General features: G+C 72.0%; 51 protein-coding genes and 2 tRNA genes (2 of these 53 running past the window's edge). 41 read left to right on the forward strand and 12 right to left on the reverse strand.

The annotated features are described in order from the left end of the window. On the reverse strand, positions 1–1583 hold the 5' portion of the coding sequence (gene pepN, locus K1X13_RS17795; protein ID WP_221026479.1) for an aminopeptidase N. 970 nt of this gene lie to the left of the window's left edge; the window shows 1583 of its 2553 coding nt (coding positions 1–1583); it begins with the start codon at positions 1581–1583; its stop codon lies off the left edge, out of view. An 86-nt stretch (positions 1584–1669) separates the two neighbouring features. Between pepN and K1X13_RS17800 the strand changes: the two genes are divergently transcribed. The 6 genes from K1X13_RS17800 (at position 1670) to K1X13_RS17825 (ending at position 7839) form a co-directional block, all read left to right on the forward strand. After that, the gene (locus K1X13_RS17800) at positions 1670–2326 is read left to right on the forward strand and encodes a mycothiol-dependent nitroreductase Rv2466c family protein (RefSeq protein WP_372450717.1); all 657 of its coding nucleotides are present in this window, start codon (positions 1670–1672) and stop codon (positions 2324–2326) included. Positions 2327–2510: 184 nt separating this feature from the next. After that, on the forward strand, positions 2511–4307 hold the full coding sequence (metG, locus tag K1X13_RS17805) for a methionine--tRNA ligase (RefSeq protein ID WP_221026480.1): 1797 nt from the start codon (positions 2511–2513) through the stop codon (positions 4305–4307). Further along, positions 4307–5212 carry an alpha/beta hydrolase gene (locus K1X13_RS17810; protein WP_221026481.1) on the forward strand — a complete coding sequence of 302 codons (906 nt, stop codon included), beginning with the start codon at positions 4307–4309 and terminating at the stop codon, positions 5210–5212. The genes metG and K1X13_RS17810 overlap by 1 nt, the downstream gene beginning before the upstream one ends. Before the next feature lie 84 nt (positions 5213–5296). Next, complete coding sequence (locus K1X13_RS17815) at positions 5297–5800, forward strand: ribose-5-phosphate isomerase (protein WP_221026482.1); 504 nt, start codon at positions 5297–5299, stop codon at positions 5798–5800. Between the two features lie 12 nt (positions 5801–5812). Further along, a complete protein-coding gene (locus K1X13_RS17820; RefSeq protein WP_221026483.1) occupies positions 5813–6664 on the forward strand; it encodes an Fpg/Nei family DNA glycosylase in 852 nt (283 codons plus the stop codon). Positions 6665–6732: 68 nt separating this feature from the next. Next, the gene (locus K1X13_RS17825) at positions 6733–7839 is read left to right on the forward strand and encodes a PP2C family protein-serine/threonine phosphatase (RefSeq protein WP_308249625.1); all 1107 of its coding nucleotides are present in this window, start codon (positions 6733–6735) and stop codon (positions 7837–7839) included. 64 nt (positions 7840–7903) lie between these two features. On the opposite strand, the gene K1X13_RS17830 is transcribed toward K1X13_RS17825, so the two are convergent. Next, a tRNA-Gly gene (locus K1X13_RS17830) sits at positions 7904–7974 on the reverse strand. A 145-nt stretch (positions 7975–8119) separates the two neighbouring features. Here K1X13_RS17830 and K1X13_RS17835 point away from each other — a divergent pair. From K1X13_RS17835 to K1X13_RS17850, 4 genes are all read left to right on the forward strand, one after another. Beyond that, positions 8120–8192 (forward strand) — tRNA-Pro (locus tag K1X13_RS17835). A gap of 101 nt (positions 8193–8293) precedes the next feature. After that, positions 8294–9685 carry a trigger factor gene (tig, locus tag K1X13_RS17840; RefSeq protein ID WP_221026484.1) on the forward strand — a complete coding sequence of 464 codons (1392 nt, stop codon included), beginning with the start codon at positions 8294–8296 and terminating at the stop codon, positions 9683–9685. 143 nt (positions 9686–9828) lie between these two features. Then, positions 9829–11040, forward strand: a complete 1212-nt coding sequence (locus K1X13_RS17845; RefSeq protein WP_221026485.1) for a lipase family alpha/beta hydrolase — start codon at positions 9829–9831, stop codon at positions 11038–11040. An 86-nt stretch (positions 11041–11126) separates the two neighbouring features. Beyond that, positions 11127–11585 (forward strand): SRPBCC family protein, encoded by a 459-nt coding sequence (locus K1X13_RS17850; protein WP_221026486.1) that lies wholly within the window; start codon positions 11127–11129, stop codon positions 11583–11585. Between the two features lie 38 nt (positions 11586–11623). Here K1X13_RS17850 and K1X13_RS17855 read toward each other — a convergent pair whose 3' ends face one another. Further along, positions 11624–12157 (reverse strand): NUDIX hydrolase, encoded by a 534-nt coding sequence (locus K1X13_RS17855; RefSeq protein ID WP_221026487.1) that lies wholly within the window; start codon positions 12155–12157, stop codon positions 11624–11626. A gap of 142 nt (positions 12158–12299) precedes the next feature. Between K1X13_RS17855 and K1X13_RS17860 the strand changes: the two genes are divergently transcribed. From K1X13_RS17860 to K1X13_RS19255, 5 genes are all read left to right on the forward strand, one after another. Beyond that, positions 12300–12902: an ATP-dependent Clp protease proteolytic subunit gene (locus tag K1X13_RS17860; protein WP_221026709.1), complete on the forward strand. Its 603-nt coding sequence runs from the start codon at positions 12300–12302 to the stop codon at positions 12900–12902. Between the two features lie 23 nt (positions 12903–12925). After that, positions 12926–13615: an ATP-dependent Clp protease proteolytic subunit gene (locus K1X13_RS17865; RefSeq protein WP_221026488.1), complete on the forward strand. Its 690-nt coding sequence runs from the start codon at positions 12926–12928 to the stop codon at positions 13613–13615. 193 nt (positions 13616–13808) lie between these two features. Next, the gene (gene clpX / locus K1X13_RS17870) at positions 13809–15092 is read left to right on the forward strand and encodes an ATP-dependent Clp protease ATP-binding subunit ClpX (RefSeq protein ID WP_221026489.1); all 1284 of its coding nucleotides are present in this window, start codon (positions 13809–13811) and stop codon (positions 15090–15092) included. Positions 15093–15306: 214 nt separating this feature from the next. Further along, positions 15307–15930: a hypothetical protein gene (locus tag K1X13_RS19250; RefSeq protein ID WP_225915342.1), complete on the forward strand. Its 624-nt coding sequence runs from the start codon at positions 15307–15309 to the stop codon at positions 15928–15930. A gap of 46 nt (positions 15931–15976) precedes the next feature. Next, positions 15977–17905, forward strand: a complete 1929-nt coding sequence (locus tag K1X13_RS19255; RefSeq protein WP_308249626.1) for a M3 family metallopeptidase — start codon at positions 15977–15979, stop codon at positions 17903–17905. Positions 17906–17978: 73 nt separating this feature from the next. On the opposite strand, the gene valS is transcribed toward K1X13_RS19255, so the two are convergent. Continuing rightward, the gene (valS, locus tag K1X13_RS17880; protein WP_221026491.1) at positions 17979–20606 is read right to left on the reverse strand and encodes a valine--tRNA ligase; all 2628 of its coding nucleotides are present in this window, start codon (positions 20604–20606) and stop codon (positions 17979–17981) included. Between the two features lie 98 nt (positions 20607–20704). Between valS and K1X13_RS17885 the strand changes: the two genes are divergently transcribed. From K1X13_RS17885 to rodA, 8 genes are all read left to right on the forward strand, one after another. Next, positions 20705–22156, forward strand: a complete 1452-nt coding sequence (locus K1X13_RS17885) for a bifunctional folylpolyglutamate synthase/dihydrofolate synthase (protein ID WP_221026492.1) — start codon at positions 20705–20707, stop codon at positions 22154–22156. Further along, positions 22156–22536 carry a DUF4233 domain-containing protein gene (locus K1X13_RS17890; protein ID WP_221026493.1) on the forward strand — a complete coding sequence of 127 codons (381 nt, stop codon included), beginning with the start codon at positions 22156–22158 and terminating at the stop codon, positions 22534–22536. Before K1X13_RS17885 ends, K1X13_RS17890 begins: the two co-directional genes overlap by 1 nt. 13 nt (positions 22537–22549) lie before the next feature. Continuing rightward, positions 22550–22957, forward strand: coding sequence for a nucleoside-diphosphate kinase (gene ndk / locus K1X13_RS17895; RefSeq protein ID WP_221026494.1), 408 nt, complete (start codon positions 22550–22552; stop codon positions 22955–22957). A gap of 218 nt (positions 22958–23175) precedes the next feature. Next, positions 23176–24201: a rod shape-determining protein gene (locus K1X13_RS17900; protein ID WP_221026495.1), complete on the forward strand. Its 1026-nt coding sequence runs from the start codon at positions 23176–23178 to the stop codon at positions 24199–24201. A 21-nt stretch (positions 24202–24222) separates the two neighbouring features. Beyond that, on the forward strand, positions 24223–25128 hold the full coding sequence (mreC, locus tag K1X13_RS17905; RefSeq protein WP_225915343.1) for a rod shape-determining protein MreC: 906 nt from the start codon (positions 24223–24225) through the stop codon (positions 25126–25128). Beyond that, on the forward strand, positions 25128–25640 hold the full coding sequence (mreD, locus tag K1X13_RS17910; RefSeq protein ID WP_221026497.1) for a rod shape-determining protein MreD: 513 nt from the start codon (positions 25128–25130) through the stop codon (positions 25638–25640). Before mreC ends, mreD begins: the two co-directional genes overlap by 1 nt. Then, positions 25640–27799, forward strand: a complete 2160-nt coding sequence (gene mrdA / locus K1X13_RS17915) for a penicillin-binding protein 2 (RefSeq protein WP_221026498.1) — start codon at positions 25640–25642, stop codon at positions 27797–27799. Before mreD ends, mrdA begins: the two co-directional genes overlap by 1 nt. Then, positions 27796–29013, forward strand: a complete 1218-nt coding sequence (gene rodA / locus K1X13_RS17920; protein ID WP_221026499.1) for a rod shape-determining protein RodA — start codon at positions 27796–27798, stop codon at positions 29011–29013. Before mrdA ends, rodA begins: the two co-directional genes overlap by 4 nt. Before the next feature lie 44 nt (positions 29014–29057). On the opposite strand, the gene K1X13_RS17925 is transcribed toward rodA, so the two are convergent. The 7 genes from K1X13_RS17925 to K1X13_RS17955 are packed head-to-tail and all read right to left on the reverse strand — an operon-like array spanning position 29058 to position 38225. Continuing rightward, positions 29058–30392, reverse strand: coding sequence for a UDP-glucose dehydrogenase family protein (locus tag K1X13_RS17925; RefSeq protein WP_221026500.1), 1335 nt, complete (start codon positions 30390–30392; stop codon positions 29058–29060). Further along, complete coding sequence (locus K1X13_RS17930) at positions 30389–31507, reverse strand: phosphotransferase (RefSeq protein WP_221026501.1); 1119 nt, start codon at positions 31505–31507, stop codon at positions 30389–30391. Before K1X13_RS17930 ends, K1X13_RS17925 begins: the two co-directional genes overlap by 4 nt. Further along, positions 31501–32775: a phosphotransferase gene (locus K1X13_RS17935; protein WP_221026502.1), complete on the reverse strand. Its 1275-nt coding sequence runs from the start codon at positions 32773–32775 to the stop codon at positions 31501–31503. The genes K1X13_RS17930 and K1X13_RS17935 overlap by 7 nt, the downstream gene beginning before the upstream one ends. Continuing rightward, positions 32759–34543 (reverse strand): ABC transporter ATP-binding protein, encoded by a 1785-nt coding sequence (locus K1X13_RS17940; protein ID WP_221026503.1) that lies wholly within the window; start codon positions 34541–34543, stop codon positions 32759–32761. Before K1X13_RS17940 ends, K1X13_RS17935 begins: the two co-directional genes overlap by 17 nt. Continuing rightward, positions 34530–35696 (reverse strand): glycosyltransferase, encoded by a 1167-nt coding sequence (locus K1X13_RS17945; RefSeq protein WP_221026504.1) that lies wholly within the window; start codon positions 35694–35696, stop codon positions 34530–34532. Before K1X13_RS17945 ends, K1X13_RS17940 begins: the two co-directional genes overlap by 14 nt. Beyond that, positions 35696–36934: a glycosyltransferase family 4 protein gene (locus tag K1X13_RS17950; protein WP_221026505.1), complete on the reverse strand. Its 1239-nt coding sequence runs from the start codon at positions 36932–36934 to the stop codon at positions 35696–35698. The genes K1X13_RS17945 and K1X13_RS17950 overlap by 1 nt, the downstream gene beginning before the upstream one ends. After that, on the reverse strand, positions 36918–38225 hold the full coding sequence (locus K1X13_RS17955) for a glycosyltransferase family protein (protein ID WP_221026506.1): 1308 nt from the start codon (positions 38223–38225) through the stop codon (positions 36918–36920). Before K1X13_RS17955 ends, K1X13_RS17950 begins: the two co-directional genes overlap by 17 nt. A gap of 197 nt (positions 38226–38422) precedes the next feature. Here K1X13_RS17955 and K1X13_RS17960 point away from each other — a divergent pair, with 197 nt between their 5' ends. The 3 genes from K1X13_RS17960 to K1X13_RS17970 all read left to right on the forward strand — a co-directional run bounded on the left by K1X13_RS17960 (position 38423) and on the right by K1X13_RS17970 (position 41316). Then, entirely contained in the window at positions 38423–38998 is a 576-nt protein-coding gene (locus K1X13_RS17960; RefSeq protein ID WP_221026507.1) for a TIGR03086 family metal-binding protein, read from the forward strand. Between the two features lie 96 nt (positions 38999–39094). Further along, a complete protein-coding gene (locus K1X13_RS17965; RefSeq protein WP_221026508.1) occupies positions 39095–39250 on the forward strand; it encodes a hypothetical protein in 156 nt (51 codons plus the stop codon). An 80-nt stretch (positions 39251–39330) separates the two neighbouring features. Next, positions 39331–41316: a TIGR03960 family B12-binding radical SAM protein gene (locus K1X13_RS17970; RefSeq protein WP_221026509.1), complete on the forward strand. Its 1986-nt coding sequence runs from the start codon at positions 39331–39333 to the stop codon at positions 41314–41316. A gap of 23 nt (positions 41317–41339) precedes the next feature. Here K1X13_RS17970 and K1X13_RS17975 read toward each other — a convergent pair whose 3' ends face one another. Next, positions 41340–42566, reverse strand: a complete 1227-nt coding sequence (locus K1X13_RS17975) for a CynX/NimT family MFS transporter (RefSeq protein ID WP_221026510.1) — start codon at positions 42564–42566, stop codon at positions 41340–41342. A gap of 82 nt (positions 42567–42648) precedes the next feature. Between K1X13_RS17975 and K1X13_RS17980 the strand changes: the two genes are divergently transcribed. From K1X13_RS17980 to K1X13_RS18050, 15 genes are all read left to right on the forward strand, one after another. Then, a complete protein-coding gene (locus K1X13_RS17980; RefSeq protein WP_221026511.1) occupies positions 42649–43848 on the forward strand; it encodes a winged helix DNA-binding domain-containing protein in 1200 nt (399 codons plus the stop codon). 9 nt (positions 43849–43857) lie between these two features. Further along, positions 43858–44598, forward strand: coding sequence for a TIGR03936 family radical SAM-associated protein (locus tag K1X13_RS17985; RefSeq protein ID WP_221026512.1), 741 nt, complete (start codon positions 43858–43860; stop codon positions 44596–44598). 262 nt (positions 44599–44860) lie between these two features. Beyond that, complete coding sequence (locus K1X13_RS17990; RefSeq protein ID WP_221026513.1) at positions 44861–48370, forward strand: Rne/Rng family ribonuclease; 3510 nt, start codon at positions 44861–44863, stop codon at positions 48368–48370. A 288-nt stretch (positions 48371–48658) separates the two neighbouring features. Further along, the gene (gene rplU / locus K1X13_RS17995) at positions 48659–48970 is read left to right on the forward strand and encodes a 50S ribosomal protein L21 (RefSeq protein WP_221026514.1); all 312 of its coding nucleotides are present in this window, start codon (positions 48659–48661) and stop codon (positions 48968–48970) included. A 56-nt stretch (positions 48971–49026) separates the two neighbouring features. Beyond that, entirely contained in the window at positions 49027–49284 is a 258-nt protein-coding gene (rpmA, locus tag K1X13_RS18000) for a 50S ribosomal protein L27 (protein ID WP_221026515.1), read from the forward strand. Positions 49285–49407: 123 nt separating this feature from the next. Next, positions 49408–51030, forward strand: a complete 1623-nt coding sequence (obgE, locus tag K1X13_RS18005; protein WP_221026516.1) for a GTPase ObgE — start codon at positions 49408–49410, stop codon at positions 51028–51030. Continuing rightward, complete coding sequence (gene proB, locus K1X13_RS18010; RefSeq protein ID WP_221026517.1) at positions 51027–52157, forward strand: glutamate 5-kinase; 1131 nt, start codon at positions 51027–51029, stop codon at positions 52155–52157. The genes obgE and proB overlap by 4 nt, the downstream gene beginning before the upstream one ends. 97 nt (positions 52158–52254) lie before the next feature. Next, the gene (locus K1X13_RS18015; protein WP_221026518.1) at positions 52255–53373 is read left to right on the forward strand and encodes a GNAT family N-acetyltransferase; all 1119 of its coding nucleotides are present in this window, start codon (positions 52255–52257) and stop codon (positions 53371–53373) included. A gap of 172 nt (positions 53374–53545) precedes the next feature. After that, positions 53546–53896: a DUF8830 family protein gene (locus K1X13_RS18020; RefSeq protein ID WP_221026519.1), complete on the forward strand. Its 351-nt coding sequence runs from the start codon at positions 53546–53548 to the stop codon at positions 53894–53896. Positions 53897–53921: 25 nt separating this feature from the next. Beyond that, on the forward strand, positions 53922–55193 hold the full coding sequence (locus tag K1X13_RS18025; protein WP_221026520.1) for a glutamate-5-semialdehyde dehydrogenase: 1272 nt from the start codon (positions 53922–53924) through the stop codon (positions 55191–55193). Then, positions 55177–55791 (forward strand): CDP-alcohol phosphatidyltransferase family protein, encoded by a 615-nt coding sequence (locus tag K1X13_RS18030; protein WP_221026521.1) that lies wholly within the window; start codon positions 55177–55179, stop codon positions 55789–55791. The genes K1X13_RS18025 and K1X13_RS18030 overlap by 17 nt, the downstream gene beginning before the upstream one ends. A 76-nt stretch (positions 55792–55867) precedes the next feature. Further along, positions 55868–56020, forward strand: a complete 153-nt coding sequence (locus K1X13_RS18035) for a hypothetical protein (protein WP_221026522.1) — start codon at positions 55868–55870, stop codon at positions 56018–56020. 26 nt (positions 56021–56046) lie between these two features. Beyond that, positions 56047–56700, forward strand: coding sequence for a nicotinate-nucleotide adenylyltransferase (nadD, locus tag K1X13_RS18040; protein WP_308249627.1), 654 nt, complete (start codon positions 56047–56049; stop codon positions 56698–56700). After that, positions 56697–57077, forward strand: coding sequence for a ribosome silencing factor (gene rsfS, locus K1X13_RS18045; RefSeq protein WP_221026523.1), 381 nt, complete (start codon positions 56697–56699; stop codon positions 57075–57077). The genes nadD and rsfS overlap by 4 nt, the downstream gene beginning before the upstream one ends. Beyond that, positions 57074–57438: the 5' portion of a histidine phosphatase family protein gene (locus tag K1X13_RS18050; protein WP_221026524.1), read on the forward strand. The gene runs 268 nt beyond the window's last position; the window shows 365 of its 633 coding nt (coding positions 1–365); its start codon is at positions 57074–57076; its stop codon lies off the right edge, out of view. Before rsfS ends, K1X13_RS18050 begins: the two co-directional genes overlap by 4 nt.

A 57438-nucleotide genomic window follows, 5' to 3' on the forward strand; every position in this document is an offset into this window, starting at 1 on the left:
ACCAGGTCCGGCTGCCGCTCGCCGACGAGCTCGGCGACCTCGGTGCGCTCGCCCACGACGTCGATCTCCACCGACGTACGGCGGACCAGGCGACCCTCGACGCTGTCGTAGAGGCCGATCCCCATGCGGTGGCGACGGATCGTCGGGAAGTCGGGGTGGGCCGACTGGTGCACGGCGAAGGAGGTGAACGCGCCGTCGGCGTCGACCTCGAACGCGGCGGTCATCGTGTTGACCCCGGAGGTCTGCAGCCACTCCTGCGACCAGGCCTGCAGGTCGCGGCCGGAGGCCTCCTCGAGCGCGCCGAGCAGGTCCTCGAGCTCGCTGTTACCGAATGCGTGCTTCTTGAAGTAGGCGCGCAGGCCCTCGATGAACCGCTCCTCACCGACCCAGTGCACGAGCTGCTTGAGCGACGACCCGCCCTTGGCGTAGGTGATCCCGTCGAAGTTCACCTCGACGGCCTCGAGGTCGTAGTTGTCCGCGGCGACCGGGTGGGTGGAGGGGAGCTGGTCCTGCCGGTAGGCCCAGTTCTTGCGGCCGTTGGTGAACCCGGTCCACGCCTCGACGTACTTGGTGGCCTTGACCGAGGCGTGGTGCGAGGCCCACTCGGCGAAGGACTCGTTCAGCCAGAGGTCGTCCCACCACCTCATGGTGACCAGGTCGCCGAACCACATGTGCGCCATCTCGTGCAGCACGGTGTTGGCGCGCTGCTCGTAGAAGGCGTGGGTCTGGCGGCTGCGGGGGAGGTACTCGTCGCGGAAGGTCACGCAGCCGGCGTTCTCCATCGCGCCCATGTTGTACTCCGGCACGTAGAGCTGGTCGTACTTGCCGAAGGGGTAGGGGAAGTCGAAGGCGTCCTCGAAGAACGCGAAGCCCTGCTTGGTGATCTCGAGGAGCTCGGCGGTGTCGAGGTGCTCGGCCATCGACTGGCGGCAGTAGTGGCCCAGGGAGATCTCGCCGCCCTTGCCGGCGTAGGAGTCCATCACCTGGTGGTACTCCCCGGCCACCAGCGCGGTGATGTACGTCGACATCCGCTCGGTGGTGGGGAAGTTCCACACGCTCGTGCCGACGCCGGCCTCGACGGGCTCGGGGGTGGCGGCGTTGGAGACGACCTTCCAGTGCGACGGTGCCTTCACCCGGAAGGTGAACACCGACTTCAGGTCGGGCTGCTCGAAGGTGGTGTACACCCGGCGCGCGTCGGGGACCTCGAACTGCGTGTAGAGGTAAACCCGCTCGTCGGCGGGGTCCACGAAGCGGTGCAGGCCCTCGCCCGTGCGGCTGTAGGTGCAGTCGGCGACGACGCGCAGCTCGTTGTCCGCGGCGAGCCCGTCGAGCTCGATCCGGTTGTCGCGGTAGACCGCGGCCGGGTCGAGCGGCGTCCCGTTGAGCGTCAGCTCGTGGATCGTGGCGCCGACCAGGTCGGCGAACGTGGACGCACCGGGCTTCGAGCACGAGAACCGGATCACGGTCGTGGACCCGAAGGTGGTGTCGGACGTGGTGAGGTCGAGGTCCACGGTGTAGGAGTCGACGCTGAGGAGCTCGGCGCGGGCGCGCGCCTCGTCCCGGGTGAGGTTGGTTCCAGGCATGTGCGCATCCTTACACCCCTGACGGGGAACAGGCCAAGCGGTTACCTGATTGTTCCGATGTAGTGGAGTTTCACCCAGCCGAGGAGATGCCCGTGGCCCCCGAGAGCACCGTCGAGACCCGGAACGACGCCGGCGCCGTCGAGCGCACCCCCGTCGACTTCTGGTTCGACCCGCTGTGCCCGTGGGCGTGGATGACGTCGCGCTGGCTGCTCGAGGTGGAGAAGGTGCGGCGGATCGCGCCGTCCTTCCACGTGATGAGCCTGGCCTACCTCAACCAGGACAAGGACATCCCGGAGGACTACCGAAGGATGCTCGAGCCGGCCTGGGGCCCGGTGCGCGTCGCGGTGGCCGCCGCGCAGGCCGAGGGGGACGACGTGCTCCTGCCGCTGTACACCGCCCTGGGCAACCGGATCCACCTCGAGGGCCGCGCCATCGACCGCGCCCTGGTCGAGGAGTCGCTGGCCGAGGTCGGCCTGCCGCAGGCGCTCGCGGACGCGATGGACGACCCGCAGTACGACGACGCGGTCCGCAAGTCCCACCACCTCGGCATGGACCAGGTGGGGATGGACGTCGGCACGCCGGTGATCAGCGTGGAGGGCGTGGCCTTCTTCGGCCCCGTGGTGACCCCCGCCCCGAAGGGCGAGGACGCCGGGCGGCTGTGGGACGGCGTGGTGCTGGTCGCGGGCACTCCCGGCTTCTTCGAGCTCAAGCGCTCCCGCGACCGGGACCCCGACTTCTCCTGACTGACCCGTCGAGGCACGGTCGGATGCGAGGTCTCCCGAGCCTGACCCGGACTCCGGCCGCCGCCGCTCGGTGCCCGGACCGTGGGGTGCCGTCGCAGCGCCGTGCGCACCCACTCCGGCAGCGCGGGTCCATCGCGGCCACCGGGGCGCGAACCGCGTTGTCGTCGCCAATAGGATCGGGCACATGAGCAAAGTTCTGTCCGCCGTCGCCTGGCCGTACGCAAACGGCCCGCGCCACATCGGCCACGTGGCCGGTTTCGGTGTGCCCTCCGACGTCTTCAGCCGGTACATGCGGATGGCCGGACACGACGTGCTCATGGTCTCCGGGACCGATGAGCACGGCACCCCGATCCTGGTCGCCGCCGACGCCGAGGGCGTCTCGGCCCGCGATCTCGCCGACCGCAACAACCGGGTCATCGTCGAGGACCTCGCCGCTCTCGGCCTGAGCTACGACCTGTTCACCCGCACCACGACGCGCAACCACTACGCCGTCGTGCAGCAGATGTTCACCACCGTGCACGCCAACGGCTACATGATCGAGCAGACCACGCACGGCGCGATCTCCCCGTCGACGGGACGCACCCTGCCCGACCGGTACATCGAGGGGATCTGCCCGATCTGCGGGTACGACGGCGCCCGCGGGGACCAGTGCGACAACTGCGGCAACCAGCTCGACCCGACCGAGCTGAAGAACCCGCGCTCGCGGATCAACGGGGAGACCCCGCAGTTCGTGGAGACCCAGCACTTCTTCCTCGACCTGCCCGCGCTCGCCGACGCGCTGGCGGAGTGGCTCGACGAGCGCGAGGCCTCGGGCACCTGGCGGCCGAACGTGATCAAGTTCAGCCAGAACATCCTCGAGGACATCCGGCCGCGGGCGATGACCCGCGACATCGACTGGGGGATCCCGATCCCGCTCGAGGGGTGGCTCGAGCAGCCGACCAAGCGGCTCTACGTCTGGTTCGACGCGGTGATCGGCTACCTCTCCGCGTCGATCGAGTGGGCCCGCCGCCTCGGCGAGCCCGACCGCTGGCGCGAGTGGTGGAACGACCCCGAGGCCCTGTCGTACTACTTCATGGGCAAGGACAACATCACCTTCCACAGCCAGATCTGGCCCGCGGAGCTCCTCGCGTACGACGGGCGGGGCAGCCGAGGCGGCGAGCCGGGGGAGTACGGCCGCCTGAACCTGCCCACCGAGGTGGTCTCCAGCGAGTTCCTGACCATGGAGGGCCGGAAGTTCTCCTCGTCGAAGGCGGTGGTGATCTACGTCCGCGACGTGCTCTCGCGCTACCAGCCCGACGCGCTGCGCTACTTCATCTCCGCGGCCGGACCGGAGAACCAGGACAGCGACTTCACCTGGGCGGAGTTCGTCCGCCGCACCAACGACGAGCTCGTCGCGGGCTGGGGCAACCTGGTCAACCGCACCGCGAACATGATCGCGAAGAGCTTCGGCGAGATCCCCGAGGCCGGCGAGCTCACCGCGGAGGACACCGCGCTGCTCGCGACGGTCGACGCAGGCTTCGGCACCGTGGGCGGGCTGATCGCGCGGCACCGGCAGAAGCAGGCCGTCGGCGAGGCGATGCGGGTGGTCGCGGAGGTGAACAAGTACGTCTCCGACATGGCGCCCTGGAAGCTCAAGGGCGACGACGAGCGGGAGCGGCTCGGCACGGTGCTGCACGTGACCGCGCAGGCGGTGGCCGACTGCAACCTGATCCTCTCGCCGTTCCTGCCGCACAGCGCCAACGCCGTCGACGCGGTGCTCGGGGGCGCCGGGGACGTCGCGCCGATGCCGGTGATCGAGGAGGTCGAGGACCTCGACGGCGGCCCGTCGTACCCGATCATCACCGGGGAGTACTCCGGCACGCCCCGCTGGGAGCGCCGGCCGATCACCCCGGGCACACCGGTGGCCAAACCGGCCCCGGTGTTCACCAAGCTCGACCCCTCGGTGGTCGAGGAGGAGCTCGAGCGGCTCGAGGAGCGCTGATGGTGCTGCACCCGCAGGCCGAGGCCGCGATGGCGCTGTGGGCCCGGGGCCCGCGGGTCAGCGACCCCGGCTTCGACGTCGACGCGCAGCGCCGCCTCGCCCGCGAGCAGGCCGCCGCCGAGCCCCGGGAGGACGTGGCGCGGGCCGAGGACGTCGACGCCGACGGGGTGCCCTGCCGGCTCTACCTCCCGGCCGAGGCCGGGAGCGGGACCACCGGGGCCACCGCGGTCGTGTACCTGCACGGCGGCGGGTTCGTGTTCGGTGACCTCGAGACCCACGACGCGCAGTCGCGGCGGATCGCGAACCGGACCGGCGCCGCGGTGCTCACCGTGCATTACCGGCGTCCGCCCGAGCACCGGTTCCCGGCCGCCCCCGACGACGTGGACACCGCCCTGGCCTGGCTGCTCGAGCACGGCCCGGCCGCGGGCGTCGACACCGGCCGCCCGGTCGTGCTCGGCGACAGCGCCGGCGCGAACCTCGCCCTGGTCGCCGCGCTGCGCCACCCGGGCACCTTCGCCGCCGCCGTGCTGGTCTACCCCTTCGTCGACCCGCGGATGCGGTTCGAGTCCTACCACCGCGAGGCCGGCGGCCTGGGCGCGGACGACGCCGCCTGGTACTGGCAGCAGTACGCCGGGCCGTCCGCCGACCTAGCCGACCCCGACCTCGCGCCGATCGACTCCCCGCTCCTGGGCACGCTCCCGCCCAGCCTGGTGCAGGCCGCCGAGCACGACCCGCTCGTCGACGAGGACGTCGAGCTGGCGCGGCTGATGCGGGAGGCCGGCGTACCCACCGAGCTGACCACGTACGCCGGCATGGTGCACGGCTTCTGGCGGCAGCCCGCGATGTTCGACGCCGCGGAGGAGTCGCTCGCGGAGATCGCCGACTTCCTGCGTCGCACGGTCTGACCGACGCCCGGGCCGGGCGTGACGCCGCGCACGGCTGCCGACCGGCTCGGCGGCCGCCGGTGACCGCCGGATAATCTTGGGCCCATGCGCGTTCACCTCGGATCCGACCACGCCGGCCTCGACCTCAAGGACCACCTGCTGACCTGGCTGGTCGACCAGGGCCACGAGGTCGTCGACCACGGCCCCTTCGTCTACGACGCCCTCGACGACTACCCGCCGTTCTGCCTGCGGGCGGCCGAGGGCGTGGCCTCCGACCGCGAGGACGGCCACGAGAGCTACGGCGTCGTGATCGGCGGGTCCGGCAACGGCGAGCAGATGGCCGCCAACAAGGTCAAGGGGATCCGGGCGGCGCTGGTGTGGAGCGAGGAGATCGCCTCCCTGGCCCGCGACCACAACGACGCCAACGTGATCTCGGTGGGCGGCCGGATGCACACGCTCGAGGAGATGACCCGCTTCATCGACGTCTTCCTCAAGACCCCCTACAGCAACGGCGAGCGGCACGACCGGCGCATCGGCATGCTCGGCGACTACGAGAAGACCGGCAACCTGCCGCCGCTGCCCGAGTCCGCGCTCGGCGCGCGGTCGTAGGGCTCACCGCCCGTGCCCGAGGGCCACACCCTCCACCGCCTCGCCGCGACGCTCACCGAGCACTTCGCCGGCGAGCGCGTCGAGGTGTCCAGCCCGCAGGGCCGGTTCGCCGCGTCGGCCGCGCTGCTCGACGGCACCGTCCTCGAGACCGCCGAGGCGTGGGGCAAGCACCTGTTCGTCCGGTTCGAGGGCGGCCGCTTCGTGCACGTCCACCTCGGGCTCTACGGCAGGCTCGACGTGCACCGCGGTCCCGTGCCCGCGCCGGTCGGTCAGGTCCGGATGCGGCTGGCCTCGGCCGGGACGGTCACCGGCACCCCGTCGTACGCCGACCTCCGCGGCGCGACCGCGTGCGAGCTGCTCACCGAGGACCAGCGGTGCGCGGTCGTCGAGCGGCTCGGACCGGACCCGCTGCGCGCTGACGCCGACGCGGTCCGGGCCTGGGAGCGGGTACGGCGGAGCAGGGCGCCGATCGGGACCCTGCTCATGGACCAGGCCGTGATCGCCGGGGTCGGCAACGTCTACCGCGCCGAGGTGCTGTTCCGGCACCGGATGCACCCGCTGCGCCCGGGCAACACGCTGCGCCGCGGCCAGTTCGACGCGATCTGGCACGACCTCGTGGCGCTGATGCACGAGGGCGTGGCGACCGGCCGCATCGACACCGTGCGCGACGAGCACACCCCCGAGGCGATGGGCCGCGACCCGCGCAAGGACGACCACGGGGGAGAGGTCTACGTCTACCGCCGCCACGACCGGCCCTGCCACGTGTGCGGCTCGCGGGTGCGCACCGAGGTGCTCGCGGCACGCAACCTGTTCTGGTGCCCGCGGTGCCAGCCCCGGTTCCGGTCGCGTGCGGGAGTCCCCTGAGCGGCGGGCACCCGTACCCTTGTCCCGACCTCCTGCCCGCCCCCGCCCGACGACACTAAGGTGCCCCTGTGGTTGCAGCTCCGCACACCGGCCGGCCGGCCCGCCTCCCCGCGCGCCAGCTGAGCCGTCGTTGGAGCCGGGCCTGGCGACGGCTGCGCTACTCCGAGCTGTCCTGGGTGATCACGCTCGGGGTCCTGAGCGCGGTGGCGGCCTACGCCGTGGCGGTCACCGACGTGATCGTCCCGGTGACCCTCCTGGTCGTGCCGATGGTGCTCGCCAACCAGCTCCTCGGGCCGCGGACGCTGCCGTGGTTCGTGGTGGCGACCCTCGGCATGCTGGTGCTCGCGGTGGCCGAGGACGAGATCGACGAGCGTCGCGTGGGCGGCATCGTGATCTGCTTCGTGGTCGGGCTGATCATCCTGATCTCCTCCTTCCGCCGCTCCCAGCTCGGCGTCGCGGGCTCCCGCGGCGAGTCGATGCTGGTCGACCTGCGCGAGCGGATCAGCAAGCAGAGCAACATCCCCGACCTCCCCGGGGGCTGGTACTCCGAGGCCGTGATGCGCTCGGCGGGCGGCTCGTCGTTCGCCGGTGACTTCATCGTGGCGAGCAAGTCCCACGACGACGAGAAGCTCGAGGTCGCCGTGGTCGACGTGTCCGGGAAGGGCGAGCAGGCCGGCACCCGGTCCCTGCTGCTCTCCGGCTCCTTCGGCGGCCTGCTCGGCGCGCTGCCCCCGGAGCAGTTCCTGCCCGCCGCGAACGACTACCTGCTCCGCCAGGACTGGAGCGAGGGGTTCGCGACCGCCGTACACCTCTCCCTCGACCTGCGCACGGGCGCGTTCGAGCTCCGCTCGGCCGGCCATCCGCCCGCGGTCCAGCTCTTCGCAGGCTCCGGCCGGTGGGGCGTGCACGAGACCGAGGGTCCGGTGCTCGGGCTCATGCGCGACGCCGACTTCACGACGGTCACGGGCGTCCTGCGCCGCGGCGACGCGCTGCTGATGTTCACCGACGGGCTGGTCGAGACCCCGCAGCGCGACATCTCGCTCGGCATCGACAAGCTGCTCGGGCAGGGGGAGCGGCTGCTCCGGCTCGGCTTCGAGCAGGGCGCGAACCGGCTGATCGACGAGCTCGAGTCGATGAACGACGACCGCGCGCTGTTCCTGCTGCACCGCCGCTGAGCGTCCCGGACCGCGGCCGGAGACGACGAACGCCCCGGGCTCTGGGGGACCGGGGCGTCTTCGGAGCGGATGACGGGAATCGAACCCGCGTAGCTAGTTTGGAAGACTAGGGCTCTACCATTGAGCTACATCCGCGAGACCGCCGGGTTCGACCCGGTCGGCGCGGGTCAATCGTGCCACAGGACAAATGTCCGGTACCAATCGACCGCGGCGGTTTCGCGCCCCGGGCGCGATTACGGCGAGCAGGGGCTCGTCCACTAGACTCCCGTGGGTTATCCACCGGGGCGTAGCGTAGTGGCTAGCGCGCCTGCTTTGGGAGCAGGAGATCGCAGGTTCGAGTCCTGTCGCCCCGACCGCGCTCACGGACCGGCCAGAAGGTCGGTGAGTGTGCCCGCCCCGAGCACGACCGTCACCACCTGTCAGAACACTGCATACATATTTGAGGAGAACACCTGTGAAGAGCGCCGTCGAGACTTTGAGCCCCACCCGGGCCAAGCTCACCGTCGAGGTGCCCTTCGAGGAGCTCAAGCCGAGCCTCGACGCGGCGTACAAGAAGATCGCTCAGCAGATCAACGTCCCCGGCTTCCGCAAGGGCAAGGTCCCCCCGATGGTCATCGACCGTCAGGTCGGCCGGGCCGCGGTGCTCGACGAGGCGATCAACAACGCCCTGCCGCAGCTCTACGTGCAGGCCCTGCAGGAGGCCGACCTCCAGCCGCTCGCGCAGCCGGAGATCGAGATCACCAAGTTCGAGGACAACGAGACCCTCGAGTTCAGTGCTGAGGTCGACGTACGCCCCGAGATCACGCTGCCCGAGTACGACGGGCTCGAGGTGACCGTCGACGACGTCGCGGTGACCGACGAGGACGTCGAGGAGCAGGTCAAGAACCTGCGCGAGCGCTTCGCCACCCTCAACGAGGTCGAGCGGGAGGCCGCCGACGGCGACTTCGTCGTGATCGACCTCAAGGCCAGCAAGGACGGCGAGGTCGTCGAGGGCGCCGAGGTCAGCGGGATGAGCTACCAGATCGGCCGCGGCGGCATGCTCGACGGGCTCGACGAGGCCCTCGCCGGCATGAAGGCCGGCGACGAGAAGACCTTCTCCTCGCAGCTCGTGGGCGGCGACGCCCTCGGCGAGGACGTCGACGTCGAGGTCAAGGTCAGCGCCGTGAAGGAGCAGGAGCTCCCCGAGCTCGACGACGACTTCGCGCAGACCGCCTCCGAGTTCGACACCGTGGCCGAGCTGACCGAGGACGTCCGAACCCGTCTCCAGCGCGGCAAGCGCCTCGAGCAGGCGGCCGCCGCGCGCGACGCCGTCCTCGAGAAGGTCCTCGACCTCGTCGAGATCCCGCTCCCCGACGCCGTGGTCGACTCCGAGCTCCAGGCCCGCCGCGAGAACATCGAGCAGCAGCTGATGTACGCCGGCATGACCATGGAGCAGTACCTCGAGTCCGAGGGCCAGACCGCCGAGGAGTTCGAGACTGACCTCGCGCAGCGGGTCCGCGACGCCGTCGCGGCGCAGTTCATCCTCGACGAGGTCGCGAAGAAGGAAGAGATCGGCGTCGAGCAGCAGGAGCTGTCCGAGCACCTCTTCCGTCGTGCGCAGCAGTCCGGCCAGGACCCCAACGAGTTCGCCAAGCACATGGTCGAGCACAACCACATCCCCGAGATGGTCTCCGAGGTCGTCCGGGGCAAGGCGCTGGCCACCATCGTCGAGTCCGCGAAGGTCACCGACGAGTCCGGCAACCACGTCGAGCTCAAGAACCTGCAGCCCGACGGCTCCATCGCCGAGCCCTCCGCGGAGACCGCGGAGAGCACCGAGGACGACGCGGAGAAGTCCGCCGAGTCCTGATCCCGCAGCATCGCTCCGACGCCGGGCGCGTCACCACGACACCGCTGTGTCGAGGTGGCGCGCCCGTCGCGTTGCCGGGCGGCCCGTGACGACCCGCGACACGGACGTTGACATACCGGAGGTATGCCGCCGACACTTGCCCGGTGAGCCAGACCAGGACGTCTCGTCCCGAAACCGGCGGCACCCGCGGGCCGCGTGAGGTAGGAGTGGCCGGCGCGGCGGCGCTCGCGGGTGACTACGCGGAGGACCTGGTCCTCGGCACCGTCCGCGACGTGCACGGCGCCGTGGCCCGGCGCGTCTTCGCGCTCACGAACCGCGCCACCGGCGGCTCGGCCCGCCTGCCGCAGGCCCTGCACGACGGCATCTCCTCCACCGTGTACGGCGGCCTGGGCGCCGGCCTCAAGGCGGCCAGCGCGGGGCTGCGCGCCGTCGAGCGGCAGGGCATCGGACCCCGGCTCCAGGAGGGCCGCGGCGGGCGGCAGGTGCTCTCCGCGGTGAACGGCCTGATCGGCGACCGGCTCCGCGACGAGCAGCCCGAGCTGGCCATCCCGATGGCGGTGCGGCGCGACGGCCGCGACGTACCCCTCGACCGTGACGCCCTCGCCGCGGCCTTCCCGGCCGCCACCGGCGACGTCGCGGTCTTCCTGCACGGGCTGGGGGAGAACGACGACTCCTGGGACCTGCGCCGCGACGAGGTCGGAGGCACCTACGACTCCCGGCTGGGCGACGAGACGACGTGGACGCCGGTACGGCTGCGCGCGAACACCGGTCTCCCGATCGCGGAGAACGGCGTCGCGCTGGCTTCGCTCCTCGAGGAGCTCGTCGCCGCCTGGCCCACCCGGGTCCGCCGGATCGCGCTCGTGGGTCACTCCATGGGCGGGCTCATCATGCGGGCAGCCTGCGCCGTCGTCACCGAGGCCGCCGAGCCGTGGACGCTGCGCGTCACCAACGTGGTGACCCTGGGCACCCCGCACCTCGGCGCGCCCTTGGAGCGGGTCGTGCACGCCGGCTCCCGGGTGCTTGGCGCGCTGCCCGAGTCGGCGCCGATCGGGCGGATCCTGGACTTCCGCAGCGTGGGCATCCTGAACCTGCGCCAGGGCCTGGCCGCCGATGTCCAGGCGCTCCCGAACGCCCGCTACCACCTCGTGGCCGCCACGTTGGCCGGCTCGCACCGGCACCCGGTCAGCGAGGTGCTCGGCGACCTGCTCGTGCGCTACCCGTCCGCGGTGGGCACGCCCCGGCGCGGCCGTCCGATGTTCCCCGACGCCGACGTGCTGCACGTGCCCGGCACCGGGCACTTCGGCCTGCTCAACCACCCCGACGTGTACGACGCCCTCCGCGGCTGGCTCGCCTGAGCCGCACCTCCCGCCGACAACACGCTCCCTGCCCGGCCGCCCGGCCGTGACCCGCCCGCCCCCAGCACGCCCGCACGAGGAGACCCATGAACCAGCCCCTGCCGATCAGCGCCTCCGTCGAGGTCGCCGCCTCGCCCGCCACCGTCTGGGAGACGGTCTCCGACGTGACGCGGATGAGCGAGTGGAGCCCGGAGTGCCGGCGGATCATCGTGCTGGGCTCCAAGCGCTCAGGCGTGGGCACCCGGCTGCTCGGCCTCAACCGGCGCGGCTGGGCCGTGTGGCCGACGACGTCGACGGTGGTGCGCTTCGACCCGGCCCGCGCGGTCGCGTGGAGGACCCGCGAGAGCGGCGCCACCTGGAGCTACGAGCTCGAGCCGACCGCGGTCGGGACCCGGCTGACCGGACGACGCGAGCTGCCGCGGTTCAGCGTCGGCACGACCGTGATGGCCCCGCTGATCGGGGGAGCGGTCGGCCACGACGAGGAGCTCGCCGCCGGCATCCGCACCACCCTGGAGCGGATCAAGGGCGCCGTCGAGCGCGGCTGAACCGGCGGTCGGCCCGCGGTGAGCCGGGCCGGGGGAGTTCAGACGTCCAGCTCGACCACGTCGCTGGGCACGCCGTCGCGCAGCCACCGTTCCAGCACCGTCGCCAGGTTGCGCGGCCCGGCGACCGTGAGGCGCGCCCCGTCCGTGGGCACCACCTCCTCGCCCTCGGGTACGGCGGTCAGCTCGGCGTGCAGCTCCGCGACGCTCCACCAGCGGAAGCCGTGCAGGTTCTCCGCCCGCAGCTCCTCGGCGGTGAAGCTGCCCCGGGGCTCGAAGCGGTCGCAGCGGACGAGGTGGAACCACTCCTCCTGCCCGTCGTACCCCGGCATCTCGAAGTGGTGGGTCCGGTGCGCCACGCACGGCCCGACGTCGTGCGCGCCGAGATCCAGGCCGACCTCCTCCAGCAGCTCGCGGGCCAGCGCCTCGACCGGGTCCTCGCCGTCGTCGACCCCGCCGCCGGGCGCGCACCACACGTCGACGCCGGGGAACTCGTAGCGGGCCAGCAGCACCCGGTCCTCGGGGTCGAGCAGGAAGGCGCGGACGGCGGGGCGCAGGCGCGGTGTCACGGTCACCCGCGCAGCGTAGTGGGCGCCGTGCCCGGACGACCCGAGTCCGCTGTGGGCGAACACAGGGGGATTGCTCGTGGAAGTGGGGGAGGTTCCGGCTAGGGTCGGGGACGTGAATGAGACTCCTAGCCTGACCCCAGGTCCCCAGATGAACGGTGGCGGCGCGTCGTACGGGCTCGACGACCACATCTACCAGCGTCTGCTCAAGGAGCGGATCGTCTTCCTCGGCTCGGAGGTGCGCGACCAGAACGCCAACGCGATCTGCGCGCAGATGCTCCTGCTCAACGCGGAGGACCCCGACGCCGACATCTTCCTGTACATCAACAGCCCGGGTGGCTCGGTCGACGCCGGCATGGCGATCTACGACACGATGAACTACATCTCCAACGACGTGGCCACGGTCGGCATGGGCCTCGCCGCGTCGATGGGCCAGTTCCTGCTCTGCGCCGGTGCCGCGGGCAAGCGCTACGCGCTCCCGCACGCGCGGATCATGATGCACCAGCCGTCCGGCGGCATGGGCGGCTCCGCGTCGGACATCAAGATACAGGCGCAGCAGTCGCTGCACATCAAGCACGTGCTGTTCCGCCTGATCAGCCAGCACACCGGCCAGTCCCTCGACCAGGTCGAGCAGGACGCCGACCGCGACCGCTGGTTCACCGCCGACCAGGCGCTCGAGTACGGCTTTATCGACAAGGTCGTCGCGAGCGCCGGCCAGGTCGCCGACCAGGGCCGCCCCGCGGCGAAGAAGTGACCAGGAAAGGGAGCGGACACGACATGAGCAGCACCCACATTCCCGGTCTCGCCAGCACCGGGCGCGCGAGTGAGACGGCCTCGCCGAACATGAACTACTACATCCCGCAGTGGGAGGAGCGCACGTCGTACGGCGTCCGCCGGATCGACCCCTACGCGAAGCTGTTCGAGGACCGGATCATCTTCCTCGGCACCCCGATCTCCGACGACATCGCCAACGCGGTGATGGCGCAGATCCTGTGCCTGGAGTCGATGGACCCCGAGCGCGACATCACCCTCTACATCAACAGCCCCGGCGGCTCGTTCACGGCGCTGACCGCGATCTACGACACGATGCGGTTCGTCAAGCCCGACGTCCAGACCGTCTGCCTGGGCCAGGCGGCCTCCGCGGCCGCGATCCTGCTCGCCGCGGGCGCGCCGGGCAAGCGGATGGCGCTGCCGAACAGCCGGATCCTGATCCACCAGCCCTACACCGAGGGGTCGTACGGCCAGACCTCCGACATCGAGATCCAGGCCAACGAGATCCTGCGGATGCGCGAGCTGCTGGAGACGATGATCGCCGAGCACACGGGCAAGGACCAGGCGACCGTGAGCCACGACATCGAGCGCGACAAGATCCTGACCGCGGACGCCGCGGTCGAGTACGGCCTGATCGACGCGGTCCTGGAGTCGCGCAAGGCCACGCTCTCGGTCGGCGGAGGCACCGGGCGCTGAGCGTCCGGTCGGGGGCGGTGTCCGTGCGGGAGGATCGCGGGGACACCGGCCCGGCCGCCGGGAGGACTCGCCGTGTCCCCATCCCATTTGGGGGCGTGACGGGGTACCTTCGAGTTTGAGCAAAGAGCTGGACCAGTAGTGTGCGCCGACGGTTCGTTGGGAACCGTCGGCCCGATCTAAGGAGTCGTCGCCTGTGGCACGCATCGGTGACGGAGGAGACCTGTTGAAGTGCTCTTTCTGCGGGAAGAGCCAGAAGCAGGTCAAGAAGCTGATCGCAGGACCAGGTGTGTACATCTGCGACGAGTGCATCGACCTCTGTAACGAGATCATCGAGGAAGAGCTCAGCGAGGGCACCGAGGTAGGCCTCGAGGAGCTGCCCAAGCCGCGGGAGATCTTCGACTTCCTCAACTCCTACGTGATCGGCCAGGAGACCGCGAAGAAGTCGCTCGCGGTCGCGGTCTACAACCACTACAAGCGGGTCCAGGCCGGCGTGGGCGTGGCCACCGGGCGGCACAAGTCCGACGACGCCGTGGAGCTGGCCAAGTCCAACATCCTGGTGATCGGCCCCACCGGCTGCGGCAAGACCTATCTCGCGCAGACCCTCGCGCGGATGCTGAACGTCCCCTTCGCGATCGCGGACGCCACCGCGCTCACCGAGGCCGGCTACGTCGGCGAGGACGTCGAGAACATCCTCCTCAAGCTGATCCAGGCCGCGGACTACGACGTCAAGAAGGCCGAGACCGGCATCATCTACATCGACGAGATCGACAAGGTCGCCCGCAAGGCGGAGAACCCCTCGATCACCCGCGACGTCTCCGGCGAGGGCGTGCAGCAGGCGCTGCTGAAGATCCTCGAGGGCACCACCGCCTCGGTGCCGCCGCAGGGCGGCCGGAAGCACCCGCACCAGGAGTTCATCCAGATCGACACGACGAACATCCTGTTCATCGTGGGCGGTGCCTTCGCGGGGCTCGAGCACATCGTCGAGCAGCGGATCGGCAAGAAGACCCTCGGCTTCGGCGCGCAGCTCCCCACCGCGGAGGAGCGTGACATGGAGAAGATCTTCTCGGAGGTCATGCCCGAGGACCTGCTGAAGTTCGGCCTGATCCCCGAGTTCATCGGCCGGCTGCCGGTGATCGCCACGGTCGACAAGCTCAACCGCGAGGCGCTCGTGCAGATCCTCACCGAGCCGCGCAACGCGCTCGTGAAGCAGTACCAGAAGCTCTTCGAGATCGACGGGGTCGAGCTCGAGTTCACCACCGACGCCGTCGACGCGGTCGCCGACCTCGCCATGGTGCGGGGGACCGGTGCCCGTGGGCTGCGCGCCATCATCGAGGAGGTTCTCCTCCACGTGATGTACGACGTGCCCTCGCGCGAGGACGTCGCGAAGGTGGTCGTCACCGGCGAGGTCGTCAGCGACAACGTGAACCCGACGCTGGTGCCCCGCGAGGCGGAGAGCAAGAAGAAGAAGTCCGCCTGAGCGGCACCCCTGCCCGGCCCCGGCGCGTGCGCCGCGCGGCCGGGCTTCGTGTCGGTTGCGGGCGCTTCGATCGGTCTGACCGTCTTCTCGGTCTGGTCAGGTTCATGATGTGACGCGGGTTATGTCCCGGTTTCCGCGTTTGTGAGACATGTGCTCCGCTGAGCGGAGACCATTGGACGGGAGTTTCCACCTTTCTCGTCTCGGGAGTCGAGTCATGAGCGCAGAACACCGCAGGCCGGTCATGGCCTTCGTCGTCCTGGCGATCCTGGCCGTCTCCGTCGTGGTCACCCAGCGGGCCGATGCCGGCGTCGGCCGCTACCTCGCCACCGACATCGGAGCCGTCACCCAGCTGGTCCGGGGCACGGTCCCGCACCCCGAGACCGCGCCGCAGCCGCCCGTCGAGCCCGCCGCCGTGCTGGTCGACGGCGTCCGGTCCACCGAGACCTCCGAGGTCCCCGCGGCCGACCGGCCCGTCGGGCCGGCCGCTCCCGCCTTCCCCGCCGCTCCGTCGGCGGAACGAGAGCAGGAGTCGGACACCCCGCGGGCGCGCGGCACCGCCCTGCGTCCCGCCCCGGGGAAGGCTCGCGCCGCCGCGGTCGTCGAGCCGGCGAAGCCACACGCGACCCCGTCCCGCGCGTACGTCGCCCGTCCTACCGAGCAGGCCCACGGGGCCCGCGCCGACCGGTCCACCCGGTCGCACCAGCCGTCGAGGGGGAGCAGCGAGGCGATGGCGCCCCGCGAGGTCGCCTCCGCCGTGCTCGCCGCCCGGGGGACGTCCCTCCCGGCGGCGGCCCGGTCCGGACGCCCGGGGCATCCCGCCCACCCGCACGCACGCTGACGGAAAACGGTCGAGGACCCTCACCCGGCTGGCTAGAGTCGGCGGGGTGACGACGACACCGCGCCCTCTCGACCTCCCCACCGACTCCTCCGCCTGGGAGCCCTGGTTCGCCCAGCGCTGCGACGAGCAGCTGGCCCGGGCCCGCGAGCTCGTCGACCGGCTGAAGACCTCGCCCCCCGACGACGCCGACGGCGTGCTCGGGCTGTGGAACGACGCCAGCCTGGCCCTCGGGAACGCCTTCGCGGTCTCCTCGCTGATGTCGCAGGTGCACCCCGACGAGTCGGTCCGCACCCGGGCCGAGAAGGGGGAGCAGGAGGCGCACCGGCTGCTCACCGAGATGGGCCTGGACCGTGCCTTGTACGACGTCCTCGCCGCCGTCGACCCCTCGGGCCTCGACGCGGGGGCGGGCCGGGTCCTCGAGCTCTCCCTACGAGACTTCCGCCGGGCCGGCGTCGACCAGGACGAGTCGGTCCGCGAGCGGATCCGGGCGATGGCGGAGCGGGAGACCGAGCTCGCCCAGGAGTTCTCCAAGAACATCCGCGACGACGTGCGCAGCGTCGTACTCGAGCCCTCCCGGCTCGCGGGGCTGCCCGCCGACTACGTCGAGGGCCACCCGGTCGCCGAGGACGGGACGGTCACGGTCACCACCGACTACCCCGACTACGTGCCGTTCATGACCTTCGCCGAGGACCGGGAGGCCCGCGCCGAGCTGCTCCGGGCGTTCCTCAACCGCGCCTGGCCGGACAACGACGCGCTGCTGGTGGAGCTGCTGAGGCTCCGCGACGAGCACGCCCGGCTGCTCGGCTACGCCGACTGGCCCAGCTACGACGCCGAGGTCAAGATGATCGGCAAGGGGCCGGACATCATCGAGTTCGTCGACAAGATCACCGACGCCGCCGAGGAGTCGGCCCGCCGCGACTACGACGTGCTGCTGGCCCGGCTGCGGAGGGACCACCCCGACGCGGCCGCGGTGGACTCCACCGACAAGGCCTACTACGGCGAGGTGATCCGCAAGGAGAACTTCGACGTCGACGCCCAGCAGGTGCGCGCCTACTTCGACTTCGCCAAGGTCCGCGCCGGCCTGCTCGACGTGACCGGCCGGCTGTTCGGCCTGGAGTACACCCCGGTGCCGGACGCGCCGCGCTGGCACGAGGACGTCGCGGTCTACGACGTGCGCACCGACGACGACCAGGACCTGGGCCGGATCTACCTCGACCTGCACCCGCGGGAGGGCAAGTACAAGCACGCCGCCCAGTTCGACCTGGTGCCTGGCGTCGCGGACCGCCAGCTCGCCGAGGGCGTGCTGGTCTGCAACTTCCCGCGCGGGCTGATGGAGCACGACGACGTGGTGACGCTGTTCCACGAGTTCGGCCACCTGGTGCACCACGTGCTCGCCGGACGGCACGCCTGGGCCCGGTTCTCGGGGGTCGCCACCGAGTGGGACTTCGTCGAGGCGCCCTCGCAGATGCTCGAGGAGTGGGCCTGGGACGCGACCGTCCTCCAGTCGTTCGCGACCAACGAGGCGGGGGAGCCGATCCCGGCCGAGCTGGTCGCGAAGATGCGGAAGGCCGACGAGTTCGGCAAGGGCTACCAGGCCCGCACGCAGATGTTCTACGCCGCGCTGTCCTACACGATCCACCACGCCGTCCCCGAGGACACCACGGCGCTCGTGCGGGAGCTCCAGGGCCGGTACGACGTGTTCAGCTACGTGCCCGGCACGCACTTCCACGCGTCGTTCGGTCATCTCGAGGGGTACACCTCGGCGTACTACACGTACATGTGGAGCCTGGTGATCGCCAAGGACCTGTTCTCGGCCTTCGACGAGGACGACCTGTTCGCGCCCGAGGTGGCGCACCGGTACCGCGACCGGGTGCTCGCCGCCGGAGGCAGCCGGGACGCCGCGGACCTCGTCGAGGACTTCCTCGGCCGCCCGTACACGTTCGAGGCCTTCGAGCGCTGGCTGAACCAGGGCTGACCGCGCCCGGTCGTCCGTGCCCACGTGCGCTATGGCGCACGCCGGCACGGACGACCCGGGCGGATCCCGCGGACTAGGCGGGCTGCTCGGGCTGCGGGGCGATCTCCGCGGCCACGGTGATCTCGCTGCCGGTGCCCGGCTCGATGGCCAGCTCGCCGACCACGTTGCCGGCGGCGCGGAGGTCGTCGGCGGCCTGCTCCGCGAGCGCGAGCGCCTCGGCCGGCCCGCTCACGGTCACCTTCGACAGCTCGGTGCGCATCTTCACCTTGGCCTGCGACTTCGCACCCCGGATCCCCGTCAGCACGTCGGCCACCGCGGCGAGCATGGCCGGGGAGGCCGCGGCCGCGGAGCCGAGGTCGGACGAGGTCGGCCACGGCCGGCGGTGGATCGTGCCGTCCTGCCACCACGACCAGACCTCCTCGGTCACGTAGGGCAGGAACGGCGCGAGCAGCCGCAGCTGCACGTGCAGCGCGATCGCGAGGGCGGCCCTGGCCGAGGCGGCGGCGTCCTCGCCCCGGGCGCCGTACGCCCGCTCCTTGACCAGCTCGAGGTAGTCGTCGCAGAACTCCCAGAAGAACTTCTCGGTGACCTCGAGCGCGGTGGTGTAGTCGTAGGCCTCGAACGCCTCCGTGGCCCGGGTGACCACGTTGACCAGGCCGCCGAGCATCGCGCAGTCGACCGGCGCGGTGACCGCGGAGGTGGAGGCCTCCACCGCGCCCAGGCCGAGCACGAACTTCGAGGCGTTGAGCACCTTCATCGCGAGGCGACGGCCGACCTTCATCTGGGTCTCGTCGAAGGGCGAGTCGGCCCCGGAGCGGGCGAGGGCGGCCCGCCAGCGGACCGCGTCGGCGCCGTACTTGTCGAGGATGTCGGTCGGGACGACCACGTTGCCCTTGGACTTGCTCATCTTCTTGCGGTCGGGGTCGACCACGAAGCCGGAGATCGCGGCGTGCGACCACGGCACGACGCCGTTCTCGTGGTGCGCGCGGACGACCGTGGCGAACAGCCAGGTGCGGATGATGTCGTGCGCCTGCGGCCGCAGGTCCATCGGGAAGGTGCGCTCGAACAGGTCCGGGTCGCGCTCCCAGCCGGTGACGATCTGCGGCGTCAGCGACGAGGTCGCCCAGGTGTCCATCACGTCGGGGTCGCCGATGAAGCCGCCCGGCTTGCCGCGCTGGTCCTCGTCGTAGCCGCTCGGCGCCTGCGAGGACGGGTCGATGGGCAGCTCCGCCTCGCTCGGCAGCAGCGGGTGGTCGTAGTCGGGCTCGCCGTCGCCGTCGAGCGGGTACCAGACCGGGAACGGGATCCCGAAGAACCGCTGTCGCGAGACCAGCCAGTCGCCGTTCAGGCCGTCGACCCAGTTGGTGTACCGGTGCCGCATGTACTCCGGCACCCAGGTGATCTCGTCGGCCCGCTCGACGAGCTCGGCGCGGAGCTCCTGGTCGCGGCCGCCGTTCTTGAGGTACCACTGCCGGGTGGAGACGATCTCGAGCGGCTTGTCGCCCTTCTCGTAGAAGTTCGCCATCCGCTGCGTGTTCTTCGGCTCGCCCTCGAGGTCCCCGCTGGCCCGGAGCTTCTCCACCATCGCCTCACGGGCGCTGAAGGTGGTCTTGCCGGCCAGGTCGTCGTACGCCGCCGCGGCCTTCTGCCCCGCCAGCCACGCCGGGGTCTCGCGGAGCAGCCGGCCGTCGCGCCCCACGACCGTGCGCACCGGCAGCTGCAGCTCGCGCCACCACTGCACGTCGGTGAGGTCACCGAAGGTGCAGCACATCGCGATGCCGGCGCCCTTGTCGGGCTCGGCGGCGGCGTGCGCGAGCACGGGGATCTCCACGCCGAACACCGGCGACGTGACCGTCGTGCCGAAGAGGTCCCGGTAGCGCTCGTCGTCGGGGTGCGCGATCAGCGCGACCACGGCCGGGATCAGCTCGGGACGGGTGGTCTCGATGTGGACCCGGGCACCGTCGGGGCGGTGGAAGGCCACCCGGTGGTAGGCGCCGGGGTACTCGCGGGCCTCGAGCTCGGCCTGTGCCACCGCGGTCTGGAAGGTGACGTCCCACAGGGTCGGGGCGTCACTCTGGTAGGCCTCGCCGCGGGCGTAGTTGCGCAGGAAGGCGCGCTGGGAGGCGATCCGGGCGTCCGCGCCGATCGTGGTGTAGGTCTGGCTCCAGTCCACGGACAGGCCGACCTTGCGCCACAGCGACTCGAAGGCCTTCTCGTCCTCCTCGACGAGCTGCTCGCACAGGTCGATGAAGTTCTGCCGACTGACCGGGACCTGCTTCTTCGGGTCCGGCTTCTCCGGCGGGGTGAAGTCCGCGTCGTAGGGGAGCGAGGGGTCGCAGCGCACGCCGAAGTAGTTCTGCACCCGGCGCTCGGTGGGCAGGCCGTTGTCGTCCCAGCCCATCGGGTAGAAGACCTCCTTGCCGCGCATCCGCTGGAAGCGGGCGATGAGGTCGGTGTGGGTGTAGGAGAAGACGTGCCCGACGTGGAGCGACCCGGAGACCGTCGGGGGAGGGGTGTCGATGGAGTAGACCTGCTCACGGACCTTCGAGCGGTCGAACGCGTAGGTGCCCTCGGTGCTCCAGCGCTCGACCCACTTGTCCTCCAGCCCCTCCAGCGCGGGCCTGTCCGGTACGACGACCGAGCGGCCCGTGGTCGCGTCGGTGGTCGTTCCGGTCGGGGGCTGTGCGGGGTTGGTGTCCATGGTGCGAAATCTTACGGGTGGCGGCTTTTCCGGGGCGACTCAGTTCCGCCTCCGCCGGTCGAGGTCACCCGGGCCGGTCCCCGTAGACTCGGAGGGCGATGTCTGACACCTCCTCCTCACCCTCCACGGCCACCGGCACGCCCGGCCCCGCGGTGACCCACGCCGAGACCTACGCCGAGGCCGAGCGCGCGCTGCTCGCGCGCTGGCCCGAGACCAGGCTCGACCCGACGCTCGAGCGCGTCGAGGCGTTCACCCACCTGCTCGGCGACCCGCAGAAGGCCTACCCGGTCATCCACCTGACCGGCACCAACGGCAAGACCAGCACGTCGCGGATGATCGACACGCTGATCACCGCGCTCGGGCTGCGCACCGGCCGGTTCACCAGCCCGCACGTGGAGTCGATGACCGAGCGGATCTCGCTCGACGGGGTCCCGCTGACCGAGGAGCAGTTCACCCACGCGTTCAACGACGTGGCGCCGTACGCCGCGCTCGTCGACCGCGACAGCGTGCACCCGCTGTCGTTCTTCGAGACCGTCGTCGGGATGGCCTACTCGGCCTTCGCCGACGCCCCGGTCGACGCCGCGATCGTCGAGGTGGGCATGGGCGGCGCCTGGGACGCCACCAACGTCGCCGACGGCCGGGTCGCGGTGATCACCCCGGTCAGCGTCGACCACGCGCAGTACCTCGGCGAGACGCCGGCCGACATCGCCGTCGAGAAGGCCGGGATCATCAAGCCGGGCGCGACCGTGGTGATGGCCCAGCAGCCGCTCGAGGTGACCGAGGTGCTGCTCGAGCGCGCGGCCGAGGTCGGCGCCACCGTGGCCCGCGAGGGTCTCGAGTTCGGGGTGGTGCACCGGTTGCCCGCGGTCGGCGGCCAGATGCTGCACCTGCAGGGGCTCCGCGGCGAGTACGACGAGGTGTTCCTCCCGCTGTACGGCGCCCACCAGGCCCAGAACGCCGCGCTCGCCCTGGCGGCGGTGGAGGCGTTCGCCGGCGACGAGGCGCTCGACCCCGACCTGGTCCGCGAGGCGTTCGGCCAGGTCACCTCACCCGGCCGGCTCGAGGTGGTCCGCCGCAGCCCCACGATCGTGCTCGACGCCGCCCACAACCCGCACGGCGCCGCCGCGGTGGCCGAGGCGCTCCAGGACTCCTTCACCTTCAGCCCGCTGATCGGCGTGGTCGGCGTGATGGCGGACAAGGACTACGAGGGCGTGCTCGCGGCGTTCGAGCCGGTGATGGCCGAGATCGTCTGCACGCAGAACTCCACGCAGCGGTCGATGCCCGCCGAGGACCTCGCCGAGGTCGCCCGCGGCATCTTCGGGGTGGACCGCGTCCACGTCGCCCGCCGGCTCGACGACGCGCTCGACAAGGCCGCGACCCTGGCCGAGGCCGGCGGGGTCTACGGCGAGGCGATCGGCTCCGGCGGCGTGCTGGTCACCGGGTCGGTGATCACGGTCGGCGAGGCTCGCAGCATGCTGACCTCCCGCGCCGCCGACCGCGAGGCCGCGCGCGAGGAGTCGCACCGCTCCCGCACCGGGGAGGGTCGCTGATGCGCTCCGTCCAGAGGTCCATGTGCGCCGCGATGCTCACCCTGCAGGCGGTCGTCCTCGGGCTGACCACGCCGGTGCTGATCAGCGTGGCCAGCGTGTCGGTGGCCACCGCCCTGTGGGTCGGTCTGGGCCTCACCGTCGCCTGCGTCGTGGCCGCGGGGATGCTGCGCCGCCGCTGGGCCTACGGGCTCGGCTGGCTGGTCCAGGCCGCCTCGGTCGCGCTCGGGTTCGTGATCCCGATGATGTTCGTGCTCGGCGCGATCTTCGGCGCGCTGTGGGCGGGCGCCTACTTCCTCGGCGCCAAGATCGACCGGGAGAAGGCCGAGCGCGCGGTGCTCGAGCAGCAGTGGGCCGCCGAGCACGGCGGTGCCGACGCCTGAGTACGCTGCCCCCATGTCTCAGCGCACTCTCGTCCTGTTCAAGCCCGACGCCGTCCGCCGCGGCCTGGTCGGCAACATCCTCAGCCGCTTCGAGTCGAAGGGCCTTGGCATCGTGGCCCTCGAGCTGCGCACGATCGACGGCACCAAGGCCGACGAGCACTACGCCGAGCACGTCGAGCGGGACTTCTACCCGCCGCTGCGGGAGTTCGTGACCAGCGGGCCGCTCGTGGCCTGCGTGCTCGAGGGTGACGAGGCGGTCGAGGTGGTCCGCGCGATCAACGGCGCGACCGACGGCCGCAAGGCCGCCCCCGGCACCATCCGCGGCGACCTCTCGCTGTCCAACCGCGAGAACCTCGTGCACGGCTCCGACTCGCCCGAGTCCGCCGAGCGCGAGATCAAGATCTGGTTCCCCGGCCTCTGAGCCTCCTTGCCGTACGGGCAGCTCCCCGTCCTCCGGCCTCCACCGGCCCGGACGCGCGGGAGCTGCCCGTTCCCGTACCCACCCCGGGGGAGTGACAGCGCCCACCGCCGCGCGTGTCCTGCCGGGATGTCACGCCTCCCGCTCTTAGGCTTTTCCCACGGGTCGGCCACGGGTTCGCCGACCCATGGGCGCAGCAAGTCGAGGGACGGCAGGACACCATGGCGAACAGCTTCATCGGTCGGGACATGGCCGTCGACCTCGGCACCGCGAACACCCTGGTGTACGTCCGCGGCAAGGGCGTGCTCCTCGACGAGCCGTCCGTGGTGGCGCTGAACTCCACCACCGGCGAGATCCTCGCCGTGGGCCACGAGGCCAAGCGGATGATCGGGCGTACCCCCGACAACATCACCGCGATCCGTCCGCTCCAGGACGGCGTGATCGCCGACTTCGACTCCACCGAGCAGATGCTCCGGTTCTTCATCCAGCAGGTGCACCGCCGCCGCTACTTCGCCAAGCCCCGCCTGGTGATCTGCGTGCCGAGCGGCATCACCGCCGTCGAGCAGCGCGCGGTGAAGGAGGCCGGCTACCAGGCCGGGGCGCGCCGTGTGTACATCGTCGAGGAGCCGATGGCCGCCGCGATCGGCGCGAACCTGCCGGTCCACGAGGCCACCGGCAACATGGTCGTCGACATCGGCGGCGGTACGACGGAGGTCGCGGTCATCTCGCTCGGCGGCATCGTCACGAGCCTGTCGATCCGCACCGCCGGCGACGACCTCGACCAGGCGATCATCGCGTGGATGAAGAAGGAGTACTCCCTGATGCTGGGGGAGCGCACCGCCGAGGAGATCAAGATGACCCTCGGCTCGGCCTTCCCGCTGCCGAAGGAGCCGGAGGCGGAGGTCCGCGGCCGCGACATGATCTCCGGCCTGCCCAAGACCGTCGTGGTCTCCAGCGCCGAGGTCCGCCAGGCCCTCGAGGAGCCGCTGCACGCGATCGTCGACGCGGTCCGCAGCACCCTCGACCAGACCCCGCCCGAGCTCGCCGGCGACATCATGGACCGCGGCCTCGTGCTCACCGGAGGTGGCGCGCTGCTGCGCGGCCTCGACGAGCGGCTGCGCCACGAGACCGGGATGCCGGTCCACATCGCGGAGGACCCGCTGCACTCGGTCGCCATGGGCGCCGGCAAGTGCGTGGAGGAGTTCGAGGCGCTCCAGCAGGTGCTCGTGTCCGAGCCGAGACGCTGACCGGGGTAGCTGACCATGGCCATGCGTGACCAGCACAAGCGTCCGTCGCGTACGACGCTGGTGCTCCTGCTGCTCGCGAGCTTCACCATCCTCACCCTCGACGCCCGCGGCGGCGACGACTCCCCGATCGACCCGGTCCGCTCCGTCGCGGGGGACCTGTTCGGTCCCGTGGAGGAGGCCACCGCCACCGTCGTACGCCCGTTCCAGGCGGTCCCGGAGTTCTTCACCACCACCGGCAGCCTGCGCCGCCAGGTGCAGCAGCTCGAGGCGGAGAACGCCTCGCTGCGCGGGCAGGTCGCGACCGGCGTCGTGGACCGCAACCGCGCCGCCGAGCTCGACGGGCTGATGCGCAGCTCCGCCAGCACCGGCTACGCGCTGGTCCCGGCCCGGGTCATCGCGCTCGGCCCCGCCCAGTCGTTCTCGCGGACCGTGACCATCGACGCCGGCACCACCTCCGGCATCCACCCCGACATGACCGTGCTCAACAACGACGGACTCGTCGGCCGGGTGATCCGCGCCGACCGCGGCACCGCGACGGTGCTGCTCGTGGTCGACCGGGAGTCCGTGGTGGGCGGCCGGCTCGGATCGAGCATGGAGGTCGGCTTCCTGCGCGGCCGCGGCGAGGTCGGCGACCGGGGCAGGCTCGACCTCGACCTCGTGGACAACGCGGTGACCCCGGCGCGCGACGACGTGCTCGTCACGTGGGGCTCGGAGAACGGCGCGCCGTACGTCTCGGGCATCCCTGTCGGCACCGTCACCTCGGTGTTCAGCAGCCCCCGCGAGCTGTCGAAGCGGGCGGTGATCGACCCGTTCGTGGACTTCTCGTCGCTCGACCTGGTCGGCGTCGTCGTCGCGCCCGACACCGAGAGCGACCGCACCGTGATCAAGGCCGGCGCCGCGGCGTCGGAGAACCCAGGAGCCGAGTGATGGCCGCCGTCCGCGCCCTCGTCCTCACCGTCGTGGTCACCCTGGCCGTCGTCCTCCAGGTGGCCCTGTTCCCGTACCTGTCCTACGACGGGGTGGTGCCCAACCTCGCGCTGCTCGTCGTGGTCGCGGCCGCGCTCGTCCGCGGTCCGGAGTTCGCCGCGGTGATCGGCTTCCTCGGCGGCCTCGCGATCGACCTCGCGCCGCCGACGGACCACGTGGCCGGGCAGTGGGCGCTCTCGCTGGTCCTGGTCGGCTACCTCGCCGGCCGGGTCCGCCACGACGCGCACACCTCCGCGGTCGCGGCCATCGTCACGGTCGCCGCCTCCTCCTTCGTCGGGACCTCCGTCTTCGCGCTCGGCGCGATGGTGCTCTCCGACCCGGCCGTGCCCGCGAGCGAGGCACTGGCGGTGATCCCGGTCGCCGTCGTGTACGACGTCCTCCTCACGCCCTTCGTGCTGCCGGTGATGATGCGGCTGTTCCGCCGTCTCGAGCCGCACCAGGTCGCCTACTGATGGCGGCCTCCTACCGTCGCGCCACCTCCCGCGAGAAGAGCCGCCTGCGGCTGATCGTGGTGCAGGCGCTCGTCCTGTCGCTGTTCGTCACGCTGTTCGCCCGGCTGTGGTACCTCCAGGTCCTCAGCGGCGAGGCCTACCAGGCGCAGGCCGCGGAGCAGTCGGTCCGCGAGCTCGTCGTGCAGCCCGCGCGGGGCCTCATCGTCGACGACATGGGCCGGCCGTTGGTCGCCAACCGCACCTCGTGGGTGGTCACCGTCGACCGGACCATGCTCAAGAAGATGGACGCCGACGCGCAGGAGTCCCTGCTGCGCCGCGTGGCCGGCACCGTCGGCTCGTCGTACAAGGACGTCGTGGCCCGGACCCTGCTCTGCGGGGAGCCCGGCTCGATCGCCGGCACCTGCTGGAACGGGTCGCCGTACCAGCCGGTCCCGGTCGCAGAGGACGTGCCGCAGGAGATCGCGGTGTCGATCCTCGAGGAGAGCGAGGACTACCCCGCGGTGCTCGCCGAGTCGCAGAGCGTGCGCGCCTACCCGTCGCCGTACGGCATCAACGCCGCCCACCTGCTCGGCTACCTCAGCCCGATCACGGAGGAGGAGCTCGACGAGGCGGAGGCCGAGAACGACACCTCGGTGCACGGTGCCTCGGTCGTCGGCCGCGCCGGCGTGGAGAAGCAGTACGACCGCTACCTGCGAGGCTCACCGGGCTTCCAGCGGGTCGCGGTGGACAGCATGGGCCGGGTCCTCGGCGACTCCGGCGAGGTGCAGGGCCGCGCCGGCGACACGCTGGTCACGTCCATCGACGCCCGCGTGCAGGCCGTGGTCGAGCAGCAGCTCGAGTCCACGATCAAGCTCGCCCGCAAGACCATGGACACCGTCACCGGCCGCCGGTACGTCGCCGACTCCGGCGCCGCGGTGGTCATGGACGCCACGAACGGGCGGATCGTCGCGATGGCCGGCCAGCCGACCTACGACCCGAGCGTGTGGGTCGGCGGCATCTCCTCGAAGGACCTCGGCCGGCTCTACTCCGAGAAGGCCGGCACGCCGCTGCTGTTCCGGGCCACCCAGGGCCAGTTCGCGCCCGGGTCGACCTGGAAGCCGATCATGACCGCCGGCGCGCTCTCCAACGGCTACAGCCCGAGCACCCGGCTGAACTGCTCCTCGTCGTTCACCGTGGGCAACCGCGCCTTCAAGAACTACGAGTCCGGCGCCTACGGCTACATCGGCTTCGACAAGGCGCTCCAGGTCTCCTGCAACACCTTCTTCTACCGGATCGGCTACAACTTCTGGCAGAAGTTCGGCAGCGACGTCTCCGACGTGAAGGCCAAGGACCCGCTGGTGGACATGGCCAAGATCTTCGGCTTCGGCCAGGAGACCGGCATCGACCTGCCGGGGGAGGCCAGCGGCCGGATCGCCGACCGGCAGTGGAAGCGCGACTACTACGAGGCCAACAAGGACTACTACTGCCGGCTCGGCAAGCAGGACGGCGACGACTTCCTGCACCGCTTCGCCCGCGAGTTCTGCATCGAGGGCTTCGCCTACCGGGCCGGAGACGCGGTCAACTTCGCCATCGGCCAGGGCGACACCATCGTCACCCCGCTCCAGCTCGCCCGCGCCTACGCCGCGCTGTCCAACGGCGGCACGCTGTGGGAGCCCCGCGTCGGCAAGGCGATCGTCGACCCCGAGGGCAACGTCGTGCGGACGATCGCGCCGCGCAAGCAGGGCACGGTGAAGGTCTCGGAGAAGACCCTGAAGTACATCGACACCGCCCTGCTCGGCACCACCCGCACCGGTACCTCGTCGTGGCGGTTCATCGACTTCCCGCTCGACGAGGTCAAGATCCGCTCCAAGACCGGCTCGGCCGAGGTCTACGGCAAGCAGAGCACCTCCTGGCTGGCGTCGTACGACGGCCAGTACGTGGTGATCATGATGGTCTCCCAGGGCGGCACCGGCTCGGGCACCTCCGGGCCGGCCGTGCGCAAGATCTGGGAGACCCTGTACGGCGTCCGCGGCTCCCGGGTCGTCGAGGACGAGGCCGCCCTGCCCGGCGCGAAGCCGCCGCTGGAGCTGCCCGTGTTCGCCAAGGACGGCGAGATCCTTCCCCCGCTGGTCAGCGCCCCCGAGCGCGCGGCCGACAGCAAGGCGAGGCGCAACCGATGACGATGACCGCCCCGATCCGCACCCGCTCCATCCGGGTCGACGGCCCGAGCCGGGCCAAGGCGCCGCGCCCCGACTGGGTGCTCATGCTCGCCGTGGCCGGGCTGCTCGTGATGGGCACGCTCCTGGTCTGGTCGGCCACCCTGGCCCGGGACGACCTCACCGGCGGCGACCCGCAGTCCTACCTGAAGAAGCAGCTGGTCAACATCGCGATCGGCGTGGTGCTCGCGGTGATGATCACCGCCACCGACCACCGGTGGGTGCGCATCCTGGCGCCGCTGGTCTACGTCGGCTCGGTGGTCGGGCTCGCGCTCGTGCTGGGGATGGGCACGACCATCAACGGCTCCCGCTCCTGGCTGATGATCGGCGGGCTGTCGATCCAGCCCGCGGAGTTCGCCAAGCTCGCCGTCGTGATCGGCATGGCCCTGCTCGTCGCCGAGCGCACCGAGGGCTCGTGGAAGCAGCGGGAGGTGCGCCACCTCGACGTGCTCGGCATGCTCGCGATCGCGGCCGTCCCCGCGGTGCTGATCCTCCTCCAGCCCGACCTCGGCACGATGCTCGTGCTGTCGGCCACCGTGTTCGGCGTGGTCGCGGTCTCCGGCGCGCCCCGCCGCTGGCTCGCCGCGCTCTCCGGCGGCGCGGTCGCCGCGGCGGTGGGCGCGGTCCAGGCCGGCATCCTCGACGAGTACCAGCTCGACCGGCTGCTGGCCTTCACCGACCCGTCCCTCGACCCGCTCGGCGCCGGCTACAACACCGAGCAGGCGCGGATCGCGATCGGCAACGGCGGCGTGTTCGGCCAGGGCCTCTTCGACGGGTCGCAGACGAAGTCCGGCTTCGTCCCCGAGCAGCACACCGACTTCATCTTCACCGTCGCCGGCGAGGAGCTCGGCCTGGTCGGCTCGGGCGTGCTGATCGCGCTGCTCGGGCTGGTCCTGTGGCGCGCGCTGACCATCGCCGCGCACGCCGAGGACCTGTTCGGCCGGCTCGCCGCCGGCGGCATCGCCTGCTGGTTCGGCTTCCAGGCCTTCCAGAACATCGGCATGTGCCTGGGGATCATGCCGGTCACCGGCGTCCCGCTCCCGCTGGTGTCGTACGGCGGCTCCTCGATGTTCGCGACGCTCATGGCGATCGGGCTGCTGCAGAACATCCACCTGCGCAGCGAGCGGTCGATGGGCCTCGGCGTGGCCCGCTCCCGCCTCGTCCGCTCCCGGTTCTGACGCCGGGCAAGGTCCGGACCGGACGGGGCGGGACCGGGCCAGGGTCACGCGCCGTTCAGGTGCGGGCGCCCCGGGGCCCGGTAGGACCACCCGGCGTCGCGCCACCGACGGGGGTCGAGCGCGTTCCGACCGTCGATGATCCGCGGCTCGTCGACGAGCGCGAGGAGCTCCACGGGGTCCAGACGCGAGAACTCCGCCCACTCGGTCAGGTGGAGCACGAGGTGGGCGCCGGTCACGGCGGAGGCGACACTGTCGGCGTAGTGCAGCGCGGGGTAGAGCCTCGCGGCGTTCGTGTTGGACCTGGGGTCGTAGACGGAGACCAGCGCACCGTGCAGGTGTAGCTGGGCGGCGACGCTCAGCGCGGGGGAGTCGCGCACGTCGTCGGTCTCCGGCTTGAAGGACGCGCCGAGCACGGCGATCCGGCGACCCAGCACGTCGCCCCGGCACTCCTCGACCGCCATCTCGACGATCTTTCGGCGCTGACGCATGTTGATGGAGTCCACCTGGCGCAGGAAGGTCAGGACCTCGCTCACACCGAGCTCGCCGGCACGTGCCATCAGTGCGCGGATGTCCTTGGGCAGACACCCGCCGCCGAACCCGAGCCCCGGCGTCAGGAAGCGGTGGCCGATGCGCACGTCATGCCCGATGGCCTCCGTCAACGTGAGGACGTCGCCGCCGGTCGCCTCGCAGAGCTCCGCCATGGCGTTGGCGAACGAGATCTTCGTGGCGAGGAACGCGTTGGCGCCGACCTTCACCAGCTCCGAGGTCGTGAGGTCGGTGACGACGACCGGTACGTCCCGGGCGAGCACGGAGGCGTACACGTGCCGGAGCACCTTCTCCGCTTCGGTCGAGGCCACGCCGAAGACCAGGCGGTCGGGTGCCAGCGTGTCGACGATGGCGTGTCCTTCGCGCATGAACTCCGGGTTCCAGGCCACCTCGACGAGGACGCCCGGAGGCGCCAGGGCACGGGACAGCTCGCTGAGCTCGGCGGCGGTACCGACCGGGACCGTGGACTTTCCGATCAGGAAGGTGGTCCGGGAGAGCCTCGGGACCAGCGACTCGACCACGGTGCGCACCTGCGTGGTGTCCGCGGCCAGCCCGTTGCGGCGTTGCGGGGTCCCGACGCAGATGAAGTGGACGTCCGCGTGGTCGGCGAGCTCCTGGACCGACGTCGTGAACCGGAGCTGTCCCGAGGCCGTATGGCGCTCCAGCAGGGCCGCGAGGCCAGGCTCGAAGAACGGTAGCCTTCCGGCCCTCAGTGCGGCGACCCGCGCCGCGTCGGTCTCGGCGACGAGCACGTCGAACCCGAGCTCGGCGAGACACGCCGCATGCGTCGTCCCGAGATAACCAGCACCGATGACTCCCACGCTCTCGCTCATGGGACGGCCCCCCTGTCCTTTGCCGGGTTGAGTAGGTCCTCGATCAGGTCCGCGGGCGCGTCGCGGAAGGCGTACACGGCGGCGAGGCGCAGCCGCGTGCTCAAGACGTAGCCGGCGGCCCTCGTCATCAGTCGCGGTCCGGGTGCATAGCCCTCCAGGAAGGCCGCTCGCGCGACCCACGGGCGGTCCGGCCGGCTCCGCGCGTGCAGCGCGCGGAGCTCGAAGTGGGCCAGGAGGTTGCCGACGTCCAGCGCAGGGTCCCCGGGCCCCAGCAGGTCGAGGTCGAGGAGGCCCACCGGTTGCCCACGGAGGATCATCACCTGCTTCTCGTGCAGGTCTCGGTGCACCGTCACGACCTGCGCGGAGTCCCTCTCCAGGAGCGCGCCCGCCCGTTCCAACCCGCCCCTCCACCGGTCCTCGGGGATCAGGCCGTGGTCGCTCGCCGCCGTCAGCCAGCGCCGACAGACACGCAGCTCCGCCTCCACGTCGTGGAGGGGCAGCGCCGCCGAGGGTGTCAGCTGGTGGAGCTCGCGAACCGCCGCTCCGACAGACTTCGAGGCGAGCGCCACGTCCTCGTCAGTGACGGAGTGGTCGCCCAGCTCGGCGTGGAAGGTGCGCCCCGGAAGTGGTGCCGTGGTGACGGTTCCGAGATCGACGTCGAGGTCCGTCAGCCGGGGGACGGCAATGCTGGGGATCCGGACCCTGAAGAGGGCGCTCGCCACCCGCCCGGCCAGCTCCGGTGGCATCACCTTGGTGTAGTCACCGTGCGCCTCGCGGACCACCGCGCGACGTTCGAGGCGGTGGGCCACGAGCTGGGCCCCGGGCCGCCGTAGCACCGTCCTCAGCGCCGGCAGGCGGGGATCCGCGCCTGGTTCGAGCAGCACGATGCCGGAGTGGTCAAGGGTCCAGGCAGCTCCGGCGCCGCAGGTCGCCTCGACGTCTGCTGCGACCGCCCCGCTCCGTGCCGGGTCTCGGTGCCACTGACCGGTGAGCACGCCCCGGCTGCTGTCCTGGATCTCGAGGTTCAGCTGGTCCGGACCCCGGGGGATGGCCTTCAGCAGGCGGAGACCGCTGTCCCCCAGCCGGGCGATCACCTCGTGCAGGCTCGTCACCATGGTCCCCGCTCCCTCCCGGTAGCGCGATCGCTCTCCTCCAACGCGGCGAGCCGGCACAGCTCGCGCATCCGGTCGGGCCAGTCGGGCTCCCTGTTGCGGAAGGGCTCGGTGGCCTTGCGCAGGAGGTGGGCCGAGCCGAGGACGGACAGCCGCCGACGTGCCGGCAGTGGCCGAACCGACTCGTAGCCGGAGTACATCGCCGCGAGGGCGCGCCGACCGGGCTCGTCGGCGTCCGTCTCGGCGAGTGCTGCCGCTGCACAGGCAAGGTCGACGGCCGGCTCGCCGAGCCGCGCGCCGTCGAGGTCGATGAGCGTGACGGCGCCGTCGTCGCCCCTGATGACCTGGTCGGCCGAGAAGTCGCCGTGCAGCACGGAGCCCGGGACACACCGCCCGACGTCGGCTCCGAGCCTGCGGGCGACCTCGGTCGCCTCGGGGGAGAGGTCGGGGAGCAGGGTCGCGACGGTGGTCGCCGCCGCACGCACGGCATCCGCCTGCGTCAGCGGGTCCTCCGGTCGGAGCCTGACGCCCTGGCGCTCGTGCAGGTGCGCCAGGGCTCGTCCGGCCGCGGCGAACGAGTCCAGGTCCGACAGGTCCCGGGACACTTCCCGGCCGTCCACCCAGGCGACCGCGGCCAAGCCGTGCCGATGTGACCAGCCGAGCAGCGGCGGGGTCCTCGGTGATCCGTTCGCCAGCTGCTCGTACGCCCGTGCCGGTCCCGGCATGACAGACCTCCGGTAGGCGCGCAGGACCACCGGCGGCCCGGAGGGGTCGTCGAGCACGCCGACCCAGCGCCGCTCCGGGTTGTGACGCACGGTGCGGGGGGACAGGGTGGACAGCCGCGGGCGCTCCGGGAGCACACGGCGCAGGAGGCGCTCCCGGGCCTGACGGTCGTGCAGCCTCGTCAGCGCGGGCAGGTCGCGGTCTCCCGCGAGGGTGGTCACGACGAGGGGGATGTCGAGATCGAGCGCGACCAGTGCGCCGGGCGGGGTGCGCCTGGCCGCCTTGGCCGCCTTGACCGCGCTCCGGTCGCTGTACGTCCGCGCCAGACAGGGGAGGGGCGCCGTCCCCTCGTCGCCCGGGCGCTGGAGGTCGAACGCGAGCACGCAGCTGAGGGTGGGCTTGTACCGGATCCGCGAGCTCCGGACGCGGCAGGGCGAGCCCGTCCGGTCCGAGACCCAGGCCGACAGTGCTGCATCGTCGAGCAGGATCCGGAGTCCCGGCAGCCCGGGATCCCGGTCGGCGAGTGCGTGGTCAGCCCAGCTGGACATCGGGCACGTTCCTTGCCTGGCGTGAGAGAACCTCGCCGGGGACACCGTCGTCGAGGACGGTGCCACGGTCGATCCAGATCACCCGGTCGCAGCCGAGCACGGCGTCGAGGTCATGGGTGATCAACAGGGTGGTGCGGTCGCTGGTCAGCCGTTCGAGTGCGGCGTACACCTCCCGCTCGGTCTGCTGGTCCAGGCCGGTCATGGCCTCGTCGAGGATGACGACCGCCGCGTCGCGCATCGCTGCCCGGGCGATCGCGATGCGCTGTCGCTCCCCGCCGGACAGGGTCGCGCCCCGCTCACCGACGATGGTGTCGTACCCCGAGGGCAGCCGCATGATGAAGTCGTGCGCCCCGGCCAGCCGGGCGGCGGCCACGATCTCCTCCTCGGACGTGTCCGGCAGCCCGTGCGCGATGTTGTCCCGGATGGTCGTGGCGAACAGCAGCGTCTCCTGGAGCACCACCGCGAGCTGCGTCCGGACCGAGTCCACGGTCAGGTCGCGAAGGTCCTGACCGTCGATCCGGATCTCTCCCTGTGTCGGGTCGCCGAGCCGCGACACCAGCATGGCGAGGCTGGACTTGCCCGCACCCGAGGGGCCGACGAGCGCGACCCGCTGGCCGGCGGGGATGTGCAGGCTGATGTTGCGCAGCACCATGCGCCCGGGCTCGTACGCGAGCCACACGTCGCGGAACTCGATCTCACCCTTGAACGGGTCTGCGGGCCTGGCGCCGGGCGCGTCGACGATGTCCGGCCTGACCTGGAGCAGGTCCGCGATGCGCTCGGCCGAGGCGCCCGCCTGTGCGATCCGGCCGGTGTACTTCGCCAGGTCGCGCATCGGCTTGAACGCCGCCTTGAGATAGGTGAGGAAGACCACCAGCTCGCCGGCCGTCAGCGCACCGGCAAGCGCCCGTCTGGCACCCACGTAGAGCACCAGCGCCGTGGCCAGCCCGACCAGCAGGTCGGTCTTGCGCTCGAGGCCGGCGGACAGCTTGGTCGCCTTCGCGCCGCTCTTGAGGGACTTGGCGTTCCCCTCGCCGAACCTCTGCTGCATCAGCCGCTCCAGCGAGTACGACTGCACCACGCGCATGGAGGAGAGCGTCTCGGTGGCCAGCGACGCCAGCGCGCCGTCGGCGCGACGCTGCGTCCGCGAGACGGTGGTGATCCGGCGGGTCATGTGCAGGGTCGAGAGGAGGAACGCGGGGAAGACGAGCAGGATGACCAGGGCCAGCTTCCAGTCGATGATCGTGACCACCACGAGCATGCCGACCAGGGTCAGCGTGTTGCCGGCCAGGGGCAGCGCGGCGGTCACCGCCACGTCCTTGAGCCGGCCGATGTCACTGGTGACCCGGGTGACCAGGTCGCCGGTCCGGGTGCGGTCGTGGAAGGTCAGCGGAAGCTTGTTCAGGTGGGCGTACACGTCGGCGCGCACCCTGCTCAGGATGCGGTTGCCCGCCAGCGCGAGGGTCAGCGTGTTCACGTACGAGGCCGTGGCCCGCATCGTGGTGAAGCCGACGAGCGCGAGACAGGCGACCACCAGCATGGTGGAGACGTCGGTCCCCGACGATGTGCCACCACCGGTCTTCACGATGCCGTCGATGACGTACTTCAGCGGCCACGGCTCGAGAAGGCGCATGCCCACCTCGGCGAAGAACGCGACCGAGCCGATGGCGAGCAGACGCCGCTCCGCGGCGAGATGCGGGCGCAGGTAGGGCGCGAGCCGCCGGATGCCCGACACCGAGTCCCGCAGGGTGGTGGGCCTATGCCGTGACATGGTCTGCTCCGGCCAGTGTCAGCACCCGCGTCACGACGTCGGCCCAGTCGTGCTGCTCGACGGCGGCCCGGCGGCCGGACCGCCCGAGCGCGGCCCGCCGTGCGCGGTCTGCCCGGAGGCCGGCGAGGGCGGCGGCGAGCTGTGCCGGGTCGGCCGGGTCGACCAGGACGCCGTGCCGGCCGTGACCGAGCGTGGACGTCAGCTCCCCGGTGCGGGTGGCGACGACGGGGAGGCCGGCCGCCAGGTACTCGTAGACCTTCAGCGGCGAGAAGTAGAAGTCCGGGACGGAGGGGTACGGCGCGACGGCGACGTGCATCCGGTGCAGGAGCGTGGGTATCTCGTCGGGCGGCACGGCGCCGGTCATCTCGACCACGTCGTCGAGGGAGAGAGCGCGGACCTGGCTCCGGATCGCCTCGCGCTGTGGCCCGTCCCCGACGACGAGCAGCCGGTAGCCGTCGTCGCCTGCGGCGAGCAGGGCAACCGCGCTGACCAGGTCCTCGACGCCGTGCCAGGGCTTCAGCGACCCGACGAAGCCTATGGTGAACGGCGTCTCGTCGGGCGGCTCGGCGGCCGGCCGCACCCTGTGGGTGTCGACGCCGTTGCCGACGACGTGGACGCGCTCCGGGTTCGTGCTGTGCGCCCGAGCCCAGGCCGCGACGCGCTCGCTGACGCACACGACTGTCCCGGCCCGCGACAGCACCTCGTGGGCCACCCGCTCGGCCGCCGTACGGTCGACCAGCACGCGGTGCAGGCTCTGCTCCTCGACCAGGGGGGCGTTGACCTCCACCACGCTGGGGACTCCGCGCTCGGCGGCCCAGGCCGTCGCCGAACGGCCCCAGAGCGCGTACCGCTCGTAGACCAGGTCGACACCGCCCTGGTGTGCCAGGTGGTCCAGAACGTCGACGACGTGGTCGTCCGCGCGCCGCAGGGCGTGCTCTCGCGCCCGTGCCGACTCGGCGGTGGCGACCGGAAGCACGTGCACCGGCATGGCGGGCAGGTGCGCGGGCCGGTCGTCGCCGACCCGGGCGGCGATCACCTGCAGCTGGTCTCCCCGAGCGGTCAGAGCACCCAGAACCGCCTGGACGTGCACCGAAGCCCCCTTGCGGCCGAAGACCGGGACTCCGGGGTCGGTGCAGACGTAGGCGACGCGCATCAGACGGTCACCACCCGGCGCTCCCGCGCGGCCTCGCGGATCAGCTGCCACAGGAGGGCGGTGTTCTTACGGGTGTCGAAGTTCGCCTCGACGTGCCTCCTGCCTGCTTCGGCGAGCCGGCACCTCAGCCCGGGCTGGTTGATCAGCGCGCCGAGGGCGGCGGCCAGCGCGGCCACGTCGCCCTCGGGCACCAGGAGCCCGGTCCGGCCGTCCACCACGGCCTCGGGGATCCCGGTGACGGGCGTTGCGACGACCGGGGTACCCAGCGCCAGCCCCTCCAGGACGACCGTCGGAAGACCGTCGCGATTGCCGTCCGCACCCACGACGCACGGAGCTGCCAGCGCGGCGGCCCCCTTGATCAACGCCAGGGTCCTGCCTTGGGGGAGCGGGCCGTGGAACGTCACGACGCCGGTGAGCCCCAGCGCAGCAGTCCGCGCGCGCAGAGCCTCCTCCTCCGGGCCCGCTCCCACGACGTCGAGCCGCACCGTCCGTCCGTCGCGGACCATCAGGGCGAGGGCGTCGAGCAGCCGGTCGAACCCCTTCTTCTCCACGAGCCGCCCCACTCCGACGACACGGGGTGGCCGGCGCAGGGGCGCGGACGGGAGGAGAGCCTCGAGGTCCAGCCCGTTGTAGATCCGCACCACCCGGTCCGCTCTCGCGCCGTACGTGGACCTGAGGAAGGCGAGGTTGTAGTCGCTGATCGTGACCGCGGCGGCTGCGTCCGCGAGCTTCTGACCGAGCTCAGCCGGGTTCACCTCGTCGTGGAACACGTCCTTGGCGTGTGCCGTGAAGCTGTAGGTCACCCCTGCCATCCGGGCCGCGAGGCGGGCGACCGTGGCCGCGACCGACGCGAAGTGTGCATGGAGATGGTCGACACCGTGCGCGACGACGAGACTCGCCAGCTCCACCGCCTGCGCCGCGTCCTCCGGGTCGACGGCGAGCAGGTGGGGGAGTGCGCTCTCGAGCGAGCCCGGCAGCTGCGCGTCGCCCAGTCGGAGGGTGTCCCAGAGGTCGGTCGGTTTCAGCTGGCGCTGCAGGTAGGTGACGGGCGCCCGCACCTGCGCCAGTGCCTCGTGGAAGTGCCCGTCGACCGGGGTGCGGAGCGAGAAGATCTCCACGTCCGCGCCCAGTGCCTCCATGGCCAGGATCTCGGTCAGGATGAAGGTCTCGGAGAACCGCGGGTACATCTTCAGCACGTAACCGACGCGCGGTCCGGACGGGTCAGACGCTGCCAGCATGACCGGCCTCCGTCCGCGCCGTACCGGGTGCCTCCGCGATCAGCTCCGCCGCGAGCCGGGGCAGCCTGGCCAGGCCGTCGAGGTCCACGGCGGCGTGGGCGCGCCTCGGCCGGGTCAGGGCCGTGGACAGCCAGCCGCCGATGTTGGACGGGTCGGGGTCCGCGCCCAGCACGTCGACGAGCCCGGCCTTCCGGAGCTGTTCGGCCCTCAGCGCCTGCTCGACGCGGGGGACGGTGCGGGGGAGGAGCAGAGCCGGGCGCCCCACCGGGAGGAGCTCGCACACCGAGTTGTAACCGGCCATCGAGACCGTGGCCGCCGCTCGCTCCACGAAGGCGGGCACGTCGGCCACGAACTCGAGGACGACGAGGTCAGGTCGCCTGCTCGCCGACGCGACCAGCTCGCCGAGGACCCCGCGGTCCATGTAGGGGCCGGTGATCAGGACCCCCACGTGACCCCGGGGGAAGGACGCGCCGGCGAACGCGCGAGCCAGGGCGGCACCGTCCTGGCCGCCCCCCACGAGACAGAGCACGAACGGAGAGTCCACGTCCTCCGCGGTAGGGGCACCGTTGGCCCGGCTCAGGCCCACCACGGCTGACCTACCTCGTGCCAGGTAGCCCGTGTACCGGACCTTGCTGCTCGTCGCCGCGGGCCAGCCGTACGCCACCGCTGGGTCGAAGATCGCCGGGTCGCCGTACACCCAGACGTCGTCGTACAGGTCGGCGATCGCCTCGTCGGTGCGGGTGAGCGCCCACTCGCGTCGGGTCTGGTCCACCCCGTCCAGGACGTCGCGGAGTCCGAGCACGGTGCTGGTGCCGTGCTGCGCGCGCACATGGGACAGCGGACGGTCCAGCTCACCGCCGACACCCCTCGCGACCTTGTCGACGATGAGCAGGTCGGGTGCGAACGTGGAGAGCGCTGCGTCCACCACGGCCTCGCGCATCGCCAGCACGTCGTCCAGGGACGTCGAGAGGACGCGGGCACTGTAGGCGCCCGTGGGGGCCTTGTGCAGGGTGGGGATGGTGACGACCTCGGTGCGCGGGGGCAGCGGGAGCGCCGCGACCTCCGGTGCCCCCGCGATCAGCAGCACGTCGGTGTCCGGCTGGTCGGCGACGATCGCCCCAGCGACGAGCGAGTTCCGGCGCACGTGGCCCAGGCCCTGGGTGTCGTGGGAGAAGAGGGCGACCCGTGTGTGCCGGCTGCCCACACCGGCCGCCAGCGGGTAGACACCCGCCGAAGGTCCCAGGAACGACGCCGGGAGATGACGCTTCAGTTTTGCCGGGACACGCGCCACAGGGGCCCACCTCCTCCGAGTGCAGAGTGGATTCCCATCGCTTACTCGACCGTAAGTCAGCCTCGGAAGTGCATGCATGACACACATGGGGCATAGAAGGGCCGCGCGCCGGTGTGTGCGCGGGACAGATCGGTCTGGACGTCCGGGGCATGCCGAGGGCACGCTGGGAGGTGCGGGGGCAGCCCGAGGAGGACGCCATGGATCCGGCCACCTTGCACCGTCGCACCGTCGAGTCCTGGGAGCTGCGGGTGGAGGCGGTGCCCACAGACCGCTGGGAGAGCCCGACGCCGTGCTCCGGCTGGGACGTGCGGACCCTGGTCAACCACGTCACCGGCGAGGAGCTGTGGACGGTGCCGCTGGTGCAGGGGAGCACGATGGAGGAGGTCGGTGACCGCTTCGAGGGCGACCTGCTCGGCGACGACCCGGTGGTCGCGAGCCGGCGGGCGGCCGCCGCGGCCACGCAGGTCGTGGACCGGGCGGCGCCCGAGGGAAGCGTGCACCTGTCCTACGGCGACGAGCGGCTGGGGGAGTACCTCCAGCAGCTCGCCGCCGACCATCTGGTGCACGGCTGGGACCTGGCCGTGGCCACCGGTGGGGACACCCGGCTCGACCCCGAGCTGGTGGCCGAGGTAGCCGCGTGGTTTGCCGACAAGGAGGAGCTCTACCGCTCCGCCGGGGCGATCGGCCCGCACGCGGAGGCGAGCGGCGACCCGCAGACGGACCTGCTCGCCGCGTTCGGCCGCGACGCCCGTTGGGCCGCGGTCCCCGGCTGAGGCGAGCCGTGCGGCCGGCTCCGGCCAGGGCACTGCGGCACGCGGACCGTCCCGGCGGTGCGTCGTCCCCGGGCGGATGTTTGCGAGGATTCCGGCATGGACGCGCATGAGACCGACCCGGTGATCACCGACGCCGTTGAGAACATCAGCAACCGCTTCGGCGCCCAGGGCCTCGAGGACCTGATCGCCCTGGCCCGCGTGGAGCTCGAGAAGGCGCAGGCCGCCCTGAGCGAGCTCTCCGACCTCGACTGAGCCGCTCAGGGCGTTAGAACCTCCGCGGCTTCCGTCGTACCCTTGGGGCGACCCCACGCCTGTCTTCGAGAGGTTCTTGCATGCCCGCGACCCACGCCGACTCTGTCTTCCCCAGGCTGGAGCCGCTGCTGCCGTCGGTGCAGAAGCCGATCCAGTACGTCGGGGGCGAGCTCAACTCCACGCTGAAGGAGTGGGGCGACGACGAGACCTCGCCGATGGTCCGCTGGGCCCTGATGTACCCCGACGCCTACGAGGTGGGCCTGCCCAACCAGGGCGTCCAGATCCTCTACGAGGTGCTCAACGAGCGGGACTGGATCGTCGCCGAGCGCACCTACTCGGTGTGGCCGGACATGGAGCAGGTCATGCGTGACGGTGACGCGCAGGGGCCGATCCCGCAGTTCACCGTCGACAACCACCGTCCGGTGCGCGCCTTCGACCTGTTCGGGGTGTCGTTCTCCACCGAGCTCGGCTACACCAACCTGCTCACCGCGCTGGACCTCGCGGGCATCCCGCTGCACGCGGCCGACCGCACCGAGGACGACCCGATCGTGCTCGCCGGCGGCCACGCGGCGTTCAACCCCGAGCCGATCGCGGACTTCCTCGACGCGGCGGTCCTCGGCGACGGCGAGGAGATCGTGCTGGCGATCTCCGACGTCGTGCGGGAGTGGAAGGAGGAGGGGCGTCCCGGGCTCTCCGGCCGCACCCCTCGCGACGAGCTGCTCTACCGCCTCGCGGTCTCGGGCAGCGTGTACGTCCCGAAGTTCTACGACGTCGACTACCTGCCCGACGGCCGGATCAAGCGCGTCGTCCCCAACACGTCCGGGGTGCCGTGGCGGGTGCACAAGCACACGCTGATGGACCTCGACGCCTGGCCGTACCCGCGCAAGCCGCTGGTGCCGCTCGCCGAGACCGTGCACGAGCGCTTCTCCGTCGAGATCTTCCGCGGCTGCACCCGCGGCTGCCGGTTCTGCCAGGCCGGGATGATCACCCGCCCGGTACGCGAGCGGTCGATCGAGACGATCGGCGACATGGTCGAGAACGGCATCCGCAAGTCCGGCTTCGAGGAGGTCGGCCTGCTGTCCCTATCGAGCGCCGACCACACCGAGATCGGTGAGGTGGCCAAGGGGCTCGCGGACCGGTACGAGGGCTCGAACGTCTCGCTGTCGCTGCCGTCGACCCGCGTGGACGCCTTCAACATCTCCCTCGCCAACGAGTTCTCCCGCAACGGCCGCCGGTCGGGCCTGACCTTCGCCCCCGAGGGCGGGTCGGAGCGGATGCGCAAGGTGATCAACAAGATGGTCACCGAGGAGGACCTGATCCGCACCGTCGCCACGGCGTACTCCCACGGCTGGCGCCAGGTGAAGCTCTACTTCATGTGCGGGCTGCCCACCGAGACCGACGAGGACGTGCTCGAGATCGCCGACCTCGCGAAGAAGGTGATCGCGAAGGGCCGTGAGGTGTCCGGGCGCAACGACATCCGCTGCACCGTGTCGATCGGCGGGTTCGTGCCCAAGCCGCACACCCCGTTCCAGTGGGCCGCCCAGCTCGACCACGAGACCACCGACGAGCGGCTGAAGAAGCTGCGCGACAACGTGCGCGCGGACAAGAAGTTCGGCCGCGCCATCGGGTTCCGCTACCACGACGGCCGCCCCGGCATCATCGAGGGACTGCTCTCGCGCGGCGACCGCCGGGTGGGGCGGATCATCGAGGCGGTGTGGCGCGACGGCGGCCGCTTCGACGGCTGGAGCGAGCACTTCTCCTACGACCGCTGGGTCGCGGGCGCCGAGACCGGTCTGGCGGACACCCCGGTCGACCTCGACTGGTACACCGTCCGCGAGCGCGAGCACTCCGAGGTGCTGCCCTGGGACCACCTCGACTCCGGTCTCGACAAGGACTGGCTGTGGGAGGACTGGCAGGACGCGATCGACCCCGACCCCGACTCCGACGTCGAGGTCGAGGACTGCCGCTGGACCCCCTGCTACGACTGCGGCGTCTGCCCGCAGATGGACACCGAGATCCAGATCGGCCCCACCGGCCGCCAGCTGCTGCCGCTCTCCGTGGTCTGACCCGGTGGCGACCGCGCTGGTGGTCAGCCGGCTCGACTGACCTCGCGGGCCCGGTCGAGCTGGTCCTCGACGTACGCCGGCCGGGCGACCGTGAGCCCGGCGACGAGCATCGGCACCACCAGCACGAGCAACGCGCCGAGGGGCACGGTCCAGCCGTCGGTCACGTCGTAGAGGACGCCCATGCCCAGCGGACCCACGGCCGCGATCAGGTAGCCCACCGACTGGGTGAAGCCGGACAGCGCGGCGGTGCCGGCGCTGGTGCGCGCCCGCAGTCCGATCAGGGTGAGCACCAGCGGGAAGATCGCGCAGGCCACGCCCACGAGCACCGCCCACACCCAGGCCCCGCCCACCGGGGCCAGGATCAGGCCGAGGTAGCCCACCGGGTAGCAGGCCAGGAGCCCGGTGATCAGCCAGGTCTGGTCGTGCAGCCGCGACGCCATGTGCGGCACCCAGAACGACAGCGGGATGCTCATCGCGGTGATCACGCCGAGCAGCAGGCCCGCGGTGCCCGGGGAGAAGCCGGCGTCGCGGTAGACCTGGGCGAACCAGCCGAAGATCGAGTACGCCTGGAGCGACTGGAGGCCGAAGAACGCCGCCATCGCCCAGCCCAGCCGGGTGCGGGCGACGTCGCGCAGGGTGACGGTCTGCACCGCCTCGTCGGGCGCACGGTCGTGGCGCACCAGGGCCACCCAGGGGAGGGCGGCGACCAGCGCGGTCACCGCCCACGCCAGCAGGCCCCAGCGCCAGGAGCCGAGCTGCTCCGACAGGGGGACGGTGGCCACCGAGGCCAGGGTGAGCCCCACCGCGAGGGCGGTGGTGTAGATCGAGGTGAGCAGCCCGACGCGGTGCGGGAAGTGCAGCTTCACCAGTGTCGGCAGCAGCACGTTGGCCGTGGCCATCCCCCCGAGCGCGAGCAGCGACAGGGCGAGGAAGGCCGGCACGTGGTCGATCCGTGACCGCACCCCGAGGCCGACGACGACCGCGACGAGCGACAGCAGGGTGACCCGGTGCACCCCGACGACCCGGGCCAGCCAGGGCGCGAGCGCGCCGAACACCGCGAACGCGAGCACCGGCAGCGTGGTGAGCACGCCGGCGGTGGTGGGGGACATGCCGAGCTCGGCGGTGAGCTCGCCGAGCACCGGACCCACGCTGACGGCGGCCGGGCGCAGGTTGAAGGCCAGGACCACGATCCCGACGAGGACCAGCAGCCGCTCGGCGCGGGAGTCCTGGTGGGGGTCGGGTCGGATCACCGGCTCATGGTGCCACGCGGGTGGTCGGCGGAGCCGCTGCCGTCACCGCCCTGCGGTCGGCGCCGGCTGCCATGATGCGTACATGCGGTCCTTCGACGTCGCCGAGCGCCGGGCGAGGCTGGCGCGCCGGCACCGGCTCGCGCCGTCGGACCGCGCGGCGAGCGTCGAGGAGGCGGCCCGCAGCATGGTCTGCCTGCACGCCACCGACCCCGCCACCGTCTACCTGTCCGCGCGGTGTCGGGTGGCGGCGATGACCACCGCCGACGTGGACCGGGCGTTGTACGACGACCGCACCCTGGTCAAGCACCTCGCCATGCGGCGCACCCTGTTCGCCTTCCCGCGGGAGGTCCTCGACGCGGCGCAGGGCGGGGCGAGCGCCAAGGTGGCCGCCGCGGAGCGCCGGCGGCTCGTCCGCGCCGTGGAGCAGGCCGGGCTGCGCAGCGACGCGGAGGCGTGGTTCGACGCCGCGCGGGAGGCGGTGCTGACTGCCCTCGCGGGAGGCAGGGAGGCGACCTCGACCGAGCTCCGCGCGGAGATCCCGCTGCTCGAGGGCTCCCTGAGCTACGGGGAGGGCAGGAGCTGGGGCGGCCAGGTCCCGGTCGGACCACGGGTGCTGACCGTGCTGTCCGCCGCGGGAGAGCTGGTCCGTGCCTCCAACGCCGGCGGGTGGACCACGTCGCGCCCGCGCTGGGCGACGATGGCGTCCTGGCTCGGCCGCCCCCTCGACCCGCCCGACGAGGCCACCGGCACCGCGGAGCTGGTCCGTGCCTGGCTGGCGGCGTTCGGGCCCGGGACGGAACAGGACCTGAAGTGGTGGCTCGGCGGGACGCTGGCCGGCACCCGCCGCGCCCTGGCCGCGGTCGGCGCCGTGGAGGTCGACCTCGGCGGCGGAAGGGTCGGCCACGTCCTGCCCGACGACCTCGAGCCGACCGAGCGGCCGGGCCCGTGGGTGGCTCTACTGCCCGCGCTCGACCCCACCACGATGGGCTGGTTCGAGCGCGACTGGTACCTGTCCGGCCACCGGACGGCGGTCTTCGACGGCAACGGGAACGGCGGCAGCACCGCCTGGTCCGACGGGCGGATCGTCGGCGGCTGGCACCAGAGCGAGGCCGGGGAGGTGGCGGTCGGGCTGCTCGAGCCGGTGGACCCCGCCGTGGAGCGGGCGCTGACCGAGGAGGCCGGCAGGCTGACCGACTGGCTGGCGGGGGTCCGGGTCGCCGAGCGGTTCCCCTCGCCGCTGACCCGGCGGGCGGGCGGGAAGGGACCGGTACCCGAGGCTTAGGGTTGCCCCGTGCGTGAACAGCCCGAGCAGCAAGCCCCTCCCGTCCAGCGTCTCCGGATCCGCTACGCGAAGCGGGGACGGCTCAGGTTCACCAGCCATCGCGACTTCTCCCGCGCCTTCGAGCGCGCGGTGTTCCGGGCGCGTGTCCCGATGGCCTACTCGTCGGGGTTCAACCCGCACCCGCGGATCTCGTACGCCGGCGCCGCGCCGACCGGGTCCGCGAGCGAGGCGGAGTACCTCGAGATCGCGCTCGCCGAGCAGGTCGACCCGGTCGCGGTGCACGCCGCCCTCGACGAGGCGCTCCCGGACGGGCTCGACGTGCTCGAGGTCGTGCAGAGCCCCGGGGGATCGCTCTCGGACCGGCTCGAGGCCAGCACGTGGCGGATCACCCTGCCCGGCGTACCGGCGGACGTGGCCGCCTCGGCGGTGGCGGCGTTCCTCGCCGCGGACGAGGTCTCCGTCGAACGGATGACGAAGAAGGGGCTGCGCACCTTCGACTGCCGCGAGGCGGTCGTGTCGCTCGGATCACACGCTACGACGGGATCCGGGACGGAGTGTGCGATACTCGACTTGGTCTTGCGACACGGAACCCCGTCCGTGAGACCCGACGACGTCCTCGCCGGACTCCGCGCGATCGGCGGACTCGAGGTTGGTTCCGCTCCCGTACACGAGCGACTGGCCCAGGGTCCTCTCGACGCGCTGACCGGCACGGTGGGCGATCCGTTGGCGCCCGACCGCGACGCAGTGTGACCGAAGGTGACAGGTTCGGTCCGTCCCAAGCTGCCGACCGCGGACTGTGCCACGCGACCGCCTGAGCGACGATGACTTCGGAGGATGTCGCCGCCGCTCCAGTCACGGCTCGGTGGCCCGCTCGCGCACAGCGCGGGTAGGACCGCAGGTGCCCGCTGGGGCCTCGACCGCAGGCTTGCGTCGGACCGGTTCGCCGGCCGGCGACTGACTCGCTCCCGAGGTATCGCGTCCCAGGACGTGTCCCGGGAGCCTAGGAGAGCACATGCTCGACGCTGAGAACCCGGCAGTTTCTGACGAACTGACTGCACCCACCACGGACGCCCAGGTCGGCTCGACCGCCGACACGGCCTCCACCGCCCCCGACGACACGCCCGGCGAGGCACCCGCGAAGAAGGCCGCCGCGAAGCGCGCCCCGGCCAAGAAGTCCGCCGCCAAGAAGGCACCGGCCAAGAAGACCGCGGCCAAGCGGACCACGAAGAAGACCGCGGCCGCGCCGGTCGAGGAGACCGCCGCCGACGCGGTCGACGCCACGCAGGCCGCGCCGCCCGCCGAGGCCGCCGCTGACGCGGTCGTGACCGGGACGGACGCAGCGCCCGACGTGACCGCCGAGGGCGGGACCGACGCCGCGCCGGCGAAGAAGGCCACCGCGAAGCGGACCCGCAAGGCACCCGCCAAGCGCACCAGCAAGAAGGCCGCCACCGCCGGTACGACGGACCAGCCCCTCGACCTCGAAGCCGGGGAGGCCGCCGCCGTCGCGCAGGCTCCCGCCGGGGTCCCGGCCGCCGAGGCGGAGGAGACCGAGGATGAGGCCGAGGCCGAGGTCGCGGCCGCCGCCGGCAACCCGCCGCCGGTGCCCGTCCCGCTCTTCCAGGCTCCTCAGCCCACCAAGGCCCCGGCCCGCAGCCGCAAGAAGGCCGCGGCCCCCAAGCCCGACGCCGAGGGTGTCACCGAGACCCAGCCGGAGACCGCCGAGGGCGGCGAGGAGGCCGAGGCCACCAGGCCCGCCCGACCCGCACGCAAGCGCGCCGCGGCCAAGCCCCGCGAGCAGCGCGAGGAGACGGCCGAGGAGCCGACCGGCGCCCCCGAGGGGCAGGACGAGACCTCGGAGGACGAGAGCGAGGGCGGCTCGAACCGCCGCCGGCGTCGCCGGGGCGGTCGCCGCCGCCGCAGGTCCGGGGGCGACAACGACACCGAGGGCAGCGAGTCCTCCGACGAGCAGGACGACCGCGAGAGCGGCGAGGAGCGCGGCAACGGCGGGAACGGGGGCGACGAGTCCGAGGACTCCGGCTCGGCCGGCAGCCGCCGCCGCCGCCGTCGCCGTCGCGCCGGCGACGAGGGGGACAACGGGCAGGACGACCCGGACAACACCGTCACCCGGGTCCGCCAGCGCCGCAACGCCGAGGACGAGATCACCGCGCTGAGCGGCTCCACCCGGCTCGAGGCCAAGAAGCAGCGCCGTCGAGAGGGCCGCGAGGCCGGTCGTCGCCGCGCCCCGATCGTGAGCGAGGCCGAGTTCCTCGCCCGCCGCGAGGCCGTCGACCGGGTCATGGTGATCCGGCAGAACAAGGACCTCACCCAGATCGCCGTGCTCGAGGACAAGGTCCTCGTCGAGCACTACGTCGCCCGCGAGTCGCAGACGTCGCTGATCGGCAACGTCTACCTCGGCCGGGTGCAGAACGTGCTGCCCTCGATGGAGGCCGCGTTCATCGACATCGGCAAGGGGCGCAACGCCGTCCTCTACGCCGGCGAGGTCAACTGGAGCGCGCTCGGCTCCAAGGACGGCCAGCCGCGCAAGATCGAGTCGGTCCTCAAGTCCGGCCAGCCGGTGCTGGTCCAGGTCACCAAGGACCCGATCGGCCACAAGGGCGCCCGCCTGACCAGCCAGATCAGCCTGCCCGGCCGGTTCCTGGTCTACGTGCCCGACGGCACCACCAGCGGCATCTCGCGCAAGCTCCCCGACACCGAGCGGACCCGGCTGAAGACGCTGCTCAAGGAGATCGTCCCCGACTCCGCGGGCGTCATCGTGCGCACCGCCGCCGAGGGCGCCAGCGAGGAGGAGCTGACCCGCGACGTCGAGCGGCTGACCGCCCGCTGGGAGGACATCCACAGCAAGGTCGAGGGCGGCAACGCCCCGCAGCTGCTCTACGGCGAGCCGGACCTGACCCTCAAGGTGGTCCGGGACCTGTTCACCGAGGACTTCGCCAAGCTCGTCGTCTCCGGCCAGGACGCCTGGGACATGGTCGAGGGCTACGTCAGCCACGTCGCGCCGGACCTCGGTGAGCGACTCGAGCGGTACGACGGCGACCAGGACGTCTTCGCGGCGTACCGGATCGACGAGCAGATCGACAAGGCGCTCGACCGCAAGGTCTGGCTGCCGTCGGGCGGCTCGCTGATCATCGACCGCACCGAGGCGATGACGGTCGTCGACGTCAACACCGGCAAGTTCACCGGCTCCGGGGGCAACCTCGAGGAGACGGTCACGAAGAACAACCTCGAGGCCGCCGAGGAGATCGTCCGGCAGCTCCGGCTGCGCGACATCGGCGGCATCATCGTCGTCGACTTCATCGACATGGTGCTCGAGAGCAACCGCGACCTCGTGCTGCGGCGCATGGTCGAGTGCCTCGGCCGCGACCGCACCCGCCACCAGGTCGCCGAGGTCACCTCGCTCGGTCTCGTGCAGATGACCCGCAAGCGGATCGGCACCGGCCTCCTCGAGGCGTTCAGCGAGAACTGCGAGCACTGCCACGGCCGGGGCCTGGTCGTCCACCACGAGCCCGTCGAGGCGAGGAAGAAGGCCGAGGAGGAGCCGCGGCGCAGCCGTCGCGGTGGCCGCGCCGGCCGGGGCCGCGACGAGGAGCCCAAGGGCAACGGCGGCAACGGCAACGGGGGAGCCCCCTCGCCGAAGGACGTCGCCGCGATGGCCAAGCACGAGCAGGCCGAGCAGGCTGCGGAGCCCGCGGAGCCGGCGAAGGCCACCGAGCAGCGCGAGCTCCAGCCGGCGGCGTCGGGTCCCGACGGCGTCCCCTCCGAGCAGCGCGACGAGGCGGCCCAGGAGAAGCCGAAGAAGGGCAAGTCCAAGGGCAAGGGGCGCGACCGCGACGCTGCCCGGCGTGAGTCGGGTCCCGCCGCTCCGGCCGAGGCCGCCGAGCCCGGCCGGCCCACCGAGGGCGCGCCGGCCGAGGAGTCCCGTCCTGCGACCGCTGCCGCGGAGACGGCCCCCGAGGCACCGGCGGAGCCCGCTGCGCCGGTGGTCACCACCGTCCGCCGGCGCTCGGTACGCCGCGCCGCCGGGACGGCGGCTCCGGCCGACGCCACGGCGCCCGGCCGGCCCACCGAGGGCGAGCCGGCCGAGGCACCTCAGCACGCCGCCGCCCCCGCGGCGGAGGCGCCGGTCGAGGCCACCGTCGAGACCGCGCCCGAGGCTCCGCCCGCTCCGCCGGCCGAGCCGAAGGTGGTCACCACCGTCCGCCGGCGTTCGGCACGTCGTGCCGCGGGCCCGCCGAGCGGTGCCGCGGCCGTGGGCACGCTGACCGCGCCCGCCGACGCCGCCTCCGGGGTCACCCCCGACGGCTCACCGGCGACGCAGGGTGCGCCCGAGGTCCCGGTGGGGGAGGTGGCCGACCAGCCCGTGTCCGACGAGCCGGTGGCCGCGGTCCTCGACGAGTCCGAGGTGGGCACCCCGTCCACCCAGGACACCGAGAACGACGCCGAGGGCGAGGGCCCCGCGGCCGCGCACGTCCCGGTGAAGAAGAAGGGCTCGCGCAAGCGCTGACCGTGCCGGCCGGGGCCGGGGGCACCGCGGGGCGTTCGCTCCCTGTGCCCGGCCGGCCCCGGCCGTACGGTGACGTCGTGAGGGTGGCTGGGGATCCGCTCCTGACGGACGTCCCCTCCGGACCCGTTTTGACCCGGCCCCGGTCTCTTGCGTAAACTCGATCCTCGGCGTGCAACGCGCGCCCATCCTGTGTGCCAGACGCACCGCTCCCCGTCGTACGACGTAGTCGGGAACGCGCTGTGCCGCAGATCATTGAACTTGTAGTCCGACGAAGAGAGTGAGTCCGCGGTGTACGCGATCGTGCGCAGTGGCGGCCAGCAGCAGAAGGTTGCTGTCGGTGACGTCATCGAGATCGACAAGGTTGCCAGCGAGGTTGGTGACTCCGTCAAGCTTCCCGTGGTGCTGCTCGTCGACGGTGAGAAGGTCACCTCGGACGCAGATGCTCTGGGCAAGGCCAGCGTGACCGCCGAGGTCCTCGGCGCCACGAAGGGCCCGAAGATCATCATCCAGAAGTACAAGAACAAGACCGGTTACAAGAAGCGCCAGGGTCACCGTCAGAAGTACACCCAGGTCAAGGTCACCGACATCGCTGCCAAGTGACCCTCCAGGTCACCGGCCGGCTCACGGTTATTCACGAGAACAAGGACTGAAGACTCATGGCACACAAGAAGGGCGCCGCGTCCACCAAGAACGGTCGCGACTCGAACTCCCAGCGCCTCGGCGTGAAGCGTTACGGCGGCCAGCTGGTGAACGCCGGCGAGATCATCGTCCGTCAGCGTGGCACCCACTTCCACCCCGGCACCGGTGTCGGGCGTGGCGGTGACGACACCCTGTTCGCCCTCGTCGGCGGCAACGTCGAGTTCGGCACCAAGCGCGGGCGTCGCGTCGTGAACATCGTTCCGACGGCTGAGTGACGGAAGCCGCACCAGCTACAGACCTCCGAGGGGCGTTCCGCGAGACTGCGGGACGCCCCTCGACGTTTTCCTCCTAGAGTCGGACCACCCCCGGGACCGACCTGCAACCGAAAGGCCACACCCATGGCAGTCCCCACCTTCGTCGACCAGGTGGTGCTGCACGTCACCGCCGGACGCGGGGGCAACGGTGTGGCCTCCGTCCACCGCGAGAAGTTCAAGCCCCTCGGCGGCCCGGACGGCGGCAACGGCGGCCCCGGCGGCAGCGTCATCCTCCGGGTCGACCCCGACGTGACCACGCTGATCGACTACCACCACAACGCTCACCGCCGCGCCGAGCACGGCGGCCACGGCGCCGGCGGCAACCGGAACGGCGCCCACGGCTCCGACCTGGTCCTCCCGGTGCCCGACGGCACCGTGGTCAGCGACGCGCAGGGCACCGTGCTCGCCGACCTGGTCGGCCCCGGCACCGAGATGGTGATCGCCGAGGGCGGACGTGGCGGCCTCGGCAACGCCGCCCTGGCCTCCTCCAAGCGCAAGGCCCCCGGCTTCGCGCTGCTCGGCGAGCCCGGCGACGACCTCGAGATCACCCTCGAGCTCAAGGTGGTCGCGGACATCGGCCTCGTCGGGTTCCCCAGTGCCGGCAAGTCCAGCCTGATCGCGGCGCTGTCCCGGGCCCGGCCCAAGATCGCCGACTACCCGTTCACCACGCTGGTGCCGAACCTCGGCGTGGTCACCGCGGGGGAGACCACCTTCACCGTCGCCGACGTCCCCGGCCTGATCGAGGGCGCCAGCGAGGGCCGTGGCCTCGGCCACGACTTCCTGCGCCACGTGGAGCGCTGCGCCGCCCTGGTGCACGTGATCGACACGGCCACCATGGAGCCCGGCCGCGACCCGCTCTCCGACCTCGACGTGATCGAGGGCGAGCTCAGCCGGTACGGCGGGCTTGAGGACCGCCCCCGCCTCGTGGTGCTGAACAAGGTCGACGTACCCGACGGCCGTGACCTCTCCGACATCGTGCTGCCCGACTTCGAGGAGCGCGGGCTGACCCCGATCCCGGTGTCCGCGGCGAGCCACGAGGGGCTGCGCGAGCTGTCGTTCGCGATGGCCGAGATCGTGGCCGCGAGTCGCGCCGCCAAGCCCGTGGTCGAGGCGAGCCGGATCGTGATCCGTCCGCAGGCCGCCGGCACCGGTCCGGAGTTCACCGTGAAGCAGACCGGTGAGGGCTGGCGCGTGCGCGGCGAGAAGCCCGAGCGCTGGGTGCGCCAGACCGACTTCAGCAACGACGAGGCCGTCGGCTTCCTCGCCGACCGGCTCAACCGGCTCGGAGTCGAGGAGAAGCTGCTCGGGCTCGGCGCCGAGGAGGGCGACACCGTCCTGATCGGGGACGTCGAGAACGCCGTGGTCTTCGACTTCCGCCCGATGATGGACGCCGGCGCGGAACTGCTCAGCCGCCGCGGCGAGGACCAGCGCTTCGAGGAGTCGCGGCCCGCTGCGCAGCGCCGCCGTGCCATCGACGAGGCGTACGCGAGCCGCGCGGAGCACGAGTCCCGCGCCGACGTCGCCCGCCGGGCCGACGGCCGCCTGACCGGGGAGTCCCGGGAGCACTACGAACGCCGCATCGAGGACTTCGGCTGGGACGAGAACGACCCCGGCGCAGGGACAGCCGCCGCGGACGTGGCCGACGAGTCGCCCACCGCGGTCGAGCGTCCCGAGGTGGTCGAGGCCGGGGAGGACGACGAGGCGTGAGCACGACCACCCGGTCCGACGTGGCCGGTGCCGCGCGGGTCGTGGTGAAGGTGGGGTCCTCCTCGCTCACCACGGCCGCCGGCGGCATCGACCCGGGCCGGGTCCGCGCGCTCGTGGACACCCTCGCCGGGGTCCGCGCCCGCGGCGCCGAGGTGGTGCTGGTCTCCTCCGGCGCGATCGCCGCCGGCCTCGCCCCGCTCGGCCTCACCCACCGCCCCCGTGACCTGGCCACCCAGCAGGCGGCCGCGTCGGTGGGCCAGGGGCTGCTCGTGCACCGCTACACCGAGGAGTTCGCCCGGCACGGGCTCGGTGTCGGCCAGGTGCTGCTCACCGTCGACGACATGACCCGGCGCAGCCACTACCGCAACGCCTACCGCACGTTCGCCAAGCTGCTCGAGCTCGGCGTGCTGCCGATCGTGAACGAGAACGACACCGTCGCCACCGGCGAGATCCGCTTCGGCGACAACGACCGGCTCGCCGCGCTGGTGGCCCACCTGGTGCACGCGGAGCTGCTGCTCCTGCTCTCCGACGTCGACGGCCTGTACGACGGCCACCCCGACGCCGTGGGGACGACGCTGCTCTCGGACGTCACCTCCGAGGAGGACCTCGACGACGTGCGGATCGGCGGCACCGGGTCGGCCGGGGTGGGCACCGGCGGCATGCAGACGAAGGTCGAGGCGGCCCGGATCGCCACGGGGGCCGGCATCCCCGTCGTGCTCACCTCCGCCGACAACGCCGCGCGCGCCCTCGCCGGGGACGACGTCGGCACGATGTTCCACCCCACCGGCCGTCGCCGCCCGACCCGGCTGCTCTGGCTCGCGCACGCCACCGAGCCCAAGGGCCAGGTGGTGCTCGACGAGGGCGCCGTCCGCGCCGTCGTGGACCGCCGCGCCTCGCTGCTCGCCGCCGGGGTCACCGGCGTGCGCGGCACGTTCGTCGGCGGCGACCCCGTGGACCTGGTCGACCCGCACGGTGTGCCCGTGGCACGGGGACTGGTCAACTACGACTCCGACGAGCTGCCGGACCTGGTCGGCCGGTCCACGCACGAGCTGGCGCGCGAGCTCGGCTCGTCGTACGAGCGGGAGGTCGTCCACCGCGACGACCTCGTCCTCCTGCACCGCCGCTGAGCTCTCCAGGCCTTCCGGGGCGAGGGTCCTTTACCTAGGCTGTGCACACGGGCGCCTCGGTGCTCCACGCTGGCTATCCGGGGACGGGGGCGGGGCCATGGCCCGACGGCAGGAGCGGTGGGAGCGACTGTCGCCTGCGTGGGAGGTGTCCGGTGAGGTGCCCGCCCACGAGTGGTCGGACGTCCTGCACAGCGACCCGGAGGCCCTGGCGTCGCAGTCGCCGGCCTGGGTCGAGGCGGTCTGCTCGTTCTCCTCGTACGTCGACGTCTCCCGCCTGTACCGTCGCCGTGACGGGTCCCGGCTCGTCCTGCCGATCGTGAGCCCGCGGTTCATGCCGCCGTCGGTCGCTTCCCGGCTCTCGATGCCCGAGGGCTGCTCCACCGGTGGCGTGCTGGCCGAGCACGGCAGGCTGTCCCGTGAGGACCTGGCGGTGGTCATGGCGGACCTGGCCAGGAGACCCCTGGCCTCCGTGGTGGTCCGGCCCAACCCACGACTCGGCCACTACTGGTCGGACGCCGCCCCCTGGACGACGGTCCGGGACGTGCACGCACAGGTCCTCGACCTCGGCGGCGGGTTCGGCGAGGTCTGGCCGCATCGGTTCCGCAGCTCGGTCCGGCGGGCTGTGCGGAAGGCCGAGCGCAGCCGGCTCACCGTGGAACGGGACACCACCGGCGCCCTCATGGCCGACTTCCACACCATGTACACCCAGTCGGTGATCCGGTGGGCGGGGCAGGAAGGCGTGCCTCCGGTCGTCGCCCGCCTCCGCGCGGCGCGAGGCGAGTCGCTGCGCAAGTTCCTCACCGTGGGCGTCACCCTGGGCCCTGCCTGCACGACGTGGATGGCCTACCTGGACGGTGAGCCGGCTGCGGGGATCATCGTGCTCACCCAGGGCAGGAACGACACCTACTGGCGCGGGGCCATGAACCAGGACCTGGCCGGCCCCAGCCGCGCCAACGACCTGCTCCACCGGCTCGCGATCGAGGACGCCTGCGAGCGGGGCATGGAGCGCTACTTCTTCGGGATCAGCAACCCCGGCTCGAGCCTCGAGCGGTTCAAGGCGGGCTTCGGTGCGCAGCACGTTCCGTACTCCGACTACTTCTGGGAGGGCCTGCCGCTGGTGCGGACCGTGCACCAGGTGAGAAGACGGGCCTACCGGGCACTCCAGCGGACCGACCGCGTGCTCCGCCGGGCGCATCGTGGCAGCCGACGGACTTGACGCTCGGGCTCGCCGATGCGGCCCGGAGGGGCGCCCGAAGGGGGGCAATCGACCCCCATTTTCCTGCGGTGGCTACCGTTCCGAAGGCATTTCTCCATTCGTCTGACCGTCCCGAACGTGCCGCGCGACACTTAGGGGCAGGCGAAGTTTCGGGACCTAGAAGAGGTGACATGTGGGTGAGCCCATCCGGCTCTGGCACGTGACCGTGACCGTGGCAGGCAACGCCGTAGAACCCCTGGTGGTCCGCAACGCCCTCCGTCGCCTCAGCGACCAACGGCCGTTCCTGCACTCGCTCAAGTACGCAGGCTCCCGCGCCGAGATCCAGTACTGGGAGGAGGGCGAGACCCTCCTCGACGCCTCCTCGCTCGCGCTGCGGGTGTGGAACGAGTACCGGGAGTCCGCCGGCCTGCCGCGCTGGGAGGTCGTCGGCCTCGAGGTGCTCGAGCGCGGGGTGTTCCAGAGCCGCGGCATGGAGTACTCCGTGATCGTCGATCTCCAGGACGTGACACCGCTGCCGTTCTGAGGTGGCCCCGACCTAGGCTGGTCCCATGACAGCAACCACACCGGACCACGGCGTCGAGGCCGCCGTACACCAGGTCGCCGGACGCGCCCGGGCCGCCGCCACCGAGCTCGCGCTGGCCACCCGTGCCCGCAAGGACGCCGCGCTGCACGCGATGGCGGACGCGCTCGTCGGCGCCGGCCCGGAGGTCCTCGCCGCCAACGCCGAGGACGTCGCCGCCGCCGAGGCCGCGGGAACCGCCACGGCGATCGTGGACCGGCTCCGGCTCGACGTGTCGCGGGTGGCCGCGATGGCCGAGGGGCTGCGCGACGTGGCCGGGCTGCCCGACCCGGTCGGTGAGGTGGTCCGCGGGTCCACGCTCGCGAACGGGCTGGAGCTGCGCCAGGTCCGGGTGCCGTTCGGGGTCATCGGGATCATCTACGAGGCCCGCCCGAACGTGACCGCCGACGCCGCCGGGATCTGCCTCAAGGCCGGCAACGCGGTGCTGCTCCGCGGCTCGTCGAGCGCGCTGCGCTCCAACACCGCGATCGTGGGCGTCCTGCGCCGCGCCGCCCGCGACTCCGGGCTGCCCGAGGACGTCGTCCAGCTGGTGCCGGGGGAGGGCCACGAGCCGGCCAAGGCGCTGATGCGCGCGCGGGGGCTCGTCGACGTGCTCATCCCGCGGGGTGGCGCCGGGCTGATCCGGTCGGTGGTCGAGGAGTCCACGGTGCCGGTGATCGAGACCGGTGTCGGCAACTGCCACGTGTACGTCGACGCGGAGGCCGACCTCGAGCAGGCGGTCGCGATCGTGCTGAACGCGAAGACCCAGCGCACGTCCGTGTGCAACGCCGCGGAGTCGCTGCTCGTGCACCGCGACGTCGCCGACGAGTTCCTGCCCCGGGTGGTCTCTGCGCTGCAGGAGGCCGGGGTCACCGTGCACGGCGACGAGACGTTCGCGGCGTGCGACGGGGTGGTCCCCGCCACCGACGAGGACTACGGCCGGGAGTACCTCTCGCTCGACATCTCCGCGGCCGTCGTCCCCGACCTCGGCGCCGCGGTGGAGCACATCCGCCGCTACTCGTCCGGGCACAGTGACGCGATCGTCACCCGGTCGCAGCCGGCCGCCCGCCGGTTCGTCGCCGCGGTCGACTCGGCGGCGGTGCTCGTCAACGCCTCGACCCGGTTCACCGACGGCGGAGAGTTCGGCTTCGGCGCCGAGATCGGCATCTCGACCCAGAAGCTGCACGCCCGGGGACCGATGGGGCTGCCGGAGATGACCTCCACGAAGTACGTGGTCACCGGCGATGGACACGTCCGCTGACGTCGAGTCACCCGATGTCTGGGCCGACCCGGCCCAGGAACGTCTCGGCACACCGGCCAACGTCGTCACCCTCGTCCGCACCGTCGCCTCGGTGGTCGTCGCCGGCGTCGCGGTCCGCGGGGACAGCCTGCCGCTGCTGCTGGTGGCGCTCGGGCTCTACTGGGCCGGCGACCTCCTCGACGGGGTGGTCGCCCGGGTGCTGCGCTGCGAGAGCCGGGTCGGCGCGGTGCTCGACATCCTGGCCGACCGGACCTGCGCGGCGGCGTTCTACGTGGGCCTGGTCTGGTACGACGCGGACCTGGTCTGGCCGGTGCTGGTGTACCTCGTCGAGTTCATGGTGGTCGACGCGTACCTGTCCCTGGCGTTCCTGTCCTGGCCGGTGCGCAGCCCCAACTACTTCTACGTCGTCGACCGGCCGCTGTGGCTGTGGAACTGGTCCAAGCCCGGCAAGGCGGCCAACTCCGCGATGTTCGCGGTGATCCTGCTGCTGACCGGCAACGTCCCGCTCGGGCTCGCGATCGCGACCGCGCTGCTCGTGCTCAAGTGCGCCTCCCTGGTGCGGCTCATGCGGCTGGGTCTGCCCATCCCGGCGCACTGAGGGCGGGACGCGGTGGCTCGGCGGGGTGGGGCGGGCAGGACGCGACGGGTCGGCAGGGGACGGTAAGGTATGGCCCATGTCGCTCACGTCCATGATCACGGCTGCCGCTGAGACCCACAGCAGCGAGCCTGCCATCCACCCGTACGCCGTCGGCGCCATCGTGCTGGGGATCCTGCTGGTCCTGCTCGTCGGTCTGCTGATGTTCGGCAAGGGCCGCGACCACGCCTGACATGCGACCTGGGACGACGGACGCCGGTGACTGAGCTCGCTCGCCTGCCCCACGACGGCAGGCGCCGCATCGGAGTCATGGGCGGCACCTTCGACCCCATCCACCACGGCCACCTCGTCGCCGCGAGCGAGGTGCAGGCCTGGTTCGACCTCGACGAGGTCGTCTTCGTGCCCACCGGCGAGCCGTGGCAGAAGGCGCACCGCGAGGTGAGCGCGCCGGAGGACCGGTACCTGATGACGGTCATCGCGACCGCCTCCAACCCCCGGTTCTGGGTGTCCCGCGTCGACATCGACCGGGGCGGCCCGACGTACACCATCGACACGCTCCGCGACCTGAAGGAGCTCCTGCCCGACGCGGACCTGTACTTCATCACCGGTGCCGACGCGCTCGGGGAGATCTTCACCTGGCGGGCCGCGGGGGAGCTGTTCGAGCTCGCCCACTTCGTGGGCTGTACCCGCCCCGGCTACGAGATGGACCTGTCCACCCTCGAGGGGATCCCGCACGACGCCGTGACGATCGTCGAGATCCCGGCGCTCGCGATCTCCTCCACCGACTGCCGCAACCGCACCGCGCAGGGTGAGCCGGTCTGGTACCTCGTCCCCGACGGCGTGGTGCAGTACATCGGCAAGCACGCCCTCTACGCCACCGACCAGCCCGAATCCAAGCTAGGACTCACGTGACCGCCACCGCCCACGCCCTCGAGCTCGTGCACGCCGCCGCCCAGGCTGCGTCGGACAAGCTCGCCGAGGACATCATCGCCTTCGACGTCTCCGACCAGCTCGTCATCACCGACGCCTTCGTGCTCTGCTCGGCCAGCAACGACCGGCAGGTCAAGGCGATCGTCGACGCCATCGAGGACAAGCTGCGCGAGCTCGGTGCCAAGCCGGTACGGCGCGAGGGCGAGCGCGACGGCCGCTGGGTCCTCATCGACTACGCGGAGATCGTCGTGCACGTCCAGCACGAGGAGGAGCGCTCCTTCTACGCCCTCGAGCGGCTGTGGCGCGACTGCCCGACCATCGAGCTGCCCGAGGCGGCCACCTCGGGGCGCGGGGAGTGACCGCGCGTCGGCTGGTGCTGCTTCGGCACGGGCAGACCTCGTGGAACGAGGCCGGCCGCGCGCAGGGCCACGCCGACATCTCGCTCGACGCCACCGGCCACGCCCAGGCGGCTGCGGCGGCGCCGTACCTCGCCGCCGTGCGGCCGGTGGCGCTGTGGAGCTCCGACCTCGCCCGCGCCCGGGAGACGTGCGGCTACGTCGCCGAGGCGGCCGGGTTGTCGGTCAAGCACGACGAGCGGCTCCGCGAGTTCGACGTGGGGGTGCGCCAGGGGCTGACCCTGGACGAGTTCGCGGTCCGGTTCCCCGACGAGCACGCGCAGTGGGTCGCCGGCGACCAGCCGATGCCGGTGGCGGGCGGGGA

Origin of the sequence: Nocardioides jiangsuensis, assembly GCF_019679455.1 — a bacterium.
GTDB lineage: Bacteria > Actinomycetota > Actinomycetes > Propionibacteriales > Nocardioidaceae > Nocardioides_C > Nocardioides_C jiangsuensis.

Excerpts from the sequence above, each read along its gene's own strand:
- K1X13_RS17800 (WP_372450717.1), top strand. The coding sequence starts at position 1,670 with ATGCCCGTGGCCCCCGAGAGCACCGTCGAGACCCGGAACGACGCCGGC.
- K1X13_RS17935 (WP_221026502.1), bottom strand. The coding sequence starts at position 32,775 with ATGTCCAGCTGGGCTGACCACGCACTCGCCGACCGGGATCCCGGGCTG.
- K1X13_RS18015 (WP_221026518.1), top strand. The coding sequence starts at position 52,255 with ATGGCCCGACGGCAGGAGCGGTGGGAGCGACTGTCGCCTGCGTGGGAG.
- K1X13_RS17890 (WP_221026493.1), top strand. The coding sequence starts at position 22,156 with ATGCGCTCCGTCCAGAGGTCCATGTGCGCCGCGATGCTCACCCTGCAG.
- K1X13_RS17900 (WP_221026495.1), top strand. The coding sequence starts at position 23,176 with ATGGCGAACAGCTTCATCGGTCGGGACATGGCCGTCGACCTCGGCACC.
- K1X13_RS17860 (WP_221026709.1), top strand. The coding sequence starts at position 12,300 with ATGAACGGTGGCGGCGCGTCGTACGGGCTCGACGACCACATCTACCAG.
- K1X13_RS17885 (WP_221026492.1), top strand. The coding sequence starts at position 20,705 with ATGTCTGACACCTCCTCCTCACCCTCCACGGCCACCGGCACGCCCGGC.
- K1X13_RS17960 (WP_221026507.1), top strand. The coding sequence starts at position 38,423 with ATGGATCCGGCCACCTTGCACCGTCGCACCGTCGAGTCCTGGGAGCTG.
- rpmA (WP_221026515.1), top strand. The coding sequence starts at position 49,027 with ATGGCACACAAGAAGGGCGCCGCGTCCACCAAGAACGGTCGCGACTCG.
- mreC (WP_225915343.1), top strand. The coding sequence starts at position 24,223 with ATGCGTGACCAGCACAAGCGTCCGTCGCGTACGACGCTGGTGCTCCTG.
- rodA (WP_221026499.1), top strand. The coding sequence starts at position 27,796 with ATGACGATGACCGCCCCGATCCGCACCCGCTCCATCCGGGTCGACGGC.
- K1X13_RS19250 (WP_225915342.1), top strand. The coding sequence starts at position 15,307 with ATGAGCGCAGAACACCGCAGGCCGGTCATGGCCTTCGTCGTCCTGGCG.
- K1X13_RS18030 (WP_221026521.1), top strand. The coding sequence starts at position 55,177 with ATGGACACGTCCGCTGACGTCGAGTCACCCGATGTCTGGGCCGACCCG.
- K1X13_RS18025 (WP_221026520.1), top strand. The coding sequence starts at position 53,922 with ATGACAGCAACCACACCGGACCACGGCGTCGAGGCCGCCGTACACCAG.
- K1X13_RS17965 (WP_221026508.1), top strand. The coding sequence starts at position 39,095 with ATGGACGCGCATGAGACCGACCCGGTGATCACCGACGCCGTTGAGAAC.
- K1X13_RS17925 (WP_221026500.1), bottom strand. The coding sequence starts at position 30,392 with ATGAGCGAGAGCGTGGGAGTCATCGGTGCTGGTTATCTCGGGACGACG.
- K1X13_RS17865 (WP_221026488.1), top strand. The coding sequence starts at position 12,926 with ATGAGCAGCACCCACATTCCCGGTCTCGCCAGCACCGGGCGCGCGAGT.
- metG (WP_221026480.1), top strand. The coding sequence starts at position 2,511 with ATGAGCAAAGTTCTGTCCGCCGTCGCCTGGCCGTACGCAAACGGCCCG.
- ndk (WP_221026494.1), top strand. The coding sequence starts at position 22,550 with ATGTCTCAGCGCACTCTCGTCCTGTTCAAGCCCGACGCCGTCCGCCGC.
- K1X13_RS17990 (WP_221026513.1), top strand. The coding sequence starts at position 44,861 with ATGCTCGACGCTGAGAACCCGGCAGTTTCTGACGAACTGACTGCACCC.
- K1X13_RS17940 (WP_221026503.1), bottom strand. The coding sequence starts at position 34,543 with ATGTCACGGCATAGGCCCACCACCCTGCGGGACTCGGTGTCGGGCATC.
- K1X13_RS17815 (WP_221026482.1), top strand. The coding sequence starts at position 5,297 with ATGCGCGTTCACCTCGGATCCGACCACGCCGGCCTCGACCTCAAGGAC.
- valS (WP_221026491.1), bottom strand. The coding sequence starts at position 20,606 with ATGGACACCAACCCCGCACAGCCCCCGACCGGAACGACCACCGACGCG.
- mreD (WP_221026497.1), top strand. The coding sequence starts at position 25,128 with ATGGCCGCCGTCCGCGCCCTCGTCCTCACCGTCGTGGTCACCCTGGCC.
- mrdA (WP_221026498.1), top strand. The coding sequence starts at position 25,640 with ATGGCGGCCTCCTACCGTCGCGCCACCTCCCGCGAGAAGAGCCGCCTG.
- K1X13_RS17970 (WP_221026509.1), top strand. The coding sequence starts at position 39,331 with ATGCCCGCGACCCACGCCGACTCTGTCTTCCCCAGGCTGGAGCCGCTG.
- K1X13_RS17950 (WP_221026505.1), bottom strand. The coding sequence starts at position 36,934 with ATGCTGGCAGCGTCTGACCCGTCCGGACCGCGCGTCGGTTACGTGCTG.
- K1X13_RS17850 (WP_221026486.1), top strand. The coding sequence starts at position 11,127 with ATGAACCAGCCCCTGCCGATCAGCGCCTCCGTCGAGGTCGCCGCCTCG.
- K1X13_RS17930 (WP_221026501.1), bottom strand. The coding sequence starts at position 31,507 with ATGGTGACGAGCCTGCACGAGGTGATCGCCCGGCTGGGGGACAGCGGT.
- K1X13_RS17945 (WP_221026504.1), bottom strand. The coding sequence starts at position 35,696 with ATGCGCGTCGCCTACGTCTGCACCGACCCCGGAGTCCCGGTCTTCGGC.
- obgE (WP_221026516.1), top strand. The coding sequence starts at position 49,408 with ATGGCAGTCCCCACCTTCGTCGACCAGGTGGTGCTGCACGTCACCGCC.
- K1X13_RS17810 (WP_221026481.1), top strand. The coding sequence starts at position 4,307 with ATGGTGCTGCACCCGCAGGCCGAGGCCGCGATGGCGCTGTGGGCCCGG.
- K1X13_RS17980 (WP_221026511.1), top strand. The coding sequence starts at position 42,649 with ATGCGGTCCTTCGACGTCGCCGAGCGCCGGGCGAGGCTGGCGCGCCGG.
- K1X13_RS18035 (WP_221026522.1), top strand. The coding sequence starts at position 55,868 with ATGTCGCTCACGTCCATGATCACGGCTGCCGCTGAGACCCACAGCAGC.